Annotated in this window: 55 protein-coding genes and 1 tRNA gene (2 of these 56 running past the window's edge); 35 read left to right on the top strand and 21 right to left on the bottom strand. The window is 66.7% G+C overall.

Annotated elements, in window-relative coordinates; genetic code table 11:
- Both ASF98_RS11780 and ASF98_RS11775 read right to left on the bottom strand, forming a co-directional pair.
- A protein-coding gene (locus ASF98_RS11780; RefSeq protein ID WP_055801806.1) for a DUF47 domain-containing protein crosses the window boundary here: on the bottom strand, window positions 1-4 show its start. 614 nt of this gene lie to the left of the window's left edge; only the first 4 of its 618 coding nucleotides appear in the window; it begins with the start codon at window positions 2-4; its stop codon lies off the left edge, out of view.
- A gap of 340 nt (window positions 5-344) precedes the next feature.
- Complete coding sequence (locus ASF98_RS11775) at window positions 345-1004, bottom strand: hypothetical protein (protein ID WP_055801804.1); 660 nt, start codon at window positions 1002-1004, stop codon at window positions 345-347.
- Between the two features lie 244 nt (window positions 1005-1248).
- On the opposite strand from ASF98_RS11775, the gene ASF98_RS11770 reads away from it, so the two are divergent.
- Window positions 1249-1321, top strand: a tRNA-Lys gene (locus ASF98_RS11770).
- Window positions 1322-1395: 74 nt separating this feature from the next.
- On the opposite strand, the gene ASF98_RS11765 is transcribed toward ASF98_RS11770, so the two are convergent.
- The gene (locus ASF98_RS11765) at window positions 1396-2199 is read right to left on the bottom strand and encodes a dioxygenase family protein (protein WP_028270374.1); all 804 of its coding nucleotides are present in this window, start codon (window positions 2197-2199) and stop codon (window positions 1396-1398) included.
- Window positions 2200-2416: 217 nt separating this feature from the next.
- Here ASF98_RS11765 and ASF98_RS11760 point away from each other — a divergent pair, with 217 nt between their 5' ends.
- The 5 genes from ASF98_RS11760 to araA all read left to right on the top strand — a co-directional run bounded on the left by ASF98_RS11760 (window position 2417) and on the right by araA (window position 9232).
- Window positions 2417-4075: a substrate-binding domain-containing protein gene (locus ASF98_RS11760; protein WP_055801802.1), complete on the top strand. Its 1659-nt coding sequence runs from the start codon at window positions 2417-2419 to the stop codon at window positions 4073-4075.
- A 4-nt stretch (window positions 4076-4079) separates the two neighbouring features.
- Window positions 4080-5093: a LacI family DNA-binding transcriptional regulator gene (locus ASF98_RS11755; protein ID WP_055802447.1), complete on the top strand. Its 1014-nt coding sequence runs from the start codon at window positions 4080-4082 to the stop codon at window positions 5091-5093.
- A gap of 129 nt (window positions 5094-5222) precedes the next feature.
- On the top strand, window positions 5223-6986 hold the full coding sequence (gene araB / locus ASF98_RS11750) for a ribulokinase (protein WP_055801798.1): 1764 nt from the start codon (window positions 5223-5225) through the stop codon (window positions 6984-6986).
- A complete protein-coding gene (locus ASF98_RS11745; protein ID WP_055801795.1) occupies window positions 6983-7663 on the top strand; it encodes an L-ribulose-5-phosphate 4-epimerase in 681 nt (226 codons plus the stop codon). Before araB ends, ASF98_RS11745 begins: the two co-directional genes overlap by 4 nt.
- Before the next feature lie 33 nt (window positions 7664-7696).
- Window positions 7697-9232, top strand: a complete 1536-nt coding sequence (araA, locus tag ASF98_RS11740; RefSeq protein ID WP_055801792.1) for an L-arabinose isomerase — start codon at window positions 7697-7699, stop codon at window positions 9230-9232.
- 4 nt (window positions 9233-9236) lie between these two features.
- Here the strand turns inward: araA and ASF98_RS11735 are convergent, their stop codons facing one another.
- A complete protein-coding gene (locus tag ASF98_RS11735; RefSeq protein WP_055801788.1) occupies window positions 9237-10346 on the bottom strand; it encodes a S1C family serine protease in 1110 nt (369 codons plus the stop codon).
- Window positions 10347-10507: 161 nt separating this feature from the next.
- Between ASF98_RS11735 and arfA the strand changes: the two genes are divergently transcribed.
- Complete coding sequence (gene arfA, locus ASF98_RS11730; protein WP_055802445.1) at window positions 10508-12025, top strand: arabinosylfuranosidase ArfA; 1518 nt, start codon at window positions 10508-10510, stop codon at window positions 12023-12025.
- A 17-nt stretch (window positions 12026-12042) separates the two neighbouring features.
- Here arfA and ASF98_RS11725 read toward each other — a convergent pair whose 3' ends face one another.
- Window positions 12043-13041: a family 43 glycosylhydrolase gene (locus tag ASF98_RS11725; RefSeq protein WP_055801786.1), complete on the bottom strand. Its 999-nt coding sequence runs from the start codon at window positions 13039-13041 to the stop codon at window positions 12043-12045.
- Between the two features lie 147 nt (window positions 13042-13188).
- On the opposite strand from ASF98_RS11725, the gene ASF98_RS11720 reads away from it, so the two are divergent.
- The 4 genes from ASF98_RS11720 to efeB all read left to right on the top strand — a co-directional run bounded on the left by ASF98_RS11720 (window position 13189) and on the right by efeB (window position 17842).
- Window positions 13189-14193, top strand: a complete 1005-nt coding sequence (locus ASF98_RS11720) for a LacI family DNA-binding transcriptional regulator (RefSeq protein WP_055801783.1) — start codon at window positions 13189-13191, stop codon at window positions 14191-14193.
- 133 nt (window positions 14194-14326) lie between these two features.
- Entirely contained in the window at window positions 14327-15181 is an 855-nt protein-coding gene (gene efeU, locus ASF98_RS11715) for an iron uptake transporter permease EfeU (RefSeq protein ID WP_055801781.1), read from the top strand.
- Window positions 15182-15215: 34 nt separating this feature from the next.
- Complete coding sequence (efeO, locus tag ASF98_RS11710; RefSeq protein ID WP_055801779.1) at window positions 15216-16445, top strand: iron uptake system protein EfeO; 1230 nt, start codon at window positions 15216-15218, stop codon at window positions 16443-16445.
- Entirely contained in the window at window positions 16442-17842 is a 1401-nt protein-coding gene (efeB, locus tag ASF98_RS11705; RefSeq protein WP_055801776.1) for an iron uptake transporter deferrochelatase/peroxidase subunit, read from the top strand. The genes efeO and efeB overlap by 4 nt, the downstream gene beginning before the upstream one ends.
- On the opposite strand, the gene ASF98_RS11700 is transcribed toward efeB, so the two are convergent.
- The 4 genes from ASF98_RS11700 to ASF98_RS11685 all read right to left on the bottom strand — a co-directional run bounded on the left by ASF98_RS11700 (window position 17835) and on the right by ASF98_RS11685 (window position 22727).
- Window positions 17835-19052 (bottom strand): fumarylacetoacetate hydrolase family protein, encoded by a 1218-nt coding sequence (locus ASF98_RS11700; protein WP_055801773.1) that lies wholly within the window; start codon window positions 19050-19052, stop codon window positions 17835-17837. The two genes, efeB and ASF98_RS11700, sit on opposite strands and share 8 nt — an antisense overlap.
- Window positions 19049-20521: an aldehyde dehydrogenase (NADP(+)) gene (locus ASF98_RS11695; RefSeq protein WP_055801769.1), complete on the bottom strand. Its 1473-nt coding sequence runs from the start codon at window positions 20519-20521 to the stop codon at window positions 19049-19051. Before ASF98_RS11695 ends, ASF98_RS11700 begins: the two co-directional genes overlap by 4 nt.
- Window positions 20518-21864 carry an L-fuconate dehydratase gene (locus tag ASF98_RS11690; RefSeq protein ID WP_055801766.1) on the bottom strand — a complete coding sequence of 449 codons (1347 nt, stop codon included), beginning with the start codon at window positions 21862-21864 and terminating at the stop codon, window positions 20518-20520. The genes ASF98_RS11695 and ASF98_RS11690 overlap by 4 nt, the downstream gene beginning before the upstream one ends.
- 134 nt (window positions 21865-21998) lie before the next feature.
- Window positions 21999-22727, bottom strand: coding sequence for a GntR family transcriptional regulator (locus ASF98_RS11685; protein ID WP_082506806.1), 729 nt, complete (start codon window positions 22725-22727; stop codon window positions 21999-22001).
- A gap of 300 nt (window positions 22728-23027) precedes the next feature.
- On the opposite strand from ASF98_RS11685, the gene ASF98_RS11680 reads away from it, so the two are divergent.
- The 7 genes from ASF98_RS11680 to ASF98_RS24800 all read left to right on the top strand — a co-directional run bounded on the left by ASF98_RS11680 (window position 23028) and on the right by ASF98_RS24800 (window position 27033).
- On the top strand, window positions 23028-24311 hold the full coding sequence (locus ASF98_RS11680; protein ID WP_235505833.1) for an MFS transporter: 1284 nt from the start codon (window positions 23028-23030) through the stop codon (window positions 24309-24311).
- Between the two features lie 100 nt (window positions 24312-24411).
- Window positions 24412-24744: an ArsR/SmtB family transcription factor gene (locus ASF98_RS11675; protein WP_028270391.1), complete on the top strand. Its 333-nt coding sequence runs from the start codon at window positions 24412-24414 to the stop codon at window positions 24742-24744.
- Entirely contained in the window at window positions 24731-25708 is a 978-nt protein-coding gene (locus tag ASF98_RS11670; protein WP_055801758.1) for a TIGR03086 family metal-binding protein, read from the top strand. The genes ASF98_RS11675 and ASF98_RS11670 overlap by 14 nt, the downstream gene beginning before the upstream one ends.
- Before the next feature lie 40 nt (window positions 25709-25748).
- Entirely contained in the window at window positions 25749-26231 is a 483-nt protein-coding gene (locus ASF98_RS11665; RefSeq protein ID WP_055801756.1) for an SRPBCC family protein, read from the top strand.
- Window positions 26228-26557 (top strand): YciI family protein, encoded by a 330-nt coding sequence (locus ASF98_RS11660; protein ID WP_055801753.1) that lies wholly within the window; start codon window positions 26228-26230, stop codon window positions 26555-26557. Before ASF98_RS11665 ends, ASF98_RS11660 begins: the two co-directional genes overlap by 4 nt.
- A 42-nt stretch (window positions 26558-26599) precedes the next feature.
- Window positions 26600-26884, top strand: coding sequence for an SRPBCC family protein (locus ASF98_RS11655; protein ID WP_235505831.1), 285 nt, complete (start codon window positions 26600-26602; stop codon window positions 26882-26884).
- Window positions 26842-27033 (top strand): hypothetical protein, encoded by a 192-nt coding sequence (locus tag ASF98_RS24800; protein WP_235505830.1) that lies wholly within the window; start codon window positions 26842-26844, stop codon window positions 27031-27033. The genes ASF98_RS11655 and ASF98_RS24800 overlap by 43 nt, the downstream gene beginning before the upstream one ends.
- Before the next feature lie 38 nt (window positions 27034-27071).
- Here the strand turns inward: ASF98_RS24800 and ASF98_RS11650 are convergent, their stop codons facing one another.
- A complete protein-coding gene (locus tag ASF98_RS11650) occupies window positions 27072-28034 on the bottom strand; it encodes a 1-phosphofructokinase family hexose kinase (RefSeq protein ID WP_055801751.1) in 963 nt (320 codons plus the stop codon).
- 108 nt (window positions 28035-28142) lie between these two features.
- The gene (locus ASF98_RS11645; RefSeq protein WP_156037090.1) at window positions 28143-28994 is read right to left on the bottom strand and encodes a helix-turn-helix transcriptional regulator; all 852 of its coding nucleotides are present in this window, start codon (window positions 28992-28994) and stop codon (window positions 28143-28145) included.
- A gap of 75 nt (window positions 28995-29069) precedes the next feature.
- On the opposite strand from ASF98_RS11645, the gene ilvD reads away from it, so the two are divergent.
- Window positions 29070-30932, top strand: coding sequence for a dihydroxy-acid dehydratase (gene ilvD / locus ASF98_RS11640; protein ID WP_055801747.1), 1863 nt, complete (start codon window positions 29070-29072; stop codon window positions 30930-30932).
- 58 nt (window positions 30933-30990) lie between these two features.
- Window positions 30991-31626, top strand: a complete 636-nt coding sequence (locus ASF98_RS11635; RefSeq protein ID WP_055801744.1) for a DedA family protein — start codon at window positions 30991-30993, stop codon at window positions 31624-31626.
- A 60-nt stretch (window positions 31627-31686) separates the two neighbouring features.
- Here ASF98_RS11635 and ASF98_RS11630 read toward each other — a convergent pair whose 3' ends face one another.
- The 7 genes from ASF98_RS11630 to ASF98_RS11600 form a co-directional block, all read right to left on the bottom strand.
- A complete protein-coding gene (locus ASF98_RS11630) occupies window positions 31687-33132 on the bottom strand; it encodes an HNH endonuclease signature motif containing protein (RefSeq protein WP_055801740.1) in 1446 nt (481 codons plus the stop codon).
- Between the two features lie 256 nt (window positions 33133-33388).
- Window positions 33389-34519 carry a Gfo/Idh/MocA family protein gene (locus tag ASF98_RS11625; RefSeq protein ID WP_200939357.1) on the bottom strand — a complete coding sequence of 377 codons (1131 nt, stop codon included), beginning with the start codon at window positions 34517-34519 and terminating at the stop codon, window positions 33389-33391.
- Window positions 34504-35202 (bottom strand): ThuA domain-containing protein, encoded by a 699-nt coding sequence (locus ASF98_RS11620; RefSeq protein WP_055801738.1) that lies wholly within the window; start codon window positions 35200-35202, stop codon window positions 34504-34506. Before ASF98_RS11620 ends, ASF98_RS11625 begins: the two co-directional genes overlap by 16 nt.
- Window positions 35199-36434 (bottom strand): Gfo/Idh/MocA family protein, encoded by a 1236-nt coding sequence (locus ASF98_RS11615; protein ID WP_055801735.1) that lies wholly within the window; start codon window positions 36432-36434, stop codon window positions 35199-35201. The genes ASF98_RS11620 and ASF98_RS11615 overlap by 4 nt, the downstream gene beginning before the upstream one ends.
- A 20-nt stretch (window positions 36435-36454) precedes the next feature.
- A complete protein-coding gene (locus tag ASF98_RS11610) occupies window positions 36455-37348 on the bottom strand; it encodes a carbohydrate ABC transporter permease (RefSeq protein ID WP_055801733.1) in 894 nt (297 codons plus the stop codon).
- 2 nt (window positions 37349-37350) lie between these two features.
- Window positions 37351-38196 (bottom strand): carbohydrate ABC transporter permease, encoded by an 846-nt coding sequence (locus tag ASF98_RS11605; protein WP_051628832.1) that lies wholly within the window; start codon window positions 38194-38196, stop codon window positions 37351-37353.
- Between the two features lie 98 nt (window positions 38197-38294).
- Window positions 38295-39620 carry an extracellular solute-binding protein gene (locus tag ASF98_RS11600; RefSeq protein ID WP_055801730.1) on the bottom strand — a complete coding sequence of 442 codons (1326 nt, stop codon included), beginning with the start codon at window positions 39618-39620 and terminating at the stop codon, window positions 38295-38297.
- A 236-nt stretch (window positions 39621-39856) separates the two neighbouring features.
- Here ASF98_RS11600 and ASF98_RS11595 point away from each other — a divergent pair, with 236 nt between their 5' ends.
- From ASF98_RS11595 to ASF98_RS11550, 10 genes are all read left to right on the top strand, one after another.
- Complete coding sequence (locus ASF98_RS11595; protein WP_055801728.1) at window positions 39857-40894, top strand: LacI family DNA-binding transcriptional regulator; 1038 nt, start codon at window positions 39857-39859, stop codon at window positions 40892-40894.
- 131 nt (window positions 40895-41025) lie between these two features.
- Window positions 41026-41328, top strand: a complete 303-nt coding sequence (locus ASF98_RS11590; protein ID WP_028270561.1) for a DUF4193 domain-containing protein — start codon at window positions 41026-41028, stop codon at window positions 41326-41328.
- A gap of 112 nt (window positions 41329-41440) precedes the next feature.
- Window positions 41441-41743, top strand: coding sequence for an urease subunit gamma (locus ASF98_RS11585; RefSeq protein WP_011690112.1), 303 nt, complete (start codon window positions 41441-41443; stop codon window positions 41741-41743).
- Window positions 41744-41753: 10 nt separating this feature from the next.
- Window positions 41754-42098 carry an urease subunit beta gene (locus ASF98_RS11580; protein WP_055801725.1) on the top strand — a complete coding sequence of 115 codons (345 nt, stop codon included), beginning with the start codon at window positions 41754-41756 and terminating at the stop codon, window positions 42096-42098.
- The gene (gene ureC / locus ASF98_RS11575) at window positions 42095-43840 is read left to right on the top strand and encodes an urease subunit alpha (protein ID WP_055801723.1); all 1746 of its coding nucleotides are present in this window, start codon (window positions 42095-42097) and stop codon (window positions 43838-43840) included. The genes ASF98_RS11580 and ureC overlap by 4 nt, the downstream gene beginning before the upstream one ends.
- Window positions 43841-43863: 23 nt before the next feature.
- Window positions 43864-44349, top strand: a complete 486-nt coding sequence (gene ureE, locus ASF98_RS11570; RefSeq protein WP_055801720.1) for an urease accessory protein UreE — start codon at window positions 43864-43866, stop codon at window positions 44347-44349.
- Window positions 44330-45031, top strand: coding sequence for an urease accessory protein UreF (locus tag ASF98_RS11565; protein ID WP_055801718.1), 702 nt, complete (start codon window positions 44330-44332; stop codon window positions 45029-45031). The genes ureE and ASF98_RS11565 overlap by 20 nt, the downstream gene beginning before the upstream one ends.
- 12 nt (window positions 45032-45043) lie before the next feature.
- On the top strand, window positions 45044-45661 hold the full coding sequence (gene ureG / locus ASF98_RS11560; RefSeq protein WP_055801713.1) for an urease accessory protein UreG: 618 nt from the start codon (window positions 45044-45046) through the stop codon (window positions 45659-45661).
- Window positions 45662-45744: 83 nt separating this feature from the next.
- A complete protein-coding gene (locus ASF98_RS11555; RefSeq protein ID WP_055801710.1) occupies window positions 45745-46575 on the top strand; it encodes an urease accessory protein UreD in 831 nt (276 codons plus the stop codon).
- Window positions 46575-47627: a HoxN/HupN/NixA family nickel/cobalt transporter gene (locus ASF98_RS11550; protein WP_055801708.1), complete on the top strand. Its 1053-nt coding sequence runs from the start codon at window positions 46575-46577 to the stop codon at window positions 47625-47627. Before ASF98_RS11555 ends, ASF98_RS11550 begins: the two co-directional genes overlap by 1 nt.
- Window positions 47628-47632: 5 nt before the next feature.
- Here ASF98_RS11550 and ASF98_RS11545 read toward each other — a convergent pair whose 3' ends face one another.
- Window positions 47633-48439: an MBL fold metallo-hydrolase gene (locus ASF98_RS11545; protein ID WP_055801705.1), complete on the bottom strand. Its 807-nt coding sequence runs from the start codon at window positions 48437-48439 to the stop codon at window positions 47633-47635.
- A 146-nt stretch (window positions 48440-48585) separates the two neighbouring features.
- Between ASF98_RS11545 and ASF98_RS11540 the strand changes: the two genes are divergently transcribed.
- Complete coding sequence (locus ASF98_RS11540; RefSeq protein WP_055801702.1) at window positions 48586-49170, top strand: HhH-GPD-type base excision DNA repair protein; 585 nt, start codon at window positions 48586-48588, stop codon at window positions 49168-49170.
- Between the two features lie 74 nt (window positions 49171-49244).
- Entirely contained in the window at window positions 49245-50738 is a 1494-nt protein-coding gene (locus tag ASF98_RS11535) for an FAD-dependent oxidoreductase (RefSeq protein WP_055801700.1), read from the top strand.
- 197 nt (window positions 50739-50935) lie between these two features.
- Here ASF98_RS11535 and ASF98_RS11530 read toward each other — a convergent pair whose 3' ends face one another.
- Window positions 50936-51805, bottom strand: coding sequence for an IclR family transcriptional regulator (locus tag ASF98_RS11530; protein ID WP_055801697.1), 870 nt, complete (start codon window positions 51803-51805; stop codon window positions 50936-50938).
- Window positions 51806-51941: 136 nt separating this feature from the next.
- Entirely contained in the window at window positions 51942-53195 is a 1254-nt protein-coding gene (locus tag ASF98_RS11525) for a glycoside hydrolase family 1 protein (RefSeq protein ID WP_055801695.1), read from the bottom strand.
- A 290-nt stretch (window positions 53196-53485) separates the two neighbouring features.
- Here ASF98_RS11525 and ASF98_RS11520 point away from each other — a divergent pair, with 290 nt between their 5' ends.
- The 3 genes from ASF98_RS11520 to ASF98_RS11510 all read left to right on the top strand — a co-directional run.
- Entirely contained in the window at window positions 53486-55039 is a 1554-nt protein-coding gene (locus ASF98_RS11520; protein WP_055801690.1) for an ABC transporter substrate-binding protein, read from the top strand.
- A 76-nt stretch (window positions 55040-55115) separates the two neighbouring features.
- Entirely contained in the window at window positions 55116-56069 is a 954-nt protein-coding gene (locus tag ASF98_RS11515; RefSeq protein WP_055801689.1) for an ABC transporter permease, read from the top strand.
- Window positions 56066-56968: the 5' portion of a dipeptide/oligopeptide/nickel ABC transporter permease/ATP-binding protein gene (locus ASF98_RS11510; RefSeq protein ID WP_055801685.1), read on the top strand. The gene runs 1125 nt beyond the window's last position; only the first 903 of its 2028 coding nucleotides appear in the window; it begins with the start codon at window positions 56066-56068; its stop codon lies off the right edge, out of view. Before ASF98_RS11515 ends, ASF98_RS11510 begins: the two co-directional genes overlap by 4 nt.

The raw sequence follows: 56968 nt of genomic DNA, 5'->3' as shown, positions 1-56968 counted from the left end.
TCACCTTCTGATTCCGGCGACGGTAGGGAGCGGCATGGAATGTGGCCCCGGGGCCATGTGACTTGACGTTGACCCGCACATGCGGATTAGTTTACCGGCTGATTCAGCGCGGGCATGAAAGTGGTGCCGAACCGGATACGCCTCTCGGCGGTAGGCCGCTCTAGGCGGCTAAATGTTGAAGCCCGGGGGTTTCGCGGTTCGGCACCGGTTTCAGTTTTCTACTTTGGCTGAACCAAGTCAACATTGACAGCCGGGCTCCTCCGTGCGTAACAGTGGAAGACTTGCGCAGCTTGCTCCGCCCGCACTTGTGCCTCGCCGGGCGGGCCGGTCCGGCTGGAGGGCCGTCAGTCCAGTTCGCCCAGCCGCCAGGCGTTTGCGGCGTGCTCGAGGTCCTCGGCGGTCTTCACCAGGAGGTGGGAATTGCGGGTCAATTTGCTGGCGTGGTTCTCGTTGCTGTGTTCGGCTCCGTCGGCCAGTGTGGCCTGGCCGAGGGCCACCACGCGGCAGAACGCGGCGGAACGTTCCAGCGCGACGTCGAACTCGCCGTCGAACGCTCCGGAGAGGATGGCATCCGCCATCGTCTTCATTTCGTCCGCTCCCGGCGGCTCGGCAGCACCCGCAACCACATTGGAAACCTGCGCCGTGTCCTTGCCGGCCTTGAAGTACACGGAGATGCGCTCGGGGTCCTGGATGGTGGCGGCGCGCAGCGCGTACAGGCGCCAGAGGGCGCCGGGCAGGGACCGGGCGGGGCTTTCGGCCCACATTTCGGCGATGGCCTCCAGGCCCTGCTCATCGGCAAGCTTGACGAGGCGTTTGGTCACTTTGGGGTCGTCGCTGTCGCGGCCGTGGCGCACCAGTGCCTGGGCCGCCAGGTGCGCGGCCTCGGACACCCGGGCGGGGTCTGCGCCGCCCGCGAACGGTTCGAAGTCGATGGGCGCAAAAGGCTTGGGCTTGTGATGCCGGTTTGCGCCGCCGTAGGCCTTGGATCCTGCTTGCTCGCTCATGCCCCCACGCTACTCCTGTGCTGTTCTGTTATCGAGCTTGCCGCCGGGCGGCTTAAGGGGTATTGAGGCATGCTGCGGATACCATCGTTTCTGTTTTGGCCGGCGTTCTTAACGCACGACGGCGCCGCGCGGCGTTGTGCCAAAGCTGCCCTCAGCGTGCGGTACAGTGTTTAACGTCCAGAAATGGACTGGGCTGATGGTCCGTTTGCGTGCGCTTGGCGCGCACAAATGTGGCAGTCAGCTGGGGCCTTTAGCTCAGTTGGTAGAGCATCGGACTTTTAATCCGTGGGTCGTGGGTTCGATCCCCACAGGGCCCACTCTTTTAGCGAAGAGTGGAAAACCTCCGGCCTCCTGGTAACAGGAGGCCGGAGGTTTTTTGTTGTCCGGACTTTTATTTGCCGGTGAGTGTCCACGAGCGCTTGGAGAGGCCGAACCAGAACCCGTCGATGGCCGTTTTCGCCTTCAGGTCGCCGGATTCGTAGGCTGCGCCAAGGGCTACGTAGAGCGGAGCCCAGTGCTCGCTGCGGGGGTGCGCTTCACGCGCGGCCGGCGCCTTCTTGAGGAAGTCCAGAATGGAGTCGACGTCGCCGGCCGCCATGGTTTCCTCTGCCCAATGGTCGAATTCGCTTGAAACGGAGGGCGGCGTGGTATCCGGCCCGGCTGCGGGGTTGAACCAGCGCAGGTTGTGCGTGGTGAAGCCCGAGCCCACGATGAGCGTGCCGCGGTCCCGCAGCGGCGCCAGTGTCTTGCCCAGGTTGAAAAGGCCCTGCGGATCCAGGGTGGGCATGGACATCTGCAGCACGGGGATGTCGGCCTCCGGGAACATCTCCACGAGCGGCACGTAGGCGCCGTGGTCCAGGCCGCGTTCCTCGTCGCGTTCCACGTGGTGGCCGTGGGTGGAAACGAGCTTCTCCACTTCGGTGGCCAGTTCCCCGGCCTGGGGTGCGTTGTACGTGACGTCGTAGTACTTCTGCGGGAAGCCCCAGAAGTCGTACACGAGCCCGGGGTTCCGGGTAGTGGCGCTGAGGGTCACCGGCGCGTTTTCCCAGTGCGCGGAAACCATCAGGATGTCCTTCGGCTTGCCGAAGGTGCCCGACCATGCGCTGAGCTCGCTGGTCCAGCGGGCGTCGTCGGCCAGGGGAGGGGCTCCGTGGCTCAGGAATAGTACCGGCGGGCGGTCAAGTGTCTGCGTCATGCTTTTATTCTAGAATCATTTAGTTGAAACTTCAACCATCAATTTCGACGGCCGTGCGGTGCCGATTGCCGAAGTGTGAGCGGATGTGATGCCAGCCACTCACTTACGTATACTGGAACGGTTTTGCAGCCAGACTTGGGGGTTCCCGCTAGCAAGGGAGAGTGGCCGGCAAACGCCTCCCGCCCATCAGGATCCCCAGCAGTTAGGTACCGCGCCCATGTCAGGTCGCCGAGCAGCCGGCCCCCAGCGCCACGGCCGATTCCCCCGCAAGTCACCGTTCTTCTGGCCAAGGATCCTCATGATCGCCGGCGTGGTGGTGGCCATTGCCGTTGCCGCCGCGGCTGTCCTCTGGATCACCGGAAACCAGTCGCCCCTGGCCGCCCAGCGGTGCGAGGTCCCCGCGGAAGTGCGTGTCGGCGCCGATGCCACCATCGCACCGGCGCTGGAGAGCGCGGCTGCGAAGGTGCCCGCCGGGGCCTGCGTGAAATACACGATCGAAACCCGGACCCAGCCAGAGCTGGCCGCGACGGTGGCCGCGGGCAAGGACGCGCCGGATCTGTGGGTGGCCGACTCGGCCGTCCGGGTGCAGCGCGTGGGGGCTGCCATGGCGCATGAGATCACCGTGCCGTCGCTCGCCTCGACGCCCGGGGTGATTGTTGGGCGCCAGGGGGAGGTTCCCGGATTTGCCACCTGGACCAGCGCCCTGCAGACTCCCGGCGTCCGGTTCAGCGACCCGCTGGTGACCGGTAGCGGGGAAGTGGCGCTGCTGGGCGCCCTCTCCGAAGTGGAGGCCGGGCGCGCGGAAGCGAAGACGCTGCAGGCCGCCACCGCACAGCTGGCCCAGAGCGAGAGCCAGCGCACGGGAGAGAAGCTGACCGACGCCAAGCAGCTCGAAGGGGTGGCCTCCGGAGGGGGATTCGCCATCGTCACCGAGCAGGCGTGGCTGTCCTTCGCGCAGACACCCGCCGGCGCAAAGCTTGCCGCGTCGATGCCGCACACCGGGTCCGTGTCGCTGGACTACCCCGTGGCCCTCACAGCCGGGGGCAGGGCCCGCGGCGGTGCCGTCACGGACGCCGCCAGGGCGCTGGCATCCGCCCTGGCAACCGAGGACGGAATGAAAGCGCTCGCCGACACCGGCCTTCGGCCTGTGGACGGCAGCCGCACGCCGGACCAGAAGGGCGTGGGCAGCGTTGCGGCCCTCAAGCCGGCATCATCGGAATCCGTGCAGCGGACGCTCAAAGGATGGTCCCTCCAGGCCATTCCCTTCAGATCGCTGGTGGTCATGGACGTGTCCGGCTCCATGAACTTTCAGGCGGGAGAGCAGACCCGCATGCAGCTCACGCAGCAGGCCGCCAATGCCGGCAGCAAGCTGTTTCCCAATACCGCAGCCCTGGGCATGTGGGCGTTTTCCATTGGGCTGGGAGGCGGCAGCCAGGACTACGTGGAGCTTGATCCCATCCGGAAAATGGACCAGCTGGTTGGCGGCGTCACGCAGCGCGACCGCCTCGTGGCCGATATCTCCGGGCTGGACCAGCGGACCGGCGGTGCCACGGGACTGTACGACACGACCCTTGCCGCCTACCGCACCGTCAAGGCGAACTACGATGCCCGCGCCGTCAACAGCGTGATCCTGTTTACCGACGGCGCCAATGAAGATCCGGATTCACTCAGCCTCGAGGAACTGCTGCAAGCCCTGGAACGCGAACGGGACCCCGCCAAGCCTGTGGTGATCGTCAGCATCGGCATCACCGAGGACGCGGACGCCGAGACCCTCCGGAAAATCTCGGAAGTCACCGGCGGCACGAGCTATGTTGCGAGGAATCCGGAGGACATCCCGAGCGTTTTCGTGGATGCGCTGCAGGCTCGCGCACAATAGCTTCATGGCTTACAGCAGCGAGCGGCGCCTTCCGCGACTTGAAGACGTAGCGGAACGTGCCGGCGTCTCGCACCAGACGGTGTCCCGCGTCATCAACAATCATCCCAACGTCAGCAAGGCAACCAGGGGACGTGTTGAGGCTGCCATTGCCGAACTGGGATACCGGCGGAACACCGCGGCGCGCAGCCTGGTGACGCGGCGCTCGCACACCATCGGCGTCCTGGCCAGCGAGCTGTCCCAGTACGGACCCGCCAACACTCTCCTCGGGGTGGAGCAGGCCGCCCGCGATGCCGGCTATTTCGTGAGCATCGCGGCCATCCGCGAGGTCAGCGCGGAATCGATCGCCGATGCCGCGCGCCACTTCATGGACCAGGGCGTTGACGGAATCGTGGCGCTGGTTCCGCATACCGGCACGTTGCAGGCCCTGGACAACCTGAACCTGGACGTGCCCGTAGTGGTGGTGGGTTCCAGCGGCGAAGGTCGGTTCAGCGGCGCAATGGTGGACCAGAAGCTGGGTGCCCGTCTCGCCGTCGAGCATTTGATTGAGCAGGGCCATAAGCGCATCGGGCATATCTCCGGGCCCCAGGACTGGATCGACGGCGCGGAGCGCGCCGAAGGCTGGCGCGAGGCGCTGGTGCAGGCGGGACTGGCTGACGACCTGATCGTCGAAGGCGACTGGAGCGCCGGCAGCGGCTACGGGATCGGCCAGCAGCTTGCCGTCGCACATGCTGCCACCGCGGTGTTCGTGGGAAACGACCAGATGGCCCTGGGCCTGCTGCGGGCGTTCGGCGAAGCGGGCGTGCGGGTGCCGCAGGACGTCTCCGTGGTGGGGTTCGACGACCAGCCGGAAGCCGGTTATTTCACGCCGCCGCTCACCACGGTCCGCCAGGACTTCGAGGAACTTGGCCGGCGCTGCATGGACATGATGCTGGCCCTCCTGGAAGACGGAGCCGGAGCGGGCGCCACGGTGGTGGAGCCCCGGATCGTTGTGCGGGCAAGCACCGCCCCGCCCGCCTGACCACCCCCTCACCAACCGCGCCTTTCGGAGCCGGGACCATCCAGGCTCGCAGCCATGCCTTGACAGCAATGTTGTTAGCGCTAACAATTAAGGGCAACCGCAAAGCCGCGGAGACTATTGGAGGAATTGATGGACGTCACAGCAGACGGTTCAGACAGCTTTGTGATCGGCGTCGACTACGGCACGCTGTCCGGGCGGGCCGTGGTGGTCCGCGTCCGGGACGGCAAGGAACTGGGCAGCGGCGTGTTTGAGTACCCGCACGCCGTGGTGACGGATGCGCTCCCCGGCGACCTCGCTGGCGAAAGTGCCGCGCGGCTGCCCGGCGAATGGGCGCTGCAGGTGCCCAACGACTACCGTGACGTGCTGCGCCGGGCGGTGCCCGCTGCTATTGCCGACGCCGGGATCGACCCCGCCGCCGTGGTGGGCATCGCCACCGACTTCACGGCCTGCACCATGGTCCCGGTCACGTCGGACGGCACGCCGTTGAACGAAATTTCCGGCTTCGCCAACCGGCCGCACGCTTACGTGAAGCTGTGGCGCCACCATGCCGCACAGCCGCAGGCAGACCGGATCAACGCGCTGGCCGCGGACCGCGGCGAAAACTGGCTGCCGCGCTACGGCGGACTCATCTCCTCGGAATGGGAGTTCGCCAAGGGGCTCCAGCTACTGGAGGAAGACCCGGAAGCCTACGCCGCCATGGACCATTGGGTGGAAGCTGCCGACTGGATCGTCTGGCAGCTGTGCGGCAACTACGTCCGCAACGCCTGCACCGCAGGGTACAAGGGCATCTACCAGGACGGCCGCTATCCGTCCGAGGATTTCCTGTCCGCCCTGAACCCGGATTTCAAGGACTTCGTTAGTTCCAAGCTGGAGCACACCATCGGACGACTCGGCGATGCGGCCGGGAACCTGACGGCAGAAGCAGCCGCCTGGACCGGGCTGCCGGAAGGGATCGCCGTCGCAGTGGGCAACGTGGACGCCCACGTCACGGCGCCGGCAGCGAAGGCCGTGGAGCCCGGGCAGCTGGTGGCCATCATGGGCACCTCCACCTGCCACGTCATGAACGGCGCCGAGCTCCGTGAAGTGCCGGGCATGTGCGGCGTGGTGGACGGCGGGATCGTGGACGGGCTATGGGGCTACGAGGCAGGCCAGAGCGGGGTGGGGGACATCTTCGGCTGGTTCACCAGCAATGGCGTGCCGCCCGAATACCATCAGGCGGCCGCCGAACTGGGCCTTGGCATCCACGAATACCTGACGGAACTGGCGTCACGCCAGGCAATCGGCCAACACGGGCTCATTGCCCTGGACTGGCACTCGGGCAACCGTTCGGTGCTGGTGGACCACGAACTCTCCGGAGTTGTGGTGGGCCAGACGCTCGCTACCAAGCCCGAAGACACTTACCGCGCGCTGCTGGAAGCCACTGCTTTCGGCACGCGCACCATTGTGGACGCCTTCCGGGACTCGGGAGTGCCGGTCAAGGAATTCATCGTGGCCGGCGGCCTGCTGAAGAACAAGCTGCTCATGCAGATCTACGCGGATATCACCGGCCTGCCGCTCTCCACCATCGGCTCAACCCAGGGACCCGCGCTTGGCTCGGCCATCCACGCCGCCGTCGCGGCCGGCAAATACCCGGACATCCGCGCTGCCGCAGCCGCCATGGGTTCGGAGCCCGGCGGGATCTATATTCCGATTCCGGAAAATGTTGCCGCCTATGAGGAACTCTTCCGGGAGTACCGCACGCTGCACGACTACTTCGGCCGCGGCACGAACAGTGTTATGCACCGGCTCAAGGCCATCCAGCGTGCGGCGAGGCCGTCGTTTGCGGCCGCCGCTGAACCCGCCGCCGCTGAACCAGCCGCCGCTGAACCGGCCGATGAGCAGGTGTCCGCATGAGCGACCTCCTGGAAACCATCGCCCGGGTCCGCCGCGAGGTCTGCGATCTCCACGCCGAACTCACCCGCTACGAACTGGTGGTCTGGACGGCGGGCAATGTCTCCGCCCGTGTTCCCGGCCAGGACCTGATGGTCATCAAGCCGTCCGGGGTCTCCTATGCGGACCTCACACCCGAGAGCATGGTTGTCACGGACCTCTATGGCGTCCCCGCTGAGGGCGAGTGGGGCAACCCGCCGTTCTCGCCGTCGTCGGACACTGCCGCGCATGCATACGTCTACCGGCATATGCCGGAAGTGGGTGGCGTGGTCCACACGCACTCCACCTACGCCACGGCGTGGGCGGCCCGCGGCGAAGCGATCCCGTGCGTGCTCACCATGATGAGCGACGAGTTCGGCGGCAGCATCCCGGTGGGCCCCTTCGCCCTGATCGGCGACGACTCGATCGGCCAGGGAATCGTGGAGACGCTGCGCAACTCCACCTCCCCGGCGGTCCTGATGCAGAACCACGGCCCGTTCACCATCGGCAAGGATGCCCGCTCCGCGGTCAAGGCGGCCGTGATGTGCGAGGAAGTGGCGCGCACCGTCCATATCTCACGCCAGCTGGGCGAACCGCTCCCCATCGACCAGGGCAGCATCGAATCCCTCTACGCCCGCTACCAGAACGTCTACGGCCAGTAGCGCAGGCCGCCCCAATTCTTCAGGAGAACCCCCATGAGTAACGCCAACAACACGTCCGCCAACAGGACTTCGCTCAGCCAGTACGAGGTCTGGTTCCTCACCGGCAGCCAGCACCTCTACGGCGAGGACGTCCTCAAGCAGGTCGCCGCGCAGTCGCAGGAGATCGCCAATGCGCTGAACGGGTCCGCAGATGTCCCCGTCAAGGTGGTCTGGAAGCCGGTCCTCACGGATTCGGACGCCATCCGCCGGACCGCGCTGGAGGCCAACTCGGACGATTCCGTGATCGGTGTGACGGCCTGGATGCACACGTTCAGCCCCGCCAAGATGTGGATCCAGGGCCTGGACCTGCTGCGGAAGCCGCTGCTGCACCTGCACACCCAGGCCAACGTTGAGCTGCCCTGGGCGGACATCGACTTCGACTTCATGAACCTCAACCAGGCAGCCCACGGCGACCGCGAATTCGGCTACATCCAGTCCCGCCTGGGCATTCCCCGCAAGACCGTTGTGGGCCACGTGTCCAACCCTGAAGTGACCCGGCAGGTGGGCGTCTGGCAGCGCGCTTCGGCCGGCTGGGCTGCCGTCCGCACGCTTAAACTGACCCGCTTCGGCGACAACATGCGCAACGTTGCCGTCACCGAAGGTGACAAGACCGAGGCCGAGCTGCGCTTCGGCGTTTCGGTGAACACGTGGTCCGTGAATGAGCTCGCCGACGCCGTGCACGGCGCCGCAGAGTCCGACGTCGACGCCCTTGTTGCGGAGTACGAGCGTCTTTACGACGTGGTCCCGGAACTGAAGGCCGGGGGAGCGCGGCACGAATCGCTCCGCTACAGCGCGCGGATCGAACTGGGCCTGCGCAGCTTCCTTGAAGCCAACGGCTCCGCCGCGTTCACCACCTCCTTCGAGGACCTCGGCGAACTGCGCCAGCTGCCGGGCATGGCCGTGCAGCGGCTGATGGCCGACGGCTACGGCTTCGGCGCCGAGGGTGACTGGAAGACGGCTATCCTGGTCCGCGCCGCCAAAGTGATGGGCTCCGGACTTCCCGGGGGCGCCTCCCTGATGGAGGACTACACCTACCACCTGACTCCCGGCTCGGAGAAGATCCTGGGCGCGCACATGCTGGAGGTCTGCCCGTCGCTGACAGCGACGAAACCCCGCGTCGAGATCCACCCGCTGGGCATCGGCGGCAAGGAAGACCCCGTCCGGATGGTCTTCGATACAGACGCCGGCCCCGGCGTCGTGGTGGCCCTCTCCGACATGCGTGACCGCTTCCGCCTCGTGGCGAACGCCGTCGACGTCGTGGACCTTGACGAACCCCTGCCCAACCTGCCGGTGGCACGGGCGCTCTGGTCCCCGAAGCCCGACTTCGCCACCTCCGCCGCTGCGTGGCTGACCGCCGGAGCGGCGCACCACACGGTGCTCTCCACCCAGGTGGGCATGGATGTTTTCGAGGACTTCGCGGAAATCGCGAAGACCGAACTCCTGGCCATTGATGAGGGCACCACCATCAAGCAGTTCAAGAAGGAACTGAACTGGAACGCGGCCTATTACAAGCTGGCCGGCGGGCTGTAGGCGCTTAGCCGGTCGCTGCGGGACGGGCGGCGAGGGTGACTTTCGCCTCCTTGGATTCCGTGCCCCGGCGGTAGCTCACATTAACCGTCTGGTCCGGGCTCTTGCCGCGGAGCTCGGCCAGCAGGTCCTCCGGCGAGGCCAGCTCCTGGCCGTCCAGGGCGGTGAGGACATCGCCGGGCCGGATGCCGGCACGGTCCGCCGGTCCGTCGCTGACCACCGAGAGCACCAGGGCGCCGCGGGTGTTCGGCAGCCCCAGCTGGTCGGCAATCTGTGAGGTGATCCCGCCGGGGCGGAGGCCGATGAAAGCGTGGTCCGCGGTGCCGTCCTCGCGCAGCTGTTCTGCCACCCGGACGGCTGTTGCCGCGGGGATAGCGAAGCCCAGTGCCACGGCGCCGGACTGCGGCGGAATGTAGGCCTCGCTGATGCCGATCACCTCGCCCCGGGAATTGACGACGGCGCCGCCCGAGTTTCCGGGGCTGATGGCGGCATCGGTCTGGATCAGGTCCACCAGCGACTGGCTGCTGGCCGCCGAGCCGGGAATCTCGCGGTGCAGCCCGGAGATGATGCCCGCCGTCGCCGTGTTCTCGAAGCCCAGCGGCGAGCCGATCACGATGGCCAGTTCACCCACCCGCGGAAGGTCGGACTGGAACTTCGCCGCCGGAAGCCCGGTGCGCTTGGCCTCCACGAGTGCCAGGTCCGAAATGGCGTCCGTGGCCTTGACTGTCCCGGCCACCCGCTGGCCGTCGGCAAAGGCGACCTCCACGTCGGTGCTGCCACGCACCACATGCTCGTTGGTGAGGATCAGTCCCTCCGCCGCGAAGACCACGCCGCTGCCCACTCCGCCGTCGGTCAGGATCGTGACAACGGACGGCTGGACGTTCTCCACGATGGACGGAATGTCCGCGGCCGTCTGCGGGGTGCCCGGCTGGGCCGTCTGCGTGGCACCCGGCTGGGCTGTCTGCTGCGCGGGCTGCACCGGGGTGCTGGCGGCGGACGCGGGGCGCTGGCCCGGCGGCGGACTCGCCGTGCAGCCGGACAGCGCCAGTCCAAGAACAGCTGCCAGGGCCAGGGCCCGCTGCGCGGCACCGCGCGTTCCCGTATTCCAGATCATCATCAGGCTGCCTTTCGTTCGTCTTGGGGTCGACGGAACCGGCCCGTCCCCGGCCGTCCCTTGACGGCAGCGCCTTCACCACCAAGAATAGATTTCTATAACGTTGTAGAGACCGAGAAAACGAGGATGTTTACGTGAGCACAACCGAACCTGCCGCAGGCAAGATGACCGCCAAAATCACCCTGGACCCCGCCTTCGCCGTGGGACCCGTCCGGCGCCGCACCTTCGGCGCTTTCGTGGAGCACCTTGGCCGCTGCGTCTACACCGGCATTTTCGAGCCGGGCCATCCCAAGGCTGACGAGGACGGCTTCCGGACTGACGTCCTGGAACTTACCCGCGAACTGGGCGTGTCCACAGTGCGTTACCCCGGCGGGAACTTCGTCTCCGGCTACCGCTGGGAGGACGGCGTGGGGCCGGTGGAACAGCGCCCGGCGCGCCTCGACCTGGCCTGGCACTCCACCGACCCCAACCATGTGGGCGTGGACGAGTTCGCCAAATGGTCCGCCAAGGCCGGCGTCGAACCGATGATGGCCGTGAACCTGGGCACCCGCGGGACGCAGGAAGCCCTCGACCTGCTGGAATACTGCAACATCGACGCCGGCACGGCCTTCTCCGACCAGCGCCGGGCCAACGGGGCCGAAAACGGTTACGGCATCAAAATGTGGTGCCTGGGAAACGAGATGGACGGCTTCTGGCAGATCGGCCACAAGAACGCCACCGAATACGGCCGGCTGGCGGCGGACACTGCCCGCGCCATGCGGATGGTGGAGCCTGACCTGGAACTCGTGGCCTGCGGCAGCTCGGCCCCCGGCATGCCCACCTTCGGCGAGTGGGAGCGGGTGGTCCTCACCGAGACCTACGAACTGGTGGATCTGATCTCGGCACACCAATACTTTGAGGACTTCGGCGACCTTCAGGAACACCTCTCCTCGGGGCACCGGATGGAGGCGTTCATCAAGGACATCGTGGCGCATATCGACCATGTGAAGTCGGTCAAGAAGTCCACCAAGCAGGTGAACATCTCCTTCGACGAGTGGAATGTCTGGCACATGAGCCGCGACGAATCCAAGGCGCCCACCGGCAAGGACTGGCCCGTGGCCCCGGTGCTGCTCGAGGACCGGTACACCGTGGCGGACGCCGTGGTGGTGGGCGACCTGCTCATCACGCTGCTCCGTAACACCGACCGTGTCCACTCCGCCAGCCTGGCGCAGCTGGTCAACGTCATTGCCCCGATCATGACCGAACCCGGCGGCCGTGCCTGGAAGCAGACCACCTTCCACCCGTTCGCCCTGACGTCGGATCACGCCAAAGGCACGGTGCTGCAGCTCGCCGTCGAATCCCCGCTGCTCAGCGGCGGCAAGACCACGGACTTCGCCGCACTGTCAGCCGTGGCCACCTTCGATGAGGCGTCAGGGGAAGCCGTGGTGTTTGCCGTGAACCGCTCGGCCGCGGACTCGCTCACGCTGAGCGCCGCCGTCGCCGGGCTCGGGAGCGTCAAGGTTGTTGAAGCGGTCACCTTCGCCAACAAGGACCCTTACTGGCAGGCGACGGCGGACGACTCCACCTCGGTGCTGCCCGTCGAAAACGTCAGTGCGAAGCTCGACGGCGGCCGGCTCACCGCCGAGCTCCCCGCCGTTTCCTGGAGCATGATCCGCCTGGCCGTTGACGGAGCTGCAGGCTAGGCAGAATACGAGCGGAACTAGCTCTCCAGCAGAGCCGGATCAAGGTGAACGGGGGCGTCCAGGTCGCGTGTGCAGACCAGGGCGTCCCCTTCCGCGTGCAGCCGAGCCGCATGGATGCTGGTGCGCTGTTCACGGACCGCCCGGACCGGGTCCGCCAGGCCGCTCACCATTTCGGTGTCCTGCCATTCCGGATGCGTGAAATAGAAGATGTAGGCGTGATCGCCCTGGGTCACCACATCGGCGTGCCGCCCGTAAGTGGCGTCGTCCGCTCCCGCGCCGGGGGCGTCCAGGATGAGGCCGTTGTTGGCCTCCTGCCGGGTCCAGGCCAGGCCGTCGGCCGAGCGGTGCACCGCCTGGCCGCGCCACTCGTCCACCACCATCCAGTACCAGCCGCCCAGCCGGAACACGTTGGGACCTTCGTGCGCGGGCAGCCCGATCACCTGACCCTCGGCCCGCCAGCGACCGTCCGCCCCTTCCAGGGCACCTTCCCGGACGGCGGACCATGTGGTGGAGCCGTCTACCTCGTCCTTGAACCAGAGGCGCGCACGGCCGTCCGAGACGACGGCGAACGCGGCGTCAATGACGTTCTCGGAACCGACGTCCACCCGGCCTGCGAACTCCCACCGCTCCAGATCGGGGCTCGTGAAGTGCACCAGCCGGCGCCGGGTCTGCTCGGCCCAGCTGCCCGGAGCGCCCTCGCCCCAGGTCAGGAACATGTGGTATTTGCCGTCCTGCCACACCACTTCCGGCGCCCAGTGGGTGTTCAGACCAGGGCAATCCCGGGGATCGAGCCCCTCCGCCACGCCGCGGTATTGCCAGGTGGCCCCGGCGTCCGTAGAGACGGCGATTCCAATCCTGGTGCCGGTAATCCAGTCCACGCCGGCAGTGGTGAGCGTGGCGCGGCGGGCCGTGTAGAACATCCACCACTCGGCGGTGCCGCGGCGATGGATAACAGCGGGATCGGCGGCGCCGTCGAACACGGGGCAGCGGAAGAGGGGCGACGGGGCAGGCGGCATTGCTGTTCCTTCGATGCGTGCCGGACCCGGGCCGGCTCGGATGCTGACCCGCCAACCCTATAACGTTGTATACAGTGCGGACAGGGCAAATCCGGGGCCGGTCTGCAACGATGTAGCTGAAAGTGTTGCCGGGGAAGGGAATCACCTGTGGCTGTGACCATGAATGACGTTGCGCGCGCCGCCGGCGTCTCGTTGAAGACCGTGTCCAATGTGCTCAACGATTACGAGTTCATCCGTCCAGCCACCAAGCAGAAGGTGCTCGATGCCATTGCGGAATTGGGGTACGAAGCCAACCTGACGGCACGCAGCCTGCGCTCCGGGAAAACCCGCATGCTGGGGCTGGTGCTGTCCGATCTCTCCGTGCCCTACTACGCGGAGCTGGCCTCCCGGCTGATGAGCATCGCCGCCGGTCGGGGCTATCGGGTCCTGGTGGAGCAGTCCGGGGCGGAGGCGGCACACGAGTTGAGCGCGCTCCAGGGTCCGTTCCGCCAGCTGACGGACGGTCTGCTATTTACCCCGCTAGCCCTCGACGCGGGGACTATCGCCGCACGCCAGGGCACCAAGCCGATCGTCATGCTGGGGGAGCACATCGCGGACCCGCGCTTCGATCTGGTGACCATGAAGAATTCCGAGGCCGCGGCGTCGATCACCGCCCATCTCCTCGCAGCCGGCCGGCGCCGGATTGCCGTCTTGGGCGCGGCGGCGGGGGACACGACGGACAGCCCTGGACTGCGCCTTAATGGTTACCGGCAGGCGCTGGAAGTTGCGGGAGTGGAGTTCGATCCCGCCCTGGTGGTGCAGTGCGAGTGGCGCCGCGACGGCGGGGCCTCCGCCGTCGTCGGCCTGGCCGAAAGCGGCGTCCCGTTCGACGCCGTCTTTGGCCTGAATGACGCAATTGCCCTGGGTGCAATGCACGAACTGCTGATCCGCGGCATCAAAGTGCCGGACGACGTGGCAGTGGCAGGCTTCGACGACATCGACGAGGCCCGTTTCGCATCGCCGTCCCTGACTACGGTGTCGCCCGGCATGGAGGAAATAGCCGAGCGGTCCATCAAGCTGCTTATTGACCGGATCGAAGGTGTGGAGCGGGCAGCCGCCGGGCTCCATGTGGAGGCGGGCTTCGAACTGAAGGTGCGGGACTCGGCGCCCTAAGTTCCGACTTCGCCGGGGAGCCCGGCGTAATGTACTGCCAATTACCTCACGTTTGGTTTGCTTAATTCAGGCACGTGGATGATCCTCTTATAAGGCAAGCCTAACCTTGGCTGCGATATCTGAGGCTCCACGAATGACAGCAAACTATTTGATCGGCCTGCGCGAAGGCCTTGAGGCGACACTCGTTGTTGTGCTCCTGATGGCATACCTCCTCAAAACCGGGAGGCAGCACCTGCTGCCCAGGCTGTGGGCGGGCGTCGGATTCGCCGTCGCCGTGTCGGCAGGGTTCGGTGCGCTGCTCACCTTCGGTCCGCGCGGGCTCACGTTCGAGGCGCAGGAAGCCATCGGCGGGAGCCTTTCCGTGGTGGCCGTGGCGCTGGTGACGTGGATGGTTTTCTGGATGGCCCGCACGGCCCGTACCCTCGGCACCGGACTCCGCTCGCAGGTGGACCGGGCTGCAGGTGGCGCCGGGTGGGGGCTCGCCGCCGTCGCCGCACTGGCCGTGGGCCGGGAAGGGCTTGAAACCGCGCTCTTCCTGTGGGCGGCTGCCCAGGCCACGGGGCAGTCGGCAACGCCGCTGTTTGGCGCTTTGCTGGGGCTGGCCACCGCCGTCCTGCTCGGCTTCCTGCTGCACCGGGGAGTCCTCAAGATCAACCTCGGCGCGTTCTTCACCTGGAGTGGCGCCGCGCTAATCATAATCGCCGGAGGCGTGCTTGCCTATGCTGTCCACGACTTCCAGGAGGCCGGGATCCTCCCCGGACTCCACAGCCTGGCCTTTGACGTGTCGGCGGCGATCCCGCCGTCGTCCTGGTACGGCACCCTGCTCAAAGGCACGCTGAACTTCTCGCCTGCCACCACGTGGCTGGAAGCTGCGGCCTGGCTGCTGTACGTCCCGGCCGTGCTGTTCTTCTACCTCCGTTCCAACCGCCGTGCCCGCGCATCATCCCGTCCGGACACAGCTGCCCGGGCAACCGTCGCGGCATCCTGACCCGCCCACTCCCGCACCCCCAAGGACTAACTCCATGCCCAGCCCCAGCCTGCCCAATTCCGCCCCCTCAGCAGCAGTACGCACCCCGGACCGCCGGCGTGGGACTGCCGGCCGCCTGAGTGCCGCAGCCGCCGTCGCCGTCCTGCCCCTGATGCTTGTTGCCTGCACGGACAACGCTGCGCCGTCGTCCCCGGCAGGGGCCGATGGCCCCATCCAGGTCGCCAGTACCAGCGACGCCTGCAAGGTGTCCACGGCGTCCGCGAAGAGCGGCAACCTTACGTTCGCCGTCCAGAACGACGGCGATCAGGTCACCGAGTTCTACCTGCTGGCGGAAGACGGGCTGCGGATCCTGGGTGAGGTGGAAAACATCGGGCCCGGCCTGACGCGGAACCTTGTGGTCACGGTCCCTGCGGGGAAATACAACACAGCCTGCAAGCCCGGCATGGTGGGCGACGGCATCCGGGCGGGTTTTGACGTAGTCGACTCCGGCAGCAAGCCCGCGGTGGACAGCGACCTGAAAGCGCTCACCGACCAGGGGACCACCCAGTACGTGGCCTACGTCAAGGACCAGACGGAGCAGCTTCTGGCCGGTACCAAGAAGTTCGCCGAGGCGTACGCCGCCGGCGATGCTGCCACCGCCAAGGAGCTCTACGCCGCAACGCGCATGCACTGGGAACGAATTGAACCGGTGGCCGAGTCCTTCGGCGACCTCGACCCCAAGCTGGACGCCCGCGAGGCGGACCTGGCCGAGGGTGAGGAATGGACCGGCTGGCACCGCGCCGAAAAGGACCTGTTCCCGCCGGCCGGGTTCCAGCCGCTGGGCGCAGCGGACCGCGAAAAGCTCGCGGCCCAGCTGGTGGCCGACACCGAAGAGCTGGCCAAGCGCACTCGGACAGTAGAGCTCACGGCAGACAAGCTGGGCAACGGTGCCAAGGAACTGCTGGACGAGGTGGCCACCGGCAAGGTCACGGGCGAAGAGGAAATCTGGTCCCACACCGACCTCTGGGACTTCCAGGCCAACGTGGACGGTGCCCGGATCGCCTTCGAAAACCTCAAGCCCGTGCTGGAGCAGAAGGACCCGGAGCTTGCCAAGAGCCTGGACACCAAGTTCGCCGCGCTGCAGGCCGAACTGAAGACCCACGCCCGGGGCGACGGGTTTGCCTACTACAACGAGCTGAGCCCTGAGCAGGTCCAGCGCCTCGCCGCCCTGGTGGATTCCCTCGGCGAGCCGTTGTCCAACCTCACTGCGGCAGTCGTGCTGTGACCGGCTGCCCTTTCGGCGGGGGCCGGGACGGCCAGGATAGCGGCGGCCACGACGGCGGGAGCCGGGACGGCGCCCGGCCGGGCGCGTCGCAGGACACGTCACAGGCCAGCCCGGTTGCCACGCGCGGTGTTTCGCGCCGCGGCCTGCTCTCCTTCGCCGGGGTCGGGGGCGCGGGAGCGCTCGCCGGCCTCGCCGCCGGCCTGTGGGCACGCGACGCCGTCGTCGCGGCAGTACCTGCCGACGATGCACCGGCCAATGACACCGTCCCGTTCCACGGGGAACGCCAGGCGGGAATTACGACGGCGGCGCAGGACCGGCTGCACATGGCCGCCTTCGATCTCATCACCGAGGACCGCACCGAGCTGATCAGGCTCCTCAAAGACTGGACGGCCGCCGCGGAGGCGATGACCCAGGGCCGGGAAGCCGGCGAAACCGGCGCTACCGGCGGCTCCTATGACGCGCCGCCGCAGGACACCGGCGAAGCCATGGGCCTCAGCGCCGGCAAGCTCACCGTGACGTTCGGCTTCGGTGCCAGCCTGTTCGAAAAGGACGGGAAGGCACGCTTCGGGCTCGAGGGACGCCGGCCTGAGGCCCTGATCGACCTGCCGCACTTCCCGGGCGACGACCTTCAGGCCGGGCGCAGCGGCGGCGACATCATTGTGCAGGCCTGCGCGGACGACCCCCAGGTTGCTGTTCACGCCATCCGCAACCTCGCACGGCTGGGGTTCGGGAAAGTCCGCGTCCGCTGGTCCCAGCTGGGCTTCGGGCGCACCGCCTCCACGTCCCGGGCACAGCAGACGCCCCGCAACCTTTTCGGTTTCAAGGACGGCACCAACAACCTCAAGGCCGAAGACACGGACCTCCTGGAGAACCACGTCTGGGCTGAGAAGGGCGCCGGGGCCGGTGAAGCCTGGATGGAGGGCGGCAGCTACCTGGTGGCCCGCCGGATCCGCATGCATATCGAAATCTGGGACCGGACGTCGCTGGGCGAGCAGGAAGCCCTGATTGGCCGGACCAAGGCCGAGGGCGCTCCGCTGTCCGGCGGCAAGGAATTCACGGCCCCGGATTTCACCATCAAGGGCAAGGACGGCGAGCCGCTGATGGGCATGGATTCACATGTCCGGCTTGCCCACGCCGACCAGAACGGCGGTGTCCGTATGCTGCGCCGCGGGTACAACTACACGGACGGTTCCGACGGGCTGGGGCACCTCGACGCCGGCCTGTTCTTCATCGCCTTCGTCAAGGACCCGCGCACGCACTACGTGCCGATGCAGATGGCCATGGCCAAGCAGGACACCTTGGCCGTGGAGTACCTCAAGCACACCGGCTCCGCCCTGGCCGCTGTGCCGCCGGGCACCAAACCCGGCGGCTACATCGGCGAGGGACTGTTCAGCTGAGGCTGGCCGCGCCCACAACTGCTGCGCCCACGACTGAAACGGACCGCTCCTGCACTGCAAGGTAGGTGAACAGCTGACGCAGCCCGAAACGCCACGGCGGCAGCTCCTCGGCGGCACCCACGGTGTTGACCAGGGCGCCGAGGTGGCGGCTGCGGATGGTGACGACGTCCCCCATTTTGTGGGTGAAGCCCTGGCCCTGTTCGTCCCGGTCCTGCGTGGGTGCGAACAGCGTGCCGGTAAACAGCGCGAAGCCGTCCGGGTACTGGTGGTGCTTGCCGAAGGTAGCCGCCACCAGCTCCTCGAACGGGCGGCTGATCCGTGCCACGGTGTTCCGGCCCTCCAGCAGGTACCCGCCTGATCCTTCCACCCGGAGCAGGATCTCCTCCTGCCGCAGGGTCTCAAGGGTGAAGTCGCCGTCGAACAGCCGGATCAGCGGCCCCAGCGCGCTGGATGCGTTGTTGTCCTTGGCTTTGCCCAGCAGCAGGGCGCTCCGCCCTTCGACGTCGCGGAGGTTGACGTCGTTGCCGAGTGTGGCGCCCACAACTTTGCCGGCGGACGTGACAATCAGGACGAGTTCCGGTTCCGGGTTGTTCCAGGAACTGAACGCGGGAATCCCGACGCCAGCACCCAGGCCTACCGAGGACAGCACAGGTGCCTTGGTGAAGACCTCGGGGTCCGGTCCGATGCCCACCTCAAGGTACTGCGACCACAGCCCTTCGGCGATGAGCACCCGCTTGGCCTCGGCAGCCTCGGGCGAGCCCGGACGTACGTCGCCGATGCTGCCGCCGAGTGCCCTGCCTACGAGTTCACGCATTTCAGTGGCCCTGCCGGCATCTCCGCCACAGCGCTCCTCGATGACGCGCTCGATCATACTGTCCACGAAAGTCACGCCGCAGGCCTTGATGACCTGGAGGTCAACGGGCGCCAGCAAGTGCGGAAGGGAAGTGTCCTGCGCCAGGGACGCTTCGACGACGTCCGCCGTCTTCCAACGCGGCACAGTCATGGCGGAACGGACGTCTGCAGCGGGGTCCGAACGTTCCAGCAGTTCCGACACTGTGGCGGCGAGGTGCTGCAGGTCGAACACGTCCCCGCCCTGAACCGCCACAACCCGGGGACCGGAGGTTTCCACGTCCCAGAGACGGCCAATGAGCAGGGCGTCCTCCGCGTCCTTCGGGAGCACGGCCGCGACCGACACCGGCAGCGCCGTCACAGCCGACCCTCCGGCTGTGCGGACGGGCGCCGCCAGACGCCGTCGACCCTTTGCGGAACGTTCCACGGGTTCGCATCCTGCAGCGGCTCCGGCAGCCGCGGCTGCGGGAAGGACTGGAAGGCCACCGGCCGCAGGAACCGCCGGATGGCGGCCGTCCCCACAGAGGTGGTGCCCGACGTCGTGGCCGGATAGGGGCCGCCGTGGTGCTGGGCGTAACTGACGGTCACTCCCGTGGGCCAGCCGTTCCAGAGCAGACGCCCACTGATGTCCGCGAGCCTGCCGGCAAGCTCCGCGACGTCGTCCTCGGCTTCCGCCTGCAAGGTGGTGGTCAGCTGGCCTTCCAGGAGCCCGGCCAAGGCAGTGAGCTCGGATTCATCGCTGTACTCCACCACCAGGCTTGCGGGCCCGAACATCTCCTGGCGGAGGATTCCGGGGTCGCTGCGGACCGCTTCGGAGGTGGTCAGCAGGACGGTGGGTGCCGGAGCCTCGGCGACGTCGCCGTCGAGCAGCACCCGGACGCCCGCCGTGTCCCGCAGCCCTGCGACTGCCTGCCGGAACCCTTCGTGCAGCCGTGCGCTGAGCAGCTGCGCCGGAGCGAAGTCCTCGAGGGCATTCCGGAGATTGTCCCGGACCTCGTCCGTTTGCCCGGCAGGGACGAACAGCACGCCGGGTTTGGTGCAGAACTGCCCCATGCCCAGGGTGAAGGAGCCGGCATAGCCAGTGAGGATCTCCTCCCGGCGCGCAGCCCAGGCGTTGCCGGTGACAAAGACGGCATTGATGCCGCCCAGTTCCCCGAAGAAGGGGATCGGTTCCGGCCGCGCGGCCGCACGGTCGAACAATGCCCGGCCGCCCGCCGTCGAACCCGTGAAACCGATGGCCTTCACCAGCGGGTGGTCAACCAGCGCTTCCGCAGCCGGGCGGCCGGTGACCAGGGAGAAGAGGCCCGACGGCGCCCCGGCGGACTCCAGTGCGGCGGTCACCGTTTCGGCGGTGCGGACCGCGAGCTCCCGGTGGCCGTCGTGTGCCTTGTGAACGACGGCGCAGCCGGCCGCCAGTGCCGACGCGGAATCGCCGCCCATCACGCTGAAGGCGAAGGGGAAGTTGGACGCCCCGAAGACCCCGACGACGCCGAGCGGAACGTTGTACCGGCGAAGGTCGGGCCGCGGCCCCATGCCCCAGGCGGCATCGTCATGGTCGATCGTCGCGTCGAAGTGCTCGCCGCGGCGGATTTCGTCAGCGAAAAGCCGGAGCTGGAAGACGGTGCGCTTCAGCTCGCCCTGGAGGCGCGGTTCCGCGAGATGGGTTTCGGTGACCGCAAGATCAACAAGGGCCGCGGCGTCGTTTTCCAGGCCGGCGGCTACCGCCTCGAGCCAGGTTGCCCGGGTTCCGGGACCTGCCAGCCGGGCCTTTTCGAAGGCCGCGTGGGCGGCCTCGACGGATGCGTCCAGCTCGGCTGCGGTGCTGTTCATCGGCCGGCTCCCGCGGGTGCAAGGCTGCCGCCGGTAACGGCCGCACGGTTGCCCACTTCAAGCCAGCCCGCACCGGACGGGAACTCCCAGCGCGTCCGGGAGGCGCTGAGCATTTCCGCCCCTGTGCCAGGGCGTTCCGGAGCGGCATAGCGTCCGCCAACGATCCGGACCGGTTCGGCGAAGTGCTCGTGGAGGTGGTCCACGTATTCGATCATGCGGCCGTCCTGGCTTCCGGTGATGGCGGCAAAGTCGAAGAAGGAGAAATGCTGGACAAGCTCGCACAAGCCAACGCCGCCGGCGTGGGGGCAGACCGGGACGCCGAACTTGGCGGCCAGAAGCAGGTTGGCGATGTTCTCATTGACCCCGCCCACACGGGTGGAGTCGAGCTGCAGGACGTCGATGGCCCTTGCCTGCAGCAGCTGCTTGAAAACAATCCGGCTGGCCACGGCCTCGCCGGTGGCGACGCGGACCGGAGCGACTCCCTTCCGGATCTCCGCATGCCCGAGGATGTCGTCAGTGCTGGTGGGCTCTTCGATCCAGTACGGGTTGAACTCTGCGAGCTGGTTGACCCATTCGATCGCTTCGGACACCTCCCAGCGCTGGTTGGCGTCTATGGCGATGGGGAGGTTTCCCACGGCCTGCCGTGCGAGGCCCATGCGGCGGCGGTCGTCAGCGATGTCGCCGCCCACCTTGAGCTTGATCATCGAGAAACCCGCTGTCGCCGCTTCCTTGCTGAGCCGGACCAGTTTTTCGTCGCTGTAGCCCAGCCATCCGGGTGAGGTGGTGTACGCGGGGTAGCCGTCAGCCCGGAGGCTGGCGATGCGGTCCGCCTTGCCGTCCTGGCCCGCGCGGAGGATTTCCAATGCCTGCTGCGGGTTCAGGGCGTCGCGGATGTGGGTGAAGTCCACAACGTCCACGATCTCCTCCGGGGACATTTCGCTCAGGAGCAGCCAGAGCGGCTTGTTCTCGCGCCGGGCGCGGATGTCCCAGAGGGCGCTGACCAGCGCGCCGGCGGCCATCTGCGTGACGCCCTTTTCCGGGCCGAGCCAGCGGAGCTGCGAGTCGTGGATGAGGCGCTTGGAAGCGTTGCCCAGGTCGTAGATCAGTTCGTCGATGTCCCGGCCCCGCAGAAGCCCCGCGTAGGACTCGATGGCCGCAGTGAGGATCTCGCTGCCGCGGCCGCAGCTGAACACGAAGCCGTGGCCTTCGTCGCCCGCGTCGGTGCGGATGACGACGTAGGCGGCGGAGTAGTCGGGGTCAACGTTGACCGCGTCGGAGCCATCGAGTTCCAGCGACGTGGGAAAGCGGACGTCCTGGGTGGTGATGGAAGTGATGGAAGGCATGGATCTCTTCTCTCGGATTGCTGTGGAAGGTGGGCATGATTTCCTATATGAATTTCAGTAATCATATATGAAACGTGATCCAGATCAAGTCCGTGGCAAAAAGAAAACCCCGGCCGCGGGGCCGGGGTTGGGTTCTAATCCACGATGTGCCGCCTGGGTGGCCCGCTGTCCTCCAGCGGCGCGAGGTCGGCGTGTCCCTCGAAGGCCTGGGCGAAGCGGGTAAAGGAGTTTCGGATGTGCTCCGCCATGGCTGCTTCGGCCTGTTCCGGCTGGCAGGCATGGATGGCCTCGCGGACGGCCGAGTGTTCCGCGACGGTGATGGCGCCGTCGACGTCGGCCGGGTAGAGGCGGAAGGTGTGCAGGTGGCAGTGCGTCTGGGCGAAGGCGTGGCGGACCACGGTATTGCCGGCGGCGGCGAGGATGGTGTCATGGAATCTGGTGTCATGGGCCACCAGGTCCTGCCGCAGGTCGCCTTCGGACTTCATGGCCCCGCGGAACGCCTTAATTTCCTTCTCGAGGGCCGCGGCCGGGTTGGCTAACCGGTCTACGGCCGCAGACCGCGCTGCCCAGGGTTCCACCAGCAGCCGGAATTCAAAGAGGGAGCGCAGTTCGGCCAGGTCCAGCAGGGGAGTGGTGCTGTAGCCCTTGCCGGGGTTGTAGACCACCAGGTTGTCGCCTTCCAGCCGCTGCAGCACCTCACGCACCGGTGTCTGCGAAACGCCCAAACTTCGCGAAACGGCGTCGATGTTGATCCTGGTGCCGGGCGCGATCTCACCTTCGAGGATGGAGGCGCGCATCGATGCATACACATCGCTGACGGCGGCTTTGCCTCGGGAGATATCGGAAGACTGACGTGGGGGCACGCGCTGACCTCTTAGTGCTGGTTGGGGTGGTGTCCGGGTTGGAGTCGCTGGGGGAATCATATTCCACCGGACCTTCAGCCGCCCCGGAGGGGGCTGCTGGGGGCGATTTTTCAGGGGGGCTTGATCCGGATCACATTTTCTATATGATTAACCAGATTCCTATATGATTTGGCATCGATATCTTCGGTGTCTTCCCCCGGCGCCACAGGCGCCCGAAGCCATGTTCACGTCGAAGGAGACCACATGACTGCGCTCGGAAGTAAAGTTGCCAGTACGACATCGACCAAAAATCCCCGAATAATGACCCGGAAGCGCTGGGTCATCATTTGGCTTGCTTTCATCGGGCTGAGCATCAATTACCTTGACCGCTCCAGCCTGAGCGTTGCCTTGCCGTTCATGGGCAAGGACTTCGAGCTGACCGCCACCCAGCAGGGCCTGATCTTTGCCGCCTTCTTCTGGGCCTACGACTTCTGCCAGCTGGCGGCCGGCTGGTACGTGGACAAGGTGGGGCCGCGCAGGTCGTTCTCGCTGGCGGCTGTCTGGTGGTCCATCTTCACGATGGTGACCGCTGCGGCGACGAACTTCTGGTCCCTGTTCGCAGCGCGCTTCCTCCTGGGTGTCGGCGAAAGCCCTGCGCCCAGCACTGCGGCGAAAGTGGTGGCCACGTGGTTCCCGGTCCGTGAACGGGCATTCGCCACCAGCATCTGGGACTCGGGATCCCGCGTGGGGGCCGTGATCGCGTTGCCCATCGTTACCCTGATCGTGGCGCTGACCTCATGGCATGCAGTGTTCATCATCATCGGCGTCGCCGGCCTTATCTGGGCCGCCGTCTGGTGGAAGGTGTACCGCAGCCCCCAGGAGCACCCCGGCGCGAACGCCGCCGAAGTGGCCTACATCGAAGAAGGCGGTGCCCGCGGCGAAGGCAGCGACGACGCCGACGCAGCCAAGCTGCCCTGGCGCTCACTCTTCAAGTACCGCACCATCCTGAGCATGATGTTCGGCTTCTTCTGCCTCAACAGCGCCATCTACTTCTTCATCACCTTCTTCCCCAGCTACCTCGTCAAGGAACGCGGATTCGACCTGCTCAAGCTGGGCTTCTTCGGTGCCATTCCCGGCATCTGCGCGGTGCTGTGCGGCTGGCTGGGCGGATACCTGGCCGACCGCGCAGTACGGGCCGGGGCATCCGTCACCAGGGTCCGCAAGACCGCCATCGCCGGCGGCCTCGCGGGCGGCTCCGTCATCATGTTCGCCGCCCTCGTGCCGGAAGCCTGGATGGCCTTGGCGCTGCTTTCCGTCGCCTACTCAAGCCTCACCGTCGCCGCAACCGGCATCTGGTCGTTGCCCGCGGACGTCGCGCCGAGCTCCAGGCATGTCGGATCCATCGGCGGACTGCAGAACTTCGCCTCCAACCTGGCCGGGATCTTCACTCCGATCCTGATCGGCGTGCTGGTGGATCAGACCGGTTCCTTCGTGGCGCCGCTGGCAGTCATCGGAGCTGTCTCGCTCGTGGGCGCTGCCAACTACCTGTTCGTGATGGGCAAGATTGAACCCTTGAAGGTCAAAGAGCCCGTAGCGGTCGCATAACTGCAAGTGGGCGGCGGCGACCCGGAAGGGTTGCCGCCGCCCTTTTCCATGCCCGGCCTACCCCTTGCTTAATGCGTTAGTGGCGACTAACGTATTTTCTGTGCCTGATCTTCTGGAAGTCGCGACGGAGCCCAACAGGCGGGCGCTGCTTCGGCTGCTGGCGGAGGGGGAGAAGACGGTCACCGAGCTGTCCGGCCATTTTCCGGTCAGCAGGTCGGCCATTTCCCAGCACCTGCTGCTTCTCTCGGAAGTAGGCCTGGTGACCGCCCGTAAAGACGGCCGGAACAGGTACTACCGCCTGGACGGCGCCGGGATGGTCCGGCTGCGTGAACAATTCGAGGCTTTCTGGACAACCGAACTGGACCTGCTGGTGGCCGACGCCGGCCGGCTGGGCCAGCAACCATCGCAAGGGAATTCTGATGACATTCAATAAGACAGTATTCATTCCGGTTGACCCGGACGCCGCCTTCGAGCTCATCACGCAACCGGAGCGGTTGCGGCGCTGGAAGACCGTGGCGGCGCGGGTGGACCTCCGCGTGGGCGGGGAATACCGCTGGACCATTACGCCGGGGCACTCGGCGATGGGAAGTTTCACCGAAATCGAGCCGGGAAAGCGGATCGTCTACACCTGGGGATGGGAGGGCGACGCCGGGCTGCCGCCGGGAGCGTCGACTGTGACCGTGAACCTGGAGGCTGTCGAAGGCGGAACCACGGTCCAGCTCATTCACGAGGGACTGACGGAACAGCAGGAGGTGGGCCACGCCGAAGGCTGGAACCATTTCCTTGAGAGGCTCGTGCAGCTTGCCGCGAGCGGAGATGCCGGCCCGGACGAATGGGCTGCAGCTCCGGACCCCATCGACGAACTTTCCAGCGCCGAGGCGGCCTTGGCTGTTGCCCAGCGGGTCCTCCGCGGGGTGGGGAAATCAGACCTGGGTTCACCGACGCCGTGCGAGGACTTCACCGTTGACGCCCTCCTGGACCATCTCTTTGGTTCGATCGCATCGATCGGCAAGGCCCTCGGTGTGACCGTGCCTGACCAGCCGGCTGCGACGCCGGAGGTCCGGATTGCGGATGCTGCGCAGACCACCCTGGAGGCATTCCGCGCCCGTGGTACTCAGGGCAGCCTGGACATGGGCTTCGCCGAACTGCCGGCAACCATCGTTGCCAACATCCTGAACCTGGAACTGCTGGTCCACGCGTGGGACTTCGCCCGGGCAACCGGCCAGGAGCTGAGCGTCTCGCCGGTCCTTTCCGACTACGTCCTCGGCCTCGCCCGGAACACCATCAGCCCGCAGATGCGCGGCAAGAGCTTTGCCGAGGAAACCCTTGTTGATGAATCGGCGGCAAGCCTGGAACGCCTGGTTGCCTTCACCGGCCGGCAGGTTGCCGGGCTCTAGCGTCGTCGAGAGAGAACGAGACCCGGGGAAGGTGCCGGAAATGGTTGATGTGGTGACGGAAACAGAGATCCGCCGACCGCCCGAAGCTGTCTACGCTTACGCGGCCAACCCGGATAATGCGCCGGCCTGGTACAGCAACATCAAGGCAGTCAGCTGGGAAACGGCCCCGCCGCTGGCCGTGGGCTCCAAGGTGGCGTTCAAGGCACAGTTTCTCGGACGGACCTTGGAATACGTCTACGAATTTACCGAGCTGGACCCTGGCAGGAGGCTGGTAATGCGCACGGCCCAGGGGCCGTTCCCCATGCAGACCACCTACACCTGGTCGGCGGCCGACGCCGGTTACACCCGGATGACCCTGCGCAACGCCGGCGCACCGGCCGGCTTCTCCGCAGTTGCCGGCATCGTCATGGCCCCGATGATGCGCCGGGCCATGCGGAAGGACCTCGCGAAGCTGAAGTCCCTGCTCGAAGGGGACGGATCGCGGGCCACAGAGGAAAAAACACAACGAAAGGACAAGTCATGAGCAAGTTCATTTACCTCTACAAGGGACCGGCCACGCCCATGGACCAGTTCACGCCGGAGCAGTCCGCTGAACAAATGGCCGCCTGGGGTGCCTGGATGGAGAAGCTGGGCCCGGCATTGCTGGACGCCGGCGCACCGTTCGCCGCAGGCACCTCGATGGTGGACGACGGATCCGCCGCGGAGGCCTCCGACCTGAACGGCTACTCAATTGTGGAAGCCGAAAACCTCGACGGAGCGAAGGCGCTCGCGGACGGCCACCCATTCCTGTCCGAAGGCAGTGGTAAGTTCAGGCTCGAGATCTTCGAGCTCGCCGATATGCAGATGTAGTAAGTTGCCCCCGCCTTCCGGGAGCACCACGAGAGGCACTGAATGGCCCACGCCGAAAACGAGATCACCATCGACCGAACCGCCGCGGAAGTCTATGACTTCCTGGCCGACGGGCTGAATAACACGGCCTGGCGCAGCGGCGTCAAGGACATCGGGCTGGCCAGCGGCGACGCCGGCCAGCTCGGGGCTGTCTACAGCCAGACGCTCACCGGACCCAGGGGAAAGCCGATCCAGGGGACTACCGGATCACGGCGGCGGAGCCCGGACGTCTGCTGGCTTTCGACGTGGTCGCCGGTCCGGCACGGCCACACGGCGAGTACATCCTGAGCGAAGCCGACGGCCGCACCACCGTCCGCTTTGTCCTGGACCTAAAGCTCCCGGGTCTCATGAAAGTCCTGGACGGGCTCGTCACCAAAACCATGCAGGGCGAGGTTGCCCAGCTCCGGATGCTGAAGGCCGTTCTCGAGGCACGGTAGGCAGACTGGGTGTCCCTGCCGGAAGCCGCTGCGGTCGGTCAGGGCACTGCGCTGGAGAGCTCAGCCTCCAGGCGTTCGACGTCGGCGCGGTGGCAAAGTTCGGTGGCAGGCGTCATGACCGTGGCACTTCCGGCGGCCACGGCAGCCCGGAACGCCGCTTCAAGCGGGCGGCCCTGCGCGAGCCGGAGCACAAAAGCGCCAAGAAAACTGTCGCCGGCCCCGACCGTGCTGACCACCGGCACGTCCGGCACGGCCAACCGGATCAGGCCCGACTTCGACGCGAGCAAGGCTCCAGCCTCGCCGAGCGTCAGTGCGACGTGTTCCGCGGCCCCGTCAGCCACGAGGGCCGAGGCAGCGTCCACCTGGCTCTGCTCGCTGTCGAGGGCCGCGCCGAAATGCGCCCCCAGTTCGCGGAGGCTTGGTTTAACCAGGAACACGCCCTCGGCAAGCGCCTCGGTGAGGGCCGGTCCGGAGGCATCAACGATGCAGTGGGCACCGGACTGCCGCGCCAGCCGGGCAACCCTCGCATAAAAATCATCCGGCACCCCGGGCGGGAGACTGCCGCTGGCCACCACGTAGCCGCCCACCGGCATCGCCCCGGCAACACGGTCCAGGCAGGCCTGCCACTCCGGTTCCGAGAGCTCCGGGCCCTGAAGGACGAACCGGAACTGTTTCCCGGTGGACGTCTCATCAACGGTGAAGTCCTGGCGTGTGCTTCCTTGGATCGGTACGGCCAGCGTCGGGATGCGCTCCGCTTCGATGAGCCGGCGGTAGGCCTCACCGGTCGGCCCGCCTGCGGTGTACACGGCCAAGGTGTGGCCGCCGAGGCGCTGGATGACCCTTGCCACGTTGACGCCTCCGCCGCCCGGGTCGAGCCGGCTCGCGCCGCACCTGAGCTTGTGGCCGCTGCTGACCTGTTCGGTCGAGGTGCTGATGTCCAACGCCGGGTTCACCGTCAGGGTGAGTATCGGCTTGCTGCCCAACTGCTGTGCGGCTTCCATGGCCCAAGCATAGGAGGCGGCGGAACCGTTCGGGGTTCCGCCGCCTCACGTCTTCAGTAGGGGCCTGGCCGGGCACCTGCCCGCAGCGTGGCCTGAGATCCGGGGCAGCTAACGGCCGGCGGCCAGCAACCGCTCGATTTGCTCCGCGGCATCGCTGCCCGGTACCGGAGTGTAGACCACAATATGGAGGTCCGGCCGGTCCGACGGTGAGACCTGATGGTGCTCCAGCCTCAGGACGCCCACCGCCGGGTGGCGGAACAGCCGTTCGCGGGATTCGAAGCCGAGGATGTCGTACCGGTCCCAGCCCTCCTTGAACCCGGGACTCGTTTCCCTGAGCCGCTCCACCTGGTAGGCCACGTCCGGATCGCCCAGCCGCTGCCCGGCTTCTGCCCGGAATTCTGCCAGGAAGCGCCTGCTGGTGACGTCCCAGTCGGGCAGCAGTTCCTTCACGTAGGGATCGGTAAAGACCAGCCACAGCAGGTTCCGCTCCGCTGCGGCCACGTTCGCAATATTGGGATACAGCGCGGCGTAGGCCCGGTTCCAGCCCGTGACGCTCCAGTCGGGGGCCAGCGCGAAGGCGGGGTTGGGGCCCAGTGCGTCGAGGAGCCGCTGGATGTGGGCCGGCGCATCAACGGCCGCCGGGCCGGCCGACACCGGTACGGAATAGCCGCCCAGTGACAGGACATAGGAGCGGCCGGCCTCTGAGAGGTGCAGGGTGCGGGCCACAGCCTCAAGCACTTCCCGCGAGGGCCGGATGTCCCGTCCCTGCTCCAGCCATGTGTACCAGGTGACGCTGACCCCGGAAAGGAAGGCAATCTCTTCCCGCCGCAGTCCGCGTTCACGCCGGCGCGCCACCGGCGGAAGTCCGTACTCCGACCGCAGCGCCTGCTCGCGGCGTGCCCGCAGGTAGAGTCCCAGTTCCTTGCGCCTCTCGCCTGCCTCTTTCACAGTCACCAACACTAGTAGTCTGGTACTCCTACTACTAGTATCAGTACTGTCTTCCGCCGTGCGGCCCGGGACGGCATGATCGGTACCATGCCTCCTCTTCGTTCACGTACTGTCACCCATGGCCGCAACATGGCCGGCGCCCGCGCACTGCTGCGCGCCTCCGGCGTCGCCAACTCGGACATCGGCAAGCCGATCATCGCCGTGGCCAACTCCTTCACCGAGTTCGTTCCTGGCCACACCCACCTCGCCCCCGTGGGCCGGATCGTCTCCGACGCGATCCTCGCCGCCGGCGCCGTGCCGCGCGAGTTCAACACCATTGCCGTGGACGACGGCATCGCCATGGGCCACTCCGGCATGCTCTACTCCCTGCCGTCCCGCGACCTGATCGCCGACTCCGTGGAGTACATGGTCAACGCCCACTGTGCCGACGCTTTGGTCTGCATCTCCAACTGCGACAAGATCACCCCGGGCATGCTCATGGCCGCGCTGCGCCTCAACATCCCGGTTGTGTTCGTCTCCGGCGGTCCCATGGAGGCCGGCCGCGTGACCCTGACCGACGGCTCCGTGCGCTCCCTGGACCTGGTGAACGCGATCGCCGACGCCGTGGACGAGTCCATCTCCGACGAGGACATCAACCTCATTGAAGAGAACGCCTGCCCCACCTGCGGTTCCTGCTCGGGTATGTTCACCGCCAACTCCATGAACTGCCTGGCCGAGGCCATCGGCCTGGCCCTGCCGGGCAACGGCTCCGTGCTCGCGACCCACACCGCCCGCAAGGCGCTGTACGAGAAGGCCGGCGCCACCGTCGTCGATCTCGTGAAGCGCTATTACGACGGCGACGACGACTGCGTGCTGCCGCGCTCCATCGCCACTGCGAAGGCCTTCGACAACGCCATGGCCCTGGACATCTCCATGGGCGGCTCCACCAACACCATCCTGCACCTGTTGGCCGCGGCCCAGGAGGCGGGCGTGGACTACGGCCTGGCCGAGATGGACGCCAAGTCCCGCCAGGTGCCCTGCCTGGCAAAGGTGGCCCCAAACGTCGCCAAGGACAAGACCTACTACATGGAGGACGTTCACCGCGCCGGCGGCATCCCCGCCCTGCTGGGCGAGCTGAACCGGGGCGGTCTCCTGCACAAGGACGTCCATTCCGTGCACTCCGGTGACCTGGACGGCTGGCTCGATGACTGGGACATCCGGGGCGGCAAGGCCACCGAAGAGGCGCAGGCCCTGTGGCACGCGGCTCCCGGCGGCGTCCGCTCCTCCACCGCGTTCTCCCAGTCGAACGAGTGGACCTCCCTGGACACCGACGCTGCGGAAGGCTGCATCCGCTCCGTGGAGCACGCCTACTCCAAGGACGGCGGACTGGCCGTGCTCCGCGGAAACGTGGCACTGGACGGCGCCGTGGTGAAGACCGCCGGGGTGGACGAGTCCATTTGGACCTTCTCAGGCCCGGCCGTCGTGTGCGAGTCCCAGGATGAAGCCGTGGAGAAGATCCTGAACAAGGGCGTCACGGAAGGCGATGTGGTGGTCATCCGCTACGAAGGCCCCAAGGGCGGTCCGGGCATGCAGGAGATGCTCTACCCGACGTCGTTCCTCAAGGGCCGCGGCCTCGGCAAGAAGTGCGCCCTCATCACGGACGGCCGCTTCTCCGGCGGCACCTCCGGCCTGTCGATCGGGCACATCTCCCCGGAAGCTGCCTCCGGCGGCACCATCGCCCTGGTGGAGGACGGCGACATCATCAGCATCAACATCAGTCAGCGCTCCCTGCATCTGGAGGTCTCCGACGAGGTCCTCGCCGAACGCCGTGAGAAACTGCTGGTCAACGGCGGGTTCAAGCCCAAGGACCGGGAGCGCCAGGTTTCCGCGGCGCTGCGCGCCTACGCCGCGATGGCCACCTCCGCAGACAGGGGTGCCGTCCGGGACGTGTCGTTGTTGGAGCGCATCTAACAACTTATTGAGGCGGGCAGGCTGACGCCCGCCCGCCTCAACTGCCACACTGTTCCTGATGCAGGCATTCTTCGACGGACTCCTCAACGCCAGCCCGCTGCTGGTGGCCTGTGTTGTGTTCGCCCTGGTCTTCGCCGAGGACGCCCTCTTCATCGGCTTCGTCATTCCGGGCGAAACCGCCGCCGTGGTGGGCGGGGTGATCGCCGGAAAGGGAGGCTTCCCGCTGCCAGCCATGATTGCCGTGGTGGTTTCCGCCGCGATCCTGGGAGACACGGTGGGCTACGAAATCGGCAAACACCTGGGCCCCCGGCTGGTTACCCGAAAGATCTTTGACCGGAAGCGGCCCCAACTCGAGAAAGCCCGGGAGTTCCTCAGACGGCGGGGAGGCCCGGCCGTTTTCCTGGGCCGCTTCACCGCCTTCTTCCGCGCCGTGATGCCGGCACTGGCCGGACTCAGCGGCATGCCGTACCGGCGCTTCGCACTCTGGAACATCACCGGCGGCGTGCTCTGGGGGAGCCTCTTCGTAACCCTCGGGTACCTGGCCGGGAACCTCTACGACGAGGTGGCGCGCACTGCCGGCAGCGCCGCCGCCGTCGTTGTCGCAGCAGTGGCGGTCGGCGTTCTGGTCACCTGGCGGATCCGCCGGCACCGGCAGGCGACGGCTGCAGACAGCAGCGCGCGTCCGCAACGGTGACCCCCAGGGCAGAGACTGCTCACCAAGGGTGACCGGGCAGCAGCAGAGTCGCGGGTGATCCTAGGCCGCGATGAAGAGTGCCCAGTCAGGGAAGGGATCCATCGGTAATGGTGGCCCGGGACCGGGGGCACCGGGAAGTCCGTCCGGCCCTGTGGGCGGCTCCCTCTCCGGATCTTCGCCCGTGTGGCCGGGGTGGTCCGGCCAGTGTGGTGGTTCCCAGTCCTGTTGTTCGCTGGGATATGAGCGTCCTGAAGGTGAGATCCAGCCGGGCGGCTGATCCTTGGTGGCGCCAACAGGTTTCCAGCGTGAGCTGTGTTTCAGGCGGTGGTGTTTGCGGCATGGCTGGCCAAGGTTCGAGATTCCGGTGCCGCCTCCGTCCGACCATGCCAGGAGGTGGTCCGCCTCGTTGTCCAGGGAGTGGTTGCTGCAGCCGGGGAAAGGGCAGCGGCCATCCCGAAGCCGCAACCACTGGCGCATCGCTTTCGGAACCGGGTAGCTGGTGCGTCCTATCTCCAGCGGCGCTCCGCTGCGCGGATCCGTCAGGACGCGCAGGAACGATGTGGCGCCGTCCGCGACAAGCCGGCGGGCCATGCTGGCAGGTATAGGTCCGTAGCCGTCCAGCGTGGCCGGTTCGTTCGCTACCCCGAGAAGCGACAACACCGGAACGGTCACCAGGACCTGCGCTTTGGGTGACGGGATTCCTTCCGCGTCGCCTCCAAGCAGCCAGGATGTGGCGACGTCGGCACGGAGCTGGGTCAGGGTCCGGGCTTCGGCCGGCCCCTGCAGGGCGCGCGCCGCGTCCGTGGCACGGGACCAGACACCCGCCGCCACATCGGCAGTCACGTAGGCGGAGAGCCAGGCCATGCCGTCCCGGTCCGGGACAAGCTCCAGCCGGCGCTCCTTCGCACCCTTGCGGTGGCGGGCTTCGATGCTCACGGGATGGTGCCGTTCGCGCCAGCTGCGCGCTTTAGCCCGGAACCTGCCCGGCACCAGCTCCCCGGCCGGGCAGCCACGCGCCGCAAAGGGGGCCTCGGGGTCCAGGAAGTGAGCCTCGAGGGCGGCGGCCGCGGCGGGGTCCAGACCGGATGTTTCATCGCACATCACCCGAGCGTGCTGCCATGAAATGGTCCCTGCCCCCAGCGCAGCCAGCGTCAGCGGCAAGTCCTCGGTCAGGGTGGCTGAATCCGCCAGGAGCGCGGCTGCCGACCGTTCACTCACCGTCAGGACACAGGCCACCTCTGCTGTCACCGCCATTTCCTGGGCGGTGCACTCCTGCGGGGAACCGGCCGGGGCCGCCAAGGCCGCGGCAGCGTGGGCGTATCCGGCGGCAAAGTGCACCTTCAGCGCGGCCATCCTGGCTTCCAGGCTGCCCACAACAGCCAGGCCGTCCAGGCACGCGTCCGCCTCGTCCTGGAGCGGGTCAGCACCGGCCGGGGCCACGTTCCCGGCAGCGTTTCCATCCAGACGACCGGCACAGGCAGCCAGCGCAGAAAGGGAGGCCGCCATGGCCTCCAACGTCTCCGCAACCGCACTGCTTTCCACACCCACAGCATGTCAGCAGGCACCGACATTTAAAGGCCTGCATCAGAGGTGCCCTGGCGCGCACTGCCGGCAGCGCCGCCGCCGTCGTTGTCGCCGCAGTGGCGGCGGCCGCCCTGGTCACCTGGCACGTACGACGGCGGCTGGCGGATGCGCCGGTGCCTCGCCGGGGCTGCTAACCGCCGAAGCCGCCAACCGCCGGGGTTGCTAACTGCCGGGGCCGCTAACCGCCGAGGTCGGTCAGCGGCACCGCCTCGGGCCGTTCGCACCGGCTGGCCACTTTCACCGACTGCCCCAGGGCCGCTGACTCCAGCACGGATTCCATCACCTCCAGCACGTGGAAGGCCAGCTCCCCGCCGGCCCGGGGCTCCGTACCGGCCGGAGTCCGGGCGAGGTCGTGCAGGCCGTAGCCGCGGGCGGAGCCAACATAGCCGGCTGAGACGGGAAGAACCTCCCACCCCTCGCCGCCCAGGCTCCGCAGCTTGACGTCGCCGTCGAAATGGTTGGGGTCGGGCACCACCAGCGACCCCGTTTCGCCGTGGATCTCCAGATTGGCCGATTGAGTGGCCACGGCGTCGAAGCTCATCACCAGCGTGGACAGCGCGCCGGATTCGTGCACCAGCACCCCCGTCACATGGGTGTCCGTGCTGACCGGAACGGTCTCGCCGGCGCGCGGTCCGGTGCCGATGGTCCGGGTGCCGCGCGTGTGGCTCGCCGCCCCGATCACGGACACCACAGGACCCAGCAGCGTCACCAGCGCCGAGACGTAGTAGGGCCCCATGTCCAGCAGCGGCCCGCCGCCGGGAACGTAGTAGAAGTCCGGCTGCGGATGCCAGCGCTCATGCCCGGGAGTCACCATCGTGGCCGTCGCCGAGATCGGCGCCCCGATCAGCCCGTCGTCGATCGCCTTGCGGGCGGTCTGGATGCCGGTTCCCAGAACCGTGTCCGGTGCGCAGCCGACGACGACGCCCGCCGCCGCCGCTGCCTCCAGCACCTTGCGTGCCTCGTCAGTCGTGGCAGCCAGGGGCTTTTCGCCGTAGACCGCCTTGCCGGCGGTGACGGCACGCAGGGCGATGTCCGCGTGGGCTGCCGGGATGGTCAGGTTGAGGACCAGGTCAACTTCCGGGTCCGCGAGCAGCTGGTCCACGCCCAGCGCCCGCACCCCCGGCTGCCCGGCCGCCACGGCCTCCGCCCGGGAGGGATCGATGTCCGCAACCGCCACCAGCTTGACGGTGGTCAGCCGCGGAAACGTGGCCAGGTAGGCGGCGATGATGTTGCCGCAGCCCACCACGCCGATCCGCAGCGGTGATTCCTGCGGTGACTCCAAGTCGGTGGTTCCTAGCGGCTGGCCCACAGCATGCCCCTTTCGATGATGGTGCGGACGTTGTTGTCCTTGAGGATCTCCACGCTGTGCCCGGGTGTGGCCACGAAGATCCGGCCTTCGCCCCACGAACGCGTCCATACCGCCGGCGAGACCACGTCCCGGTGCCACGCGTCCTTGTCCCGGCCGGGCAGCGTGGTGGTGGCCAGCACGTCGATGTAGTCGTCCGAGAGCACCCAGTACTGCTCGGTGAAAAGCTCAAAATCGCCGATCCCCGCAGTGACCGGATGATCCGCCGCGGCCGGCAGCATGTTGACGGTGTACGTCCGGAAGTTGTCCGTGGCATCCCCGTGCAGCTCGCCGTGGTCTTTGACCGGATGGCAGGCGAACTGGCCGCCGATCAGGTGCAGGTAGTCCGAATTGTTCCGGTAGGAATCGGCAATGCCGCCGTGCCAGCCGGCCATTCCCGTGCCCGCCTCGATCGCGGCGCGGAGCCCCTCGAACTCGGCCTTTTCGATGGTGGTCATGGTGTTGCACTGCACGATCAGTTCCACCCCGGCCATGTACGCGGCGTCCGCGTACACCGCCGTCGACTCCTCCACCCGGACGGTGAAGCCCTGTTCGCTGAGGAACGGGATGAAAAGATCCGTGGCTTCGACGGGCTGGTGTCCGTCCCAGCCGCCGCGCACCACCAAGGCGTTTCTTGTAGCAGTCATCGTTTTTGTCCTTCTCGTCCGTCCACTGAGGTCCAGCGGGAATCCATGCCTGCGCTGTGTTCCACTGCCGTCAGCACCCGCTGCACCTGAAGGGCATCGGAGAACGACGGCGTGGGCTGGGTTCCGGCCCCGATGGCCGTCAGCAGGTCCACCACCTGGTGGGTGAAGCCGTGCTCGTAGCCGAGCCCGTGTCCCACGGGCCACCAGTTCCCGGTGTAGGGGTGGTGGGCCTCCGTGACGTTAATGCGGCGGAAGCCGAGCGAATCCGGGTCGGCGCCGCTGCCGCCGTCGTAGTAGTTCAGGTAGTTCATGTCCTCGAAATCGAAGGCGATCGACCCGCGTGAGCCGTTGACCTCCAGGCGCATGGCGTTCTTCCTGCCGAGCGCCGCCCGGCTTGCCTCGAAAACGCCGATGGGGCCGCCGTCGAACCGTGCACTGAAGATCACCGCATCGTCCACGGTCACCGGACCGCGTTCGACGTCGGCACCCGCCGCGCCGCTGCCGCCGAGGCCCACGAAGTCGCCGCCCACGGGACGTTCCTTGGTGAAGGTCTCCATGATGGCCGAGACGCCCGTGATGCCCTGGCCGGTGACGAACTGGGCGGCGTCGATGCTGTGTGCGCCGATGTCGCCGAGGGCGCCGGACCCCGATTTCGCTTTGTCCATGCGCCAGGTCAGCGGAGCGTTCTCGTCCGACAACCAGTCCTGCAGGTACTGCGCGCGCACTTGGCGGATGGTTCCGAGTTTGCCGTCCCGGACCATGTTCCGGGCCAGTGCCAGGGCGGGGGTGCGGCGGTAGGAGTAACCGCACATGGCGAAAACCCCGCGGGTTGCGGCCTCGGCGGCAACCTCCGCCATTTCCTCGGCCTCCGGAACGCTGTTGGCCAGCGGCTTCTCGCACAGCACGTGCTTGCCCGCCCGCAGCGCGGCGATGGCTATCTCCGCGTGGGTGTCGCCGGGTGTGCAGATGTCCACGAGGTCGATGTCGTCCCGCTCCACCAGTGCCCGCCAGTCCGTTTCGGTGCCGGCCCAGCCCAGGCGGCGGGCGGCAGCCGTGACCCGATCGGCGTCCCTACCGGCGAGCACGCCCAGCTCGGGGACCAGCGGAAGGTCGAAAAATCTCGGCGCGGTCCTCCAGGCGTGCGAGTGCGCGGCGCCCATAAAGGCGTGGCCCACCATGCCGATGCGGATCGGCTGGGCATCTGTGGCCGTAAGCGATTCGGGCGTACCCATGTGCAATTTCTCCATTGAGGTCATTTGCTGAAGCCGGCGGTGAGGCCGCTCAGCAGCTGGCGGCGGCCCACGATGTACAGGACAAGGATGGGCAGGGTGGTGAGGACCACGGAGGCCAGTACAGCGGGGATGTTCACGCTGTATTGGCCCTGGAAGGTCCAGAGCGCTAGCGGAAGCACGCGCAGTTCAGGGCTCTGCGTGAGGATCAGCGGAAGCAGGAAGCCGTTCCATACCCCGCCGTTGTAGATGGCTACGGTGACGATCGCGGGCTTCACCAGCGGCAGTGCCAGCCGCCACATGGTCTGCCATTCGTTGCAGCCGTCCAGCCGCATGGACTCGAACAATTCGTCCGGTACGTCCCGGATGAAGTTGGCCAGGATCAGCACCGTGAGCGGGATGCCGAAGGCGATGGACGGCAGGATCAGGGCCAGCAGGCTGTCGTAGAGGTTCAGCCGGATGATCAGCAGGTACACCGGAATGATGGTGGCCTGCAGCGGAATGGCCAGGCCCATCAGGAACAGGCCGTTGACGAGTTTCAGGAACTTCCCGCGGCCTCGGACAATCGCGAACGCGGCCATGAAGGAAAACAGCACCGTGGGCAGCACGGCCCCCGCCGTCACCAGCGCGCTGTTGAGGAAGTACCGCGCGAAGTCGGCTTCCAGCACCATCCGGTAGTTGTCCAGCGTGGGGTTCGTCGGCGGCGCCAGCGGGTTTTCGCTGAAGTATCCCGCCTGGCTCTTGAAGCTGGTGATGACGATGTAATAGATCGGAATGATGATGACGGCGAGCCAGATCCAGCCGGCCAGGCCGCCGGGAAGATTCAGCTTCCGGATCCGGCGGCCGAGACCGCGGTTGGGCGCCGGCTCCGCGGGTTTCAGGGCCGCGGGCGTTGCTTTGGTGAGGGTGGCGCTCATGGTCAGAGTCCTTCCAGCTGGCTGCCGCCGGCGTTCTTGCCGCCCAGCCGCTGCAGCAGCAGGGCCAGGCCGAGTCCCACCACCACCAGGATGACGGCGATGACACTGGCGGGCCCCATCAGGTTGGCCCGGAATCCGGTCAGGTACATGTCCAGGGCGAGGATCCTGGTGGAGTTGCCCGGCCCGCCGGCGGTGAGCACGAAGATGAGGTCGAAGTAGGTCAGCGATCCCACCACCATGAGGGTGGAGGAGGTAATGATGGTGTATTTCAGCTGCGGCACGGTGATGTAGAAGAACTGCTTGACCCGGCCGGCGCCGTCGATCTCGGCAGCCTCGTACAGCGACTTGGGGATCTGCCGCACACCGCCCTGGTAGATCAGGGTGTGGAACGGGACAAACTGCCAGGCGATCACGAAGATCACCAGGAACAGCACCAGCTGCGGCTGTCCCAGCCAGTCCTGGGCCAGGAACGGCAGGCCCAGGCCTTCCGCCAGTCCGAAGTTGGGGTCCAGCAACGCCTTGTAGGCGATGGCAATGGCTGCGGAGGAGAGCAACAGCGGCAGGAAGTAGAGCACCGCCAGCACCGCCCGGTACTTCTGGCTGCCGGCCGTGAAGGTGCCCAGCAGCAGGCTGATGGGCGTCTGCACCAGCCAGGACACCACCATGATCACGAACGTCAGCCACACCGCGTTGTACATCACGGGATCGGACAGGACGGCGAGCCAGTTGTCCATCCCGGCCACGCTGATCGCGCCGATGCCGTCCCAGTTGGTGAAGCTCAGGGCAACGACGCCCAGGAGCGGAAGGACGGCGAAGACTGCGAAGAACAGCAGGGCGGGCAGGACCATCCAGCCCAGCGATCCGCGGCGGGCCTTAATGCCTGCGGTGCTGTGTTGCTCGGCAAGTTGCTGCTCCGCCGGCTCGCGGGCAGTGAGTGCTCCGGCGCTCATTTCCCAAGCGTCGCATTCATGTTTTCGGCGAACTGCGCCGGGGTGATGGACTTGAGGAACAGCTGGTCGATGTTGCTCAGCAGCGCCTCGGCGGCGGTGGGGCTCAGGGCCTGGTCCCAGGACTGCTGCAGGCTGGGCGCGTTCTTGCTCAGCGTGTACACGTACTTCAGGAAGTCCTTGTCCTCGCTGGAGGCGAGCTTGTCCTCGATGCCCTGCACGATGGGCACTGCACCGGAGGAAATGTATGCGGTGATCTCGTCCGTGGTCAGCAGGCCGTCCTTGAAGAACTTCTTGGCGGCGTCCTTTTCAGCGTCGCTGGCCTTGGCGGAGATGGACAGGTACTGGGCGGGGTTGCCCACGGTGTTCAGCGGATCACCCTTGCCGCCGCTGACGGCGGGGAAGTCGAACCAGCCGAGCTTTCCGTCCTTCACGAACGTGCCGCCGTCGTGCTTCATGCCTCCATAGGTCCAGGCCCCGTGCAGCATCATGGCTGCCTTGCCGGTGAACAGGAGTGCCTGGTCCGCGTTGCTGTCCGCCGTGATGGAGGAGAAGCCCTTGATGAAGCCGTTGGCGGACACCAGTTCCTGGATCTTGGCACAGGTTTCCAGCACTGCCGGATCGGACCAGGCCTTGGCCTTGCCGTCGAAGATCGCCTGGAAGACTTCCGGGCCGCCGATCCGGTCCAGCAGGTATTCCAGCCACATCATGGACGTCCAGCGCGACTGGCCGCCGAGCGACAACGGGGCCACGCCCATGTCATTGAAGGTCTTGGTCAAAGCCATCAGCTCGTCCCAGGTCTTGGGCGGCTGGGCGTTGGCCTTCGCGAAGAGTTCCTTGTTGTAGTAGAAGACAATCGGCGCCACGGTCTGCGTGGGCACGGCGTAGATTTTTCCGTCAACGGTGGCCGCGCCGAAGGAGGACGGGAACAGCTTGGCCTTGACGTCGGGATTGGCGTCGAACCAGCCGGTGAGGTCTTCCACCTGGCCCGCCTGCGCATAGGTCTTCAGCGTTCCGCCGCCCCAGCCGTAGATGATGGTGGGCGCCTGGCCCGCGCCGATGGCCGTTTTGATCTTGGTCTTGTAGGCATCGTTCTGGAAAACGGTGGCGACGATCTTGGAATCCGGGTTGGCTGCGTTGAAAGCATCCAGGCTCTTTTTCCGGATGGACTCGTTGGGTTCTCCGGTCAGGGACCAGAACGTGGCGCCGCCTGCCGGTGCCGTGCCGGGGCCGGCGGTGCCGCAGGCGGTCACCGTCCAGGCGGCCAGGGGAGTGAGGGCTGCAAGGGCAAGGAATGACCTGCGTGAGGAAAGACGTGATTCCATTCTGATCTCCATTGAAAAGAGCCGCGGCATTGCGGCGCTGGTGGCGGTGCCGCCCGGGGCGGGCGGTACCAGCAATGAACAGAGGCTTTCGAAATATTTCGCAACTAATTCGTTGACTGAGATAGAAGTTAGCGCCGTTTACGCCTCAGCGTCAAGGGTTGTTGCCCAAATATTGACGGCCATGCCACGGCTGGTGCAGACTTCTGCTACCGAAATTTTTCGAGAAAGTTGCTTTGATGCCTGCAAAGACACCGAAGGCCAAGCTGAACCTGGCCGACGTCGCGGCGCTGGCCGGGGTGTCCGCTCCCACCGTTTCCAAGGTCATCAACGGCCGCGACGACGTTGCCGAGGCAACGCGTGTCCGCGTCCAGAAGGCCCTCGTGAAGCTTGGCTACGAGTCGCCGATGCAGCGCAGGGCCAGGTCCGCCGGCCCTGTCCTCGTCGACCTGGTCTTTGACGGGCTGGACAGTTCGTACTCCCTGGAAGTGATGTCCGGGATCGTGGCCTGCGCCGCGGAGGAAGGCGTGGAGGTGGTCCTGAGCAGCGTGACTCCGGACAAACTCAAGAACACGGACCATGAGCAGTGGTCCCAGCGGCTTTTCGACGCCGGCCGCAAAGGCCTCATCCTGGTGACCTCCGAAATCACTCCCGTCCAGCTGGAATCCTTCCGGCGCCGGAACATTCCGGTAGTGGTGATCGACCCGCTTAATCCACCCCGTTCCGGCTTTGTCAGCGTCGGCGCCACCAACTGGGCTGGCGGCAAGGAAGCCGCAGAGCACCTGATCGCCCTGGGCCACACGAAAATTGCCTTCCTGGGCGGCCCGGAAGCCGCGGAATGCAGCGTTGCCCGGCTCCACGGCTACCTGGCGGCCCTGCGTGCCAACAACATTCCGGCCAATCCGGACTACATTGTGTCCGGCCAGTTCCAGCGCTACTTCGGCGTCGCCGGTGCACGCCGCCTGTTCGCCCTTGCGGACAGGCCCACCGCCATATTTGCCGGCAACGACGCGATAGCCCTGGGCGTCCTGGACGAAGCCCGCGCGCAGGGGATCGGCGTCCCCGGGGACCTGAGCCTGGTGGGCTTCGACGGGACCGACATCACTGAACAATCCGTGCCACGACTGACATCCGTGGCCCAGCCGCTGCAGGAGATGGGGCGCACGGCGCTCCGGTCCATCCTGCGGCTGGCCAACGGGGAAGCACTGGAGTCAACCCATGTTGAACTGGCCACCCAGCTGGTGGTCAGGGACTCCACGGCAGCGCCCGCCGGCTGATTTCTTCCCGCAGCGTGCCGAACATTACACCACTTCGACTTAGTTCGTTGTGGTGTATCGGGAATAAGGGTGCGATGGTGTAGGTTGCATTCCCGTCAGGGCAAGAACATCAGAAAAGAGAAACACCCAAAGTGGCAACCGATTACGACGAAGTACGATCCGACGTCAAGGAATCCCAGGAGAACTCCCTGGAGGCGCTCCAGTCCGCCAACGCACCCGACGCGCGAAGCGTTGTCCGGGAACTGGATGAGACCGACGCACTGGACGACGGCATGGTCCCCGGCGGGGAGTTCGTCGCCGAGGAACTGGTGGTCCAGGTCATCCCCCAGGCGCAGGATGAATTCACCTGCTACTCCTGCTTCCTGGTCCGGCACCGGTCCCAGATTGCACGCGAAAAGAACGGTCACGCGTATTGCGTTGATTGCGAAGGCTAAGGGCCGCCACGCCGTCTCCCGCTGCCCCTGAACCGGGAGACGGGCCCCTGAAATCTCACGGAAACGTGACCGGCCTACTGTTGTCACAAAGCAGTACGTTGAAGGGATTCCGATGCACCTGATGCCCCGTGAGCAGGAAAAGCTCATGATCGTGGTCGCCGCCGACCTTGCCCGGCGCCGCCAGGCCCGCGGCCTGAAGCTGAACTTTCCGGAATCCGTGGCGATCATCAGTTACGAACTGATCGAGGGTGCCCGGGACGGCCGCACGGTCGCTGACCTCATGAGTTACGGCACCACGCTGCTGACCCGCGACGACGTGATGGAGGGCGTGCCGGAAATGATCCATGACGTCCAGATCGAGGCCACATTTCCGGACGGCACCAAGCTCGTCACCGTCCACGATCCGATCCGCTAAGGGGCAGGCGATGATTCCAGGTGAGTACGTTCTCGGTTCAGGGCCCGTAGTGGTGAACGCCGGACGCGAGGCGGTGGACGTCGTCGTGGTTAACACCGGTGACCGGCCCGTGCAGGTGGGCTCGCACTACCACTTCGCCGAAGCGAATGCCGCCCTTGAGTTTGACCGCCTGGCCGCCTACGGCCGGCGGTTGGACATCCCGGCCGGCACTGCGGCCAGGTTTGAGCCGGGGGACAGCAAGACCGTCCGGCTGATCAGACTGGCCGGCAGCCGCGAGGTGTACGGCCTCAGCAATGCAGTGAACGGCAAGCTGGCCACCGCTGATCCCGAAGCAGGAAAGGGGGACGCCAAGTGAGCTTCGAACTGACCCGCAGGCAGTACGCGGACCTGTACGGCCCTACGACGGGCGACGCCATCCGCCTAGCGGACACTGAACTTTTCCTGGAGATCGAAAAAGACCTCACCGTGTACGGCGAGGAAGTGGTCTTCGGCGGCGGCAAGGTGATCCGCGACGGCATGGGCCAGAACGGCCAGGTGACCCGGGAAGAAGACGTCCCGGACACAGTCATCACCAACGCCGTCATCCTGGACTACACCGGCATCTACAAGGCCGACGTCGCTCTCAGGGACGGCTACATCTTCAAGATCGGCAAGGCGGGCAACCCGCAGATCGCCGACGGCGTGGACATCGTCATCGGCGCCAGCACCGAAATTATCGCCGGAGAGCGGAAGATCCTCACGGCCGGCGGCGTGGACACGCACATCCATTTCATCTCCCCGGACCAGGTGCCTACTGCCCTCGCCAGCGGCGTGACCACCATGGTGGGCGGCGGAACCGGCCCGGCCGAAGGCACCAAGGCCACCACCGTCACCCCAGGGAAATGGCACATCCAGCGGATGCTCCAGGCCGCCGAAGGAATGCCCATCAACATCGGCCTCTTCGGCAAGGGGCACGCCTCCGCCATCGAACCGCTGGCCGAGCAGATCCGGGCCGGTGCCATCGGGCTCAAGGTCCACGAGGACTGGGGATCCACCACCTCGTCCATCGACAACTCCCTGAAAGTGGCGGACGAATACGACGTCCAGGTGGCCATCCACACCGACACCCTCAACGAGTGCGGCTTCGTGGAGGACACCATCCGGGCCATCGGCGGCCGGGTGATCCACACCTTCCACACCGAGGGAGCCGGCGGCGGCCACGCCCCGGACATCATCAAGATCGCCGGGCTCCCGAACGTCCTGCCCGCCTCCACCAACCCCACCCTGCCGTACACGCGCAACACCATCGAAGAGCACCTGGACATGCTGATGGTGTGCCACCACCTCAACCCGGACATCCCGGAAGACGTGGCGTTCGCCGATTCCCGCATCCGCGCAGAAACCATCGCCGCCGAGGACGTCCTGCAGGACATGGGCATCTTCGCCATCACCTCCTCCGACTCCCAGGCCATGGGCCGGGTGGGTGAGGTCATCACCCGCACCTGGCAGGTGGCGGACAAGATGAAGAAGCAGCGCGGCGTCCTGAAGGACCCTGCCGGCGGTGCTCATGGCGCTCCCAACGGCTCCGGTTCGGACAGCGACAACTTCCGGCTCAAGCGCTACGTGGCGAAGTACACCATCAACGCCGCCATCGCCCAGGGCATGGCCGACTCCATCGGCTCCGTCGAGGAAGGCAAGTTCGCTGACCTGGTGCTCTGGGATCCCGCGTTCTTTGGGGTCAAACCGGAGCTGGTGCTCAAGGGCGGGCAGATCGCCTATGCGCTGATGGGCGACGCCAACGCCTCCATCCCCACCCCGCAGCCGCGGACGATGCGCCCGATGTTCGCCGCATTCGGCAAAGCCGTGCAGCAGTCCTCCATCACCTTCCTGTCCCAGGCCGCCATCGACGCCGGGGTGCCGGCGGAGCTGGGCCTGCAGAAGGTGATCCGGCCGGTCTCGGGGATCCGCACGCTGTCCAAGGCAGACCTCAAGTTCAACGACGCCACGCCGGACATCCAGGTGGACCCGGAAACGTACCAGGTGACGGTGGACGGCGAGGACGTGACCTGCGAACCGGCGGACGTGCTGCCCATGGCCCAGCGCTACTTCCTCTTCTAACCTCCCGAACACCGGAGCACCCCGTGATTATCGAAAAGATCCTCGGCAACCTGCACGACCTCCCTGCCGCTGAAACCGCGGCCTTCGCCGGGCTGCACCGGGAGAAGGTGGTGCTGCCCAGCACCCAGCTGGTCAAGCGGATCCAGCGCGTCACCACGGACCACGGCAAGGAGCTCGGCATCCGGCTGCCGTCCGGTTCCGGGGACCTCCGCGACGGCGACATCCTGCACGTGGCCGAAACCAACATGATCGTGGTGTCCGTGCTTCCCACCGACGTCCTGGTGGTGGCTCCCCGGACCATCCACGAAATGGGCGTGGTGGCGCACTCGCTCGGCAACCGGCACCTGCAGGCCCAGTTCTTCGACGCCGCCTCCGAGTACGCGGCAGAGGTGATGGTGTGCCAGTACGACCACACCGTGGAGGACTACCTCAAGCACGTCGGAGTGCCCTACGACCGCCAGGAACGCGTGATGCCCGTCCCCTTCCGCCATGCCGAACACTCGCACTGACGCGGTGGCCGTGGCCGGCGGCTATCAGCTCGCCCTGCAGCAGCTGACCGACTCCGCCCTGCCCACCGGGGCGTTTGCGCACTCGCTCGGCTTCGAGACCTACATTGAGCGCGGCCTGGTCCACGATGAGGCGTCCTTCGGGGTGTGGCTGTCCGCATTTATCGAACAGCAGCTCACGTACTCCGACGGCCTGGCCATCAGGTTCCTCTATGACGGCGTTCCCGTTGCTGAGCTGGATGCGCTGCTGACTGCACAGCTCCTGCCGCGGCAGCTGCGGGAGGCGAGCACCAAGATGGGCACCCGGCTCCTGGAGATCGGTTCCGAGGTCTTCCCGTCAGGCCAGCTGGCAGAGTACCGCAGTCTGGTGACCACCGGCCGGGCCGCCGGCCATCAGCCGCTGGCGTTCGCCGTCGTCGCCCGTTCCCTGGGCGTGCCGCGCACCGAAGCGATCGCCGCCTACCTTTTCGCTGCCGTCACCTCACTGACCCAGAACGCCGTCCGCGCCATTCCGCTGGGGCAGAACGCCGGCCAGCGCCTGCTGCGGAAAGCGTCCGACGACGTTGCTGCCGCCGTCGGGCGGGTGGGGCGCCTGACGCCGGACGACTTCGGGGCCGTCAGCCCCGGACTGGAAATTTCGCAGATGCGGCACGAGCGTCAACGCGCCCGTATGTTCATGAGCTAGCAGGAGGACACCATGACTGAACCCATCAAGATCGGCATCGGCGGACCGGTCGGCGCCGGCAAGACCCAGCTCGTGGAGCGGCTCACCCGCCACATGAGCCGCGAGATCTCCATGGCCGCCATCACCAACGACATCTACACGATCGAGGACGCCAAGATCCTGGCCGCCAACGGCGTCCTGCCCGAGGACCGGATCATCGGAGTCGAAACCGGCGGCTGCCCGCACACAGCCATCCGCGAGGACACGTCGATGAACACCGCGGCCATCGAAGAACTTAAGAAGCGCCACCCGGACCTGCAGGTCATCTTCGTGGAGTCCGGCGGCGACAACCTGTCGGCCACGTTCAGCCCGGAGCTCGTCGATTTTTCGATCTACATCATCGATGTTGCGCAGGGCGAGAAGATCCCGCGCAAGGCCGGCCAGGGCATGATCAAGTCCGACCTCTTCATCATCAACAAGACGGACCTCGCCCCGCACGTCGGTGCGGACTTGTCCGTGATGGAACGGGACTCCAAGGAGTTCAGGGGCGAGAAGCCGTTCTGCTTCACGAACCTGAAGACGGACGAAGGCCTCGATGCAGTCATCGAATGGGTGCGGCGCGACGTCCTGATGCTCGACCTGGCCCAATGACGGCTGTTGGCCTGGGGCCGGCGGCTTCGGGATTCCGACAGGCTCAATCACCGAACCCGTCGGTTGAGCCCGTCGAAACCCCGATGGGGGAGCTCGAGCTCGTCGTCGCCGTGCGGGGTGGACGGTCCGTGGCCGCGCATCAATACCATCGGGGCGCCTTGCGGATCTTGCGGCCGCACTATCTCGATGACTCGGGGCAGGTCTGCTACGTCATGGTCAACCCTGGCGGGGCGTATCTGGGGGCCGACCTCTACGTCATCGACGTGGAGGTGGGTGACGGGGCCAAGCTGCTGCTGACCACGCAGTCCGCCACGAAGATCTACCGGACCCCGGGGTCGTTCGCCGAGCAGCGCATGACCCTTCGGCTGGGGGAAGGGGCACAGCTGGAGCTGGCCCCGGACCAGCTGATCGCATACCGCGAGGCCAGCTACCGGCAGAACACGCACATCACCGTGCGGCCGACGTCGAGCCTGGTCATGGCTGAAGTGGTGACGCCGGGATGGTCGCCGGACGGGGCATCGTTCCGGTACGAGGAACTGCGGCTCCGCAACGAGATCAACGTGGAGACACCGGCCGGCACCACAATGCTGGCGCTCGACAACCTGCTGATCCGGCCGCCCCTCAACGACGTCACCGGCATGGGATTCATGGAAGGCTTCAGCCACCTGGGCTCGCTGGTGGTGGTGGACGCCCGGGTGGACCAGGCGCTCGCCGACGAGTTTCACGCGCTCACTGCCGGGCACGACGCCTATACCGGGGTGTCCCTGACCGCGTGCGTGGGCGGGACCACCGGCCTGGTGCTGCGGTCGCTGTCCAACTCCACGGAGGAACTCAACCGGCTGCTGGGCACCTGCACTGCCCTGCTGCGTGAACGCTGGTACGGGCAGTCACCCCTAAACCTGAGGAAGTACTGATGACCACGCTCAGCGAGTTCGCCGCGATGTACCGGGAGCGGGAGCAACTGCCGCTCCGGACCCGACTGCTGTTCGCACTGGGTGCGGTGGCCGCTTTGCATCTTGCCGCCGTCGTCCTGTTGCTTGTCAGTTCGGCGGGTGCCGCGCAACCGCTGGCGCTCGGACTGGTTCTCACCGCCTACCTGGCGGGCATCAAGCACAGCTACGACTGGGACCATATCGCCGCGATCGACAATTCGACGCGGAAGTTCGTGGCCCAGCACAAGGATCCGGTGAGTGTGGGGTTCGCCTTCAGCCTGGGCCACAGCTCGGTGGTGATCCTGGCCGGAGTCCTGGTGGTGTGCGGCGCCGCGATGGTGGGCCAGTTCATGGAGGACGGCACCACCGGAAACCTGGTCCTGGGGCTGATCGGCAGCGGCGTCTCCGGGCTGTTCCTGCTGGCCATGGGCCTGTTCAACGGCTCGGCGTTCCTGCGGGCCGCGCGGGCGTACCGGAACGTGCAGGGCGGCGGAGAGCAGCGGGACGGAGACCTTGAGGCCCAGGGATTCGTGGCACGGCTGCTGGCCAAACCGCTGTCCAGGGTGCAGCGGCCGCGGAACATCTACGTGATCGGCTTCCTGTTCGGGCTGGGCTTCGATACCGCCACCACCATCGGGCTTTTGGTGATGACGACGGCGGCGTCCCTCGCCGGGGTCTCCCCGCTGGCCCTGCTGGCGCTGCCGCTGGCCTTCACGGCTGCCATGACGCTGTGCGACACGGTCAATGGTGTGGCCATGATGCGCATGTACCGGTCAGCCATCCACCATCCGCAGCGGAAGCTCGGTTTCAACGCCCTGGTCACCGGTATCTCCGCCGTGTCCGCCCTGTTCATTTCGGCCATCACCCTGGGCGGATTCTTCAATGCGGCCTTTGGCCTGGAGGATCCCCTTACCACCTGGCTGGGCGCGGTGGACCTGGGTGAGGCCGGCCTGTTGCTCGTGGCGGTGCTGCTGGCTGTGTGGTGCGTTGCCGCGTGGCGGGGGCGGTTGAAGGGCCGGTCCCTAGCCGCCTAGGGCGTCTAGTCCTGCCCTCTCTGGGCGAGCCGCTGTAGTTGCCATCGATGCACGTCGGGCAGCCAATCCAACGGGGCCGATGGACCGACCCGCGGGTCGTCGGTAATACCGCCCCGCAGGTCCTGAATATAGGCGCGGTCCTGTTCGATTCGTGCTCGCAGCTGCCCGGCTCCGCCGACTGAGCCGTGACCGGGGATGACGGCATCAACGTCGTCGGCCACGCTCTCGAGCAGACGCAGCGCTGCAAGGTAGTCCTCGACGGGATTCGCGGCCTCCAGGTCGAGGAACGGCATCAGGGTGTCAGAAAGCATGTCACCGGCGACGAGGACGCGGCTCTCCTCGATCAGCAGCGCCGCATGGCCCGGGGCGTGGGCCCGATGCTCGATGATGCGGACTTTGGGGCCGTCCCAAGGAATTTGCGCAGCTTCGGCGGGCAGACCGGTGATGAGACCGAGCATATCCATCGGGATCGCGTCGGCGTACTCCGGCGGTAGCCCCTCGGCTACGCGGGCCTCCCAATCCGCGTGCGACAGCAGGTCCTGGATGGAGGCCGCGCAGCGGGCTGTACCGTAACGGGGCGCGCCGCCGAAGTTCGCGTGCCAGAGCACGTGGTCCCAATGAGGATGCGTCGAGAAGCCTGCCGCGACGGGCTGGCCCAACTCGCGAAGGTCGTTCGCGAGGGCCGCCATTTCGTCGCCTGTTATACCGGGGTCGATGAGCAACACGCCGTCCCGGCCCTGCACGACAACGGAATTGCTCTGGATGAACCCGCTCTCCTGAACGAGGACGCCCGCAGCGACTTGCTTCAGCATGAAATGCCTTCCGCTTGTGGTTTGCAACCGCTTGCTTGGGACGGTATTACCTGGCCGTAGTCGATGACAAGCACCCTGGATCGTCTTCGGAGACCGGGGCTGTTTGACCGATGACGCGGGCAGGACCGGGTGGGAGGATAGGACGCATGGAACTGCACATCACAGGGGACCCCGCGGCGGACAAACTACTCAGCGACGACGCGTTTGCGCTGCTCACCGGCATGCTGCTCGACCAGCAGGTGACCATGGAATCGGCATTTGCCGGTCCTGAAAAGATCCGGACGCGCATCGGCTCCATCGACCCTGCGGCGATCGCCGGGTACAACCCCCAGGACTTCGTCGAGATGTTCAAGGAACGCCCCGCCGTCCACCGGTTCCCCGGGTCCATGGCCGGGCGTGTCCAGGCACTCGCGGAAACGGTGCACCAGGACTGGAACGGGGACGCCACGGCCATCTGGACGCAGGGCGATCCCGACGGCCAGGAGGTGCTGCGCCGGCTGATGGCCCTGCCGGGATTCGGCGAGCAGAAGGCAAAGATCTTCCTGGCGCTGTTGGGGAAGCAGTGCGGACTCCAGGCAAAAGGCTGGCGCGAGGCTGCCGGACACTACGGCGAGCAGGACTCGTACCTGTCCGTGGCCGACATCGTGGATCCGGAGTCGCTGACCAAGGTGCGCGCCAGCAAGCAGGCGGCCAAGGCCGCCGCCAAGGCTGCGAAGTCCGCCGGGGACTGACGGCCACGGCGCCGTAAGGCTCCAGGCCGGGAAGGCTACTAGTGGGGAAGTCAGCTACGTGAGAGGCGGGGACCGTGAGTGAGCAGCCTGCAGGTAAGTTCGCCTCCCTCTGGGCGGCCACGAGTGCATCCACGAGATACGACGCCCTCGATGAGGTCATTGACGTCGATGTGGCCGTGATCGGTGGCGGGATCGCGGGCCTCACCGCTGCGCTGGCCCTGAAGCAGGCGGGCCAGACGGTGGCCGTGCTCGAAGCGGCCCGGGTGGGCACCGGAGTCACCGGGAACACCACCGGCAAGGTCACGTCCCTGCACCGGCTGGCGTACACCGAACTTGCTGGCCGTCACGGCACCGAGGCGGCCGGCCTTTACGGGCAAGCCAACGAAGCCGCGATTGAACACGTGGCCGGAACGGTGGGCGCGGAGCGAATCGACTGCGGCTTCCGGCGGGTCTCCAACTACACCTACGCGGAATCGGAGGATGCCCTCGCCCTGGTCCGGAAAGAAGCGGCGCTCGCCGGCAGGCTGGGCCTTCCCGCGTCCTTCACCACGGATGTGCCGCTGACGTTCGCGGTCATGGGCGGGGTCCGCTTCGATAATCAGGCGCAAATCCACGCACTCAGGTACGTGCAGGGCTTGGCCCGGGCAGTGGACGGGGACGGCAGCTTCGTCTTCGAGGACTCACCCGCGACGGGTTTCCGGGACGGAACGCCGGCCGTCGTCGACACGGAGCGGGGCTCGGTCCGTGCCAAGGAAATCATTGTCGCCACTAATATGCCGTTCGGGGACAACGGATTCTTCGCCGAGCGATGCTATGCGCACCGCTCGTACATCGTTGCTGCCCGCAGCGGCGCGGCCCCTTTGGATTCCACTTTCGTCAGTGTGGACGAGCCGATGCGCTCCATCCTGACAACCGACGTCGACGGCGTCAGTTATGTTCTGGCCGGCGGCGAAGGGCACCCCGCCTCGGAGCAGGTTGACTCTGCCCAACGCTTCGGCAGGCTCGCCGCCTTTGCGCGGGACCGTCTCGGCGCCGGAGAGATCGCCTTCCGCTGGTCCACCCAGGACGCCATGCCCGCCGACGGGCTGCCGTACGTCGGGCGCCTGTCGCCGGACTTCCGGCATGTCCACGTGATCACCGGACTGCGCAAATGGGGGCTGACCAACGGAACCGCGGCCGCACTGATCCTCCGGGACCTTCTCTGCGGCCGTACCAACCCGTGGGCGGCTTTGTTCGACAGCACCAGGGCCGTCCGCGCACAAGGCGCCGTGCAGCCGAAGGTAACTCCCCCGAAGGCACCGGCTGTACCGTCCGGGATCGCTCCAGGTCAAGGAAGGGTCGTGGACGTGGAGGGTGCAAAGACTGCCGTCTACGTCAGTCCTGCGGGCGCCGTCAGCGCCGTTTCGGCCGTTTGCACGCACCTGGGCTGCACCGTCGAGTTCAACGCGGCCGAGGTGACGTGGGACTGCCCGTGCCACGGCTCCCGGTTCAGCACCGACGGCACCGTGATCCAGGGACCCGCCACCCGGAACCTCGCGGCCAGCCCGGCCCCGGCCGACCTGAGCTGAGCCCGGCCCGACGGACCCGTAGCCGCGGAACCAGCCCTTGAACGCGCCCTCCGACGGCGTTGCCCCACGGTGTTGCCCCGGCGTTGCCCTGCGGAGTCCGCCGATGATCACGTCCAGGCCGAAGTCGAAGCCGGATGTCCTGGCTGCCGCCCGGGTTCTGGCCACGTTCGTGGACGGACGGGCGCAGCACCTGAGGGTCACGCCTGGGCCAGATGCCGCACGCCGGCGCTGGCCTCTGCCTTGAACCCGAGGTTTCGGGAGACCGCCCTGGCCGTGGCCTGGACTGCCGGCGCCAGCACGTTCGGGGGAGTGGCGCCGTCGGGAACAACGATGGAAAGTGCGGCGGCAACGGCCCCCTGGGCGTCGAAAATGGGCGAGGCCACGGACACGGTCCGGGACGGCGCCGACCTCCTGATCATGGCCACGCCCGTGCGGCGCACGTCCGACAGGGTGCGTCGGAGCTGGCCCTCCGGCATGGCGTCCACGCCGGCCTCCACGTCAGCGGGCTGCCGGATCACAGCGTCCTGGAAGGCCGTGTCCGCGCCGGCGAGAAGAACCAGGCCGACGGCCGTGGATCGGAGCGGCGCCCTGCCGCCCACCCGGTAAGCCACCTCCGTGGCCTCCTTCGAGGACAGCCGCTCGATGAGCACCGCCTCGTTCCCGTCGCGTACTGCAAGCAAAACGTGGTGGCGCGTCACTTCGAAGAGGTCCTCAAGATAGGGCAACGCAATCTCCCGCACGCCGTGGCCGCGGGGCGACAATGACGCGACTTCCCAGAGCCGCACGCCCACCACGTACCGCCCGTCGTCGAGCCTTTCCAGCGCACCCCATGCCACCAGCCGGGCGATGAGCCGCAGCGCCGTTGGCGCCGGCATGTCCGCGTACCTGGCCATTTCGGAAAGCGTCAATGCACGACGCCGGTCAGTGAAGACCGCGAGGAGGCTGAGGGCCCGGTCAATGACCGGTTCGCCCTGCTTCGGCCGCTTGCCGCGGGCGGGAGCCGGGACCTCAGCAGAGGGGAGAGCCTGCCCGGCGAGGTCCGGATTCCTGTCCGGGACTGCTGTCATCTCACACCGTTCCTTCTTCGTCGCCAGTGACCCCCACCACAATAGTGTTTCATCCAATGAAACTCCCAGCCGGTGCTTCATGGTCTCCGCACTCATCGGGTGGGGCGTCACCTGCGCCGTTTCAGGCGGACGCGGTTCAGACGGACTGCGCGACGCTGGTTCGGGCCAGGCTGCCGAGGAACCGGGCGCTCTCCTTTGGCGTCCGTTCCTGTGTGGCCCGGTCCACCGCGATGAGGCCAAATTTCGGACCGTAGCCAAAGATCCACTCGAAGTTGTCGAAGGCCGTCCAGGCGATGTAGCCGCGGACGTCGATGCCGTCGGCCAGGCAGGACTCCACGCCGGCTACAGCAGTGCGGAGGTACGCGAGCCGCTGGGAGTCGTCGTCGGTGGCGAGGCCGTTCTCCGTGACGATGACCGGGATGCCTGCGACGCGGGCCGCCTCGCGGATGGTCGCTTCCAGGGCCTCGGGGTAGATTTCCTCGCCCATCTGGTTGGTCTCGGCACCCTCGGGGGCGGGCATGACGCCGTCCGGCCCGAACACCGTCCGGCCGTACGTCTGGATTCCCACGAAGTCGTCTCCGCGGGATGCCAGGAGGAACCGTTCGTTGACGTCGCGGCGGATCCTGTCCGCCCGGTCCTGGCCTCCTTCGGCTGCCTGGATGTCTGTGTTGGCCAGGGTCCACCCGACCGGGAGTTCCGGCCGGATCGACTTGATGGCTGCCGTGCCCGCACGGTGGGCCGCGAGCTTGATGTCGAAGCCGGCCTCAGACACCGTGAACTGGAAGGGCGCCACGCGGCTTGCGTCGATGCCGAGCCGGTCCGCGGCTGCCGCCCACAGCGGCACGTCTGCCCGGCGCTCCGGGGCCTCGCCGCCCAGGCCGAGTTCCTTGAGCAGCCACGGCAGGTTGGGTTCGTTGAGGGTGCAGGCGACGCCGATGAGATCGCCCAGGTGCCGCATGGCGCGGTCGCAGTAGCGGGCGAAAAGTTCGGGGGTGCGGGCGTCCTCCCAGCCGCCGGCCGCCAGCAGCCACAGGGGCGAGGTGAAGTGGTGGAACGTGACCACCGGGGTGAGTCCGTGCTCATGGCAGGCTTCCAGCATGCGGCGGTAATGGTTGAGTTCCGCCACGGAGAAGTGGCCTTCCTCGGGCTCGATGCGTGCCCACTCCAGCGAGAAACGGTAGCTGGTGAACCCCAGGCCGGCGATCAGGGCGATGTCCTCGCGGTACCGGTGGTAGTGGTCGACGGCGTCCCCGGACGGCTCGGCGAAGATCGTTCCGGGGAGCCTCTCCAGGAACCAGCAGTCGCTGTTGACGTTGTTTCCTTCGACCTGGTGGGCTGCGGTGGCGACGCCCCAGAGGAAATCCTGCGGGAAGGCAAAAGAGTCGGTCATCTGGTTCCTTTCGATGCGAGCCCCAAGCGACTGTGCAGGGGGCTGACTGTCCATCCTCGGCGCTCAATGCCGGGCCAGGGGCAGTTGATTTCATTGGTTGAAAGACTCCTCGCCGGTGCTGCCGGCCTTCCGGGCGCCTGTCGTGACGCCCGCCACAGAAGTATTTCAACCAATGAAATCCTCGTGTCTCCATCAAACAGCGCGCGCTGATGCTTGAGGGGAGCCGGCCACCTGCCTGGCCCCCATAACTGCTTCCTCCGTTGTCACATCAGAATGCAAAGGCGCACTACATGAAACTTCTGAACTCCACCGTACGAGGGAGCTCCGCCGTTCTGGCGGGAGCGCTCCTCCTGGGATCGTTGACCGCCTGCGGCGGCTCGAGCCAGGCAACTGCCAAGGCGGACACCAGCACCCTGACGCTCGCCATCGATAGCGACTCTGCATCGTTCGGATTTGATCCGCTCCGTGTTTCAGCGGCCCAGCGGCAGTTCTTCGAGGGCCTCTACGACAGCCTGATGACCCTCCAGCCGGACGGCTCCGCAGGACCGGGACTGGCCAAGGAGTTCAGCTACAACGCAGACAACACCGTCCTGACACTGACGCTCAAGGACGGCGTGACGTTCACCGACGGGTCAAAGCTCGACGCCGACCTGGTCAAGGCAAACCTGGACCGCCGGTCCGACCCCGCGCTGAGCGCATACTCCGCAGTCGCCAAGGGCGGCGCCCAGGAGATCACTTCCGTTGACGTCGTTAGCCCCACGCAGGTCTCCCTCACGTTCGCGAAGGCCCAGCCAGGGTTCGAGAAGAACCTGGCCTCCACCACCGGCATGATCGTTGGCAAGACCGGCGTCACCGACACCGCGAGCCTGGCCGCAACCCCGGACGGCTCCGGTCCCTACACCTTGGATCCCTCCACGGTGAAGGGCAACAAGTACGTGCTGGTAAAGAACGACAAGAGCCCGGACGCGTCGAAATATGCCTTCACCAAGGTCACCTTCAGCGTCATCCAGGATCCCCAGGCCCGTGCCAACGCCCTCGTCTCCGGCCAGGCCGACGTCGCCATGCTGACCTCATCTACCGTGGACTTCGCGAAATCCAAGGGTGCTGGGGTGTCCCAGATCGGCGGCACGGTCAACACCATGATTTCCTTCGACAAGACCGGCAAGACCGCCCCGGCCTTCGCCAGCGAAAAGGTGCGCCAGGCCATCCAGCACGCCATCAACCGCAAGGCCCTGGTGGATGCCCTGCACAAGGGTGATATCCCCGCGTGGAATGCCCTGCCCAAGGATTCCGCAGGTTTCAGCCAGGACCTGGAGACCGCGTTCGCCTACGATCCGGCGAAGGCCAAGAGCCTGCTGGCCGAAGCCGGCTTTGCGAACGGGTTCGAATTCACCATCATCGCCAGCGCCCAGACCCAGACGGACCTGCAGGCAGTCCAGAAGGACCTTGCCGCCGTCGGAATCACCATGAACGTTAAGATGGCCGCCTCCACGGATGAAGCGTTTGCCGCGGTGGCAACCACTCCGCTCGGCTACGCACCGCTGAACTGGGACAACCCGGTGGGCGTGATGTACGGAGCGATCCTCAACGGATTCACGAATGTGCAGAAGGCCACCGACGACCAGCTGAGTGCCGCCACCGGCGAGGCTGCGGCCGCGAAGGATGATGCCGCGAGCAAGGCTGCGCTGACCAAACTGAACACCCGGTTGGTGGAATCCGGCTGGATGATCCCGCTCTATGAAGCACTGACTAACCAGGGCTATAACACCAAGAAAATCAAGCAGGTGGAGTTCGCCGGCACCAACGCGTACCCGCTGCTCTCGTCCTACGCACCGGCCAGCTAACACCCGAACCTGCCGATTACCGGCTCTGCCGGGGTGGCCGCCGCGCAACGGAGGGCACCCCGGCAGATCCTGACCGATGGAGGTCACCATGGCACTATTCATTACCAAGCGCCTGCTGATGGCGCTCGCCACCGTGCTGGTGGTCGCGGTGCTGGCATTCCTGCTGGTGCACGCAATGCCCGGCAGTCCCGGAGCGGTTTCGCTCGGGGCCGGAGCTTCCCAGGATGCGATTGATGAGGTGAACCGGCGTCTTGGGTGGAACGATCCGCTTCTGGTCCAGTTCTTCCGCTGGCTGGGTGACGCGGTCCAGGGCAATCTCGGTGTCTCCCTCATCGATGGCCGCTCCGTGTCCGCTGACCTGGCCAACAGGCTCCCGGTGACCGCGTCGCTCGCGGCAGGCGCGACTGTCCTGAGCGCTCTGCTGGGCATCCTCCTCGGCGTGACCGCCGCTGTGCGCGGCGGCTTCCTGGATCAGGCCATTGGAGGCTTTGTCGGGCTGCTTGTGGCTCTGCCCGCCTTCTGGATCGGCATCATCTTTGTGTACCTCTTCGCCGTCCAGTCCTCGGTCTTTCCCGCCACCGGCTACGTTCCCTTCGAAGCCTCGCCCCGGGATTGGGCCATGTCCCTGGCGCTGCCGGTGATCACCCTGGCCGTGGGCGGTGCGGCGTTCATCGCCCGCCAGACCCGAGCTTCCATGCTTGAGGCGTTGCAGCAGGAACACATCCGTACGCTCCGCGCCACTGCCACGCCTACGTGGAAGATCCTCTACATCCACGCCCTCCGCTACGCCAGCCTCCCCATCGTGGCCGGCATCGCCCTGCAGTTCATCGGACTGTTCGGGGGCTCCGTCATCGCGGAGCAACTGTTCGCCATGCCGGGCCTGGGCCAGGCAGTCCAGAACTCCGTCAGCACCCACGATGCCCCGTCCGTGCAGGGCGTGGTGGTCATCGCCACGGTTGTAGTGGTGGCCGTGAACCTGGTGCTGGAACTCGCCACCAAGTTCCTCGATCCGAAGTTGCGTGCCTCATGATCCCCTCCGTCGCCCCCGCCCCGCACCAGCGCAAGAACGCCCTGGCCCGGTTTTCCGCCCACCGCCTCTTCGCTTCTCCGGGCGGCGTGGCGGGCGTTATCTGGCTGGCGGCCCTGGTGGCCGCATCGCTGACTGCCCAGTGGTGGCTGCCGTACAAAACGGAAGACCAAGACTTCACCGCAGTCCTGTCCGGCCCCACCGCGGCCCACTGGCTCGGTACCGACGAACTCGGCCGGGACCTCCTCAGCCGCATTTTCGCTGCCGCCGCAGGCACCCTGGGAACCTCACTGATCACGGTGATTGTCGGCGTCGGGCTTGGAACGGTCCTAGCCATGCTGGCGGCCGCCGCTGGCGAACGCGTCGAAGCGGTCATCAGCCGCGTCACCGAAATCATGATGTCCCTGCCCGGCACGGTGATCATCCTGGCCGTCATCGGCGCGGCGGGGACCAATATTCCGCTGATCATGGCGATCCTGGGTATCCTCATCTCCGCCGGAATCTACCGCGTGATCCTCGGCCAGGCGAAGTCCCTGCAGTCCCAGCTCTACGTGGACGCCGCCAAGGTTGACGGCGTCAGCACGCTGGGCATCAGCCTCCGGCACGTCCTGCCCGGCCTGACGAACACCATCGTGGTGCAGTCCGCCCTCATTTTCGCCGTCGGCATGCTCATCCAGGCGGGCCTGGCGTTCATCGGTTTCGGCCCGCCCATTCCGCAGCCCAGCTGGGGCGGCATGATCCAGGGCGCCTCGCAGCACGTCTACGATGCCCCGTGGCTGATGGTCCCCACCGGCGCCGTGCTGGCCCTGACGGTCCTGGCCGCCAACGCCATCGGCAACGCCCTGGGCAAGGCGCCCAACACCACTGCCTCCCACCTGCCGTCGGCGGCAGCCCGCCGCCAG

This window comes from Arthrobacter sp. Leaf337, assembly GCF_001423745.1.
Taxonomy (GTDB): domain Bacteria; phylum Actinomycetota; class Actinomycetes; order Actinomycetales; family Micrococcaceae; genus Arthrobacter.
This window is presented reverse-complemented; position numbering and strand designations above follow the sequence as displayed.

Coding starts and splice junctions, on each gene's coding strand:
- ASF98_RS11580 (WP_055801725.1), top strand. CDS start 41,754: ATGATTCCAGGTGAGTACGTTCTCGGTTCAGGGCCCGTAGTGGTGAAC.
- ASF98_RS11520 (WP_055801690.1), top strand. CDS start 53,486: ATGAAACTTCTGAACTCCACCGTACGAGGGAGCTCCGCCGTTCTGGCG.
- ASF98_RS11775 (WP_055801804.1), bottom strand. CDS start 1,004: ATGAGCGAGCAAGCAGGATCCAAGGCCTACGGCGGCGCAAACCGGCAT.
- araB (WP_055801798.1), top strand. CDS start 5,223: ATGGACGTCACAGCAGACGGTTCAGACAGCTTTGTGATCGGCGTCGAC.
- ASF98_RS11600 (WP_055801730.1), bottom strand. CDS start 39,620: ATGGAATCACGTCTTTCCTCACGCAGGTCATTCCTTGCCCTTGCAGCC.
- araA (WP_055801792.1), top strand. CDS start 7,697: ATGAGTAACGCCAACAACACGTCCGCCAACAGGACTTCGCTCAGCCAG.
- ASF98_RS11540 (WP_055801702.1), top strand. CDS start 48,586: ATGGAACTGCACATCACAGGGGACCCCGCGGCGGACAAACTACTCAGC.
- ASF98_RS11695 (WP_055801769.1), bottom strand. CDS start 20,521: ATGAACAGCACCGCAGCCGAGCTGGACGCATCCGTCGAGGCCGCCCAC.
- ASF98_RS11690 (WP_055801766.1), bottom strand. CDS start 21,864: ATGCCTTCCATCACTTCCATCACCACCCAGGACGTCCGCTTTCCCACG.
- efeO (WP_055801779.1), top strand. CDS start 15,216: ATGCCCAGCCCCAGCCTGCCCAATTCCGCCCCCTCAGCAGCAGTACGC.
- ASF98_RS11670 (WP_055801758.1), top strand. CDS start 24,731: ATGACATTCAATAAGACAGTATTCATTCCGGTTGACCCGGACGCCGCC.
- ASF98_RS11615 (WP_055801735.1), bottom strand. CDS start 36,434: ATGGGTACGCCCGAATCGCTTACGGCCACAGATGCCCAGCCGATCCGC.
- ASF98_RS11550 (WP_055801708.1), top strand. CDS start 46,575: ATGACCACGCTCAGCGAGTTCGCCGCGATGTACCGGGAGCGGGAGCAA.
- ASF98_RS11760 (WP_055801802.1), top strand. CDS start 2,417: ATGTCAGGTCGCCGAGCAGCCGGCCCCCAGCGCCACGGCCGATTCCCC.
- ASF98_RS11745 (WP_055801795.1), top strand. CDS start 6,983: ATGAGCGACCTCCTGGAAACCATCGCCCGGGTCCGCCGCGAGGTCTGC.
- ASF98_RS11765 (WP_028270374.1), bottom strand. CDS start 2,199: ATGACGCAGACACTTGACCGCCCGCCGGTACTATTCCTGAGCCACGGA.
- ilvD (WP_055801747.1), top strand. CDS start 29,070: ATGCCTCCTCTTCGTTCACGTACTGTCACCCATGGCCGCAACATGGCC.
- ASF98_RS11665 (WP_055801756.1), top strand. CDS start 25,749: ATGGTTGATGTGGTGACGGAAACAGAGATCCGCCGACCGCCCGAAGCT.
- ASF98_RS11545 (WP_055801705.1), bottom strand. CDS start 48,439: ATGCTGAAGCAAGTCGCTGCGGGCGTCCTCGTTCAGGAGAGCGGGTTC.
- ASF98_RS11650 (WP_055801751.1), bottom strand. CDS start 28,034: ATGGAAGCCGCACAGCAGTTGGGCAGCAAGCCGATACTCACCCTGACG.
- ASF98_RS11515 (WP_055801689.1), top strand. CDS start 55,116: ATGGAGGTCACCATGGCACTATTCATTACCAAGCGCCTGCTGATGGCG.
- ASF98_RS11755 (WP_055802447.1), top strand. CDS start 4,080: ATGGCTTACAGCAGCGAGCGGCGCCTTCCGCGACTTGAAGACGTAGCG.
- arfA (WP_055802445.1), top strand. CDS start 10,508: ATGACCGCCAAAATCACCCTGGACCCCGCCTTCGCCGTGGGACCCGTC.
- ureG (WP_055801713.1), top strand. CDS start 45,044: ATGACTGAACCCATCAAGATCGGCATCGGCGGACCGGTCGGCGCCGGC.
- ASF98_RS11635 (WP_055801744.1), top strand. CDS start 30,991: ATGCAGGCATTCTTCGACGGACTCCTCAACGCCAGCCCGCTGCTGGTG.
- ASF98_RS11725 (WP_055801786.1), bottom strand. CDS start 13,041: ATGCCGCCTGCCCCGTCGCCCCTCTTCCGCTGCCCCGTGTTCGACGGC.
- ASF98_RS11620 (WP_055801738.1), bottom strand. CDS start 35,202: ATGACTGCTACAAGAAACGCCTTGGTGGTGCGCGGCGGCTGGGACGGA.
- ASF98_RS11565 (WP_055801718.1), top strand. CDS start 44,330: ATGCCGAACACTCGCACTGACGCGGTGGCCGTGGCCGGCGGCTATCAG.
- ASF98_RS11585 (WP_011690112.1), top strand. CDS start 41,441: ATGCACCTGATGCCCCGTGAGCAGGAAAAGCTCATGATCGTGGTCGCC.
- ASF98_RS11525 (WP_055801695.1), bottom strand. CDS start 53,195: ATGACCGACTCTTTTGCCTTCCCGCAGGATTTCCTCTGGGGCGTCGCC.
- ASF98_RS11735 (WP_055801788.1), bottom strand. CDS start 10,346: ATGATGATCTGGAATACGGGAACGCGCGGTGCCGCGCAGCGGGCCCTG.
- efeU (WP_055801781.1), top strand. CDS start 14,327: ATGACAGCAAACTATTTGATCGGCCTGCGCGAAGGCCTTGAGGCGACA.
- ASF98_RS11660 (WP_055801753.1), top strand. CDS start 26,228: ATGAGCAAGTTCATTTACCTCTACAAGGGACCGGCCACGCCCATGGAC.
- ASF98_RS11530 (WP_055801697.1), bottom strand. CDS start 51,805: ATGACAGCAGTCCCGGACAGGAATCCGGACCTCGCCGGGCAGGCTCTC.
- ASF98_RS11680 (WP_235505833.1), top strand. CDS start 23,028: ATGACCCGGAAGCGCTGGGTCATCATTTGGCTTGCTTTCATCGGGCTG.
- ASF98_RS11630 (WP_055801740.1), bottom strand. CDS start 33,132: ATGGCGGCCTCCCTTTCTGCGCTGGCTGCCTGTGCCGGTCGTCTGGAT.
- ASF98_RS11555 (WP_055801710.1), top strand. CDS start 45,745: ATGGGGGAGCTCGAGCTCGTCGTCGCCGTGCGGGGTGGACGGTCCGTG.
- ASF98_RS11595 (WP_055801728.1), top strand. CDS start 39,857: ATGCCTGCAAAGACACCGAAGGCCAAGCTGAACCTGGCCGACGTCGCG.
- ASF98_RS11610 (WP_055801733.1), bottom strand. CDS start 37,348: ATGAGCGCCACCCTCACCAAAGCAACGCCCGCGGCCCTGAAACCCGCG.
- ASF98_RS11655 (WP_235505831.1), top strand. CDS start 26,600: ATGGCCCACGCCGAAAACGAGATCACCATCGACCGAACCGCCGCGGAA.
- ASF98_RS11605 (WP_051628832.1), bottom strand. CDS start 38,196: ATGGTCCTGCCCGCCCTGCTGTTCTTCGCAGTCTTCGCCGTCCTTCCG.